The 53,930-nt window shown below is 61.5% G+C and carries 64 protein-coding genes and 1 tRNA gene (2 of these 65 cut by a window edge); 28 read left to right on the top strand and 37 right to left on the bottom strand.

What is annotated here, in order from left to right; all coding sequences use genetic code 11:
* On the top strand, positions 1-1,872 hold the 3' portion of the coding sequence (locus tag V5N12_RS12635; protein WP_332899523.1) for a DUF2309 domain-containing protein. The gene continues 540 nt to the left of window position 1, outside the view; only the last 1,872 of its 2,412 coding nucleotides appear in the window; its start codon lies off the left edge, out of view; the stop codon is at positions 1,870-1,872.
* Here the strand turns inward: V5N12_RS12635 and V5N12_RS12640 are convergent.
* Complete coding sequence (locus V5N12_RS12640) at positions 1,835-3,061, bottom strand: ABC transporter substrate-binding protein (RefSeq protein WP_332899524.1); 1,227 nt, start codon at positions 3,059-3,061, stop codon at positions 1,835-1,837. The two genes, V5N12_RS12635 and V5N12_RS12640, sit on opposite strands and share 38 nt — an antisense overlap.
* Before the next feature lie 66 nt (positions 3,062-3,127).
* On the opposite strand from V5N12_RS12640, the gene V5N12_RS12645 reads away from it, so the two are divergent.
* The 3 genes from V5N12_RS12645 (at position 3,128) to hisD (ending at position 5,454) form a co-directional block, all read left to right on the top strand.
* The gene (locus tag V5N12_RS12645) at positions 3,128-3,412 is read left to right on the top strand and encodes a hypothetical protein (protein WP_332899525.1); all 285 of its coding nucleotides are present in this window, start codon (positions 3,128-3,130) and stop codon (positions 3,410-3,412) included.
* Between the two features lie 83 nt (positions 3,413-3,495).
* Positions 3,496-4,143 carry an ArsR/SmtB family transcription factor gene (locus V5N12_RS12650; RefSeq protein WP_332899526.1) on the top strand — a complete coding sequence of 216 codons (648 nt, stop codon included), beginning with the start codon at positions 3,496-3,498 and terminating at the stop codon, positions 4,141-4,143.
* Positions 4,144-4,182: 39 nt separating this feature from the next.
* A complete protein-coding gene (hisD, locus tag V5N12_RS12655; protein ID WP_332899527.1) occupies positions 4,183-5,454 on the top strand; it encodes a histidinol dehydrogenase in 1,272 nt (423 codons plus the stop codon).
* Here hisD and V5N12_RS12660 read toward each other — a convergent pair.
* Positions 5,445-6,020, bottom strand: a complete 576-nt coding sequence (locus tag V5N12_RS12660) for a hypothetical protein (RefSeq protein ID WP_332899528.1) — start codon at positions 6,018-6,020, stop codon at positions 5,445-5,447. The two genes, hisD and V5N12_RS12660, sit on opposite strands and share 10 nt — an antisense overlap.
* 102 nt (positions 6,021-6,122) lie before the next feature.
* On the opposite strand from V5N12_RS12660, the gene V5N12_RS12665 reads away from it, so the two are divergent.
* A complete protein-coding gene (locus V5N12_RS12665; RefSeq protein ID WP_332899529.1) occupies positions 6,123-6,587 on the top strand; it encodes an SRPBCC family protein in 465 nt (154 codons plus the stop codon).
* Between the two features lie 42 nt (positions 6,588-6,629).
* Positions 6,630-6,995, top strand: coding sequence for a HesB/IscA family protein (locus tag V5N12_RS12670; protein ID WP_332899530.1), 366 nt, complete (start codon positions 6,630-6,632; stop codon positions 6,993-6,995).
* Here the strand turns inward: V5N12_RS12670 and V5N12_RS12675 are convergent, their stop codons facing one another.
* The 6 genes from V5N12_RS12675 to V5N12_RS12700 all read right to left on the bottom strand — a co-directional run bounded on the left by V5N12_RS12675 (position 6,996) and on the right by V5N12_RS12700 (position 11,031).
* Entirely contained in the window at positions 6,996-7,196 is a 201-nt protein-coding gene (locus tag V5N12_RS12675) for a dodecin (RefSeq protein ID WP_332899531.1), read from the bottom strand.
* A gap of 52 nt (positions 7,197-7,248) precedes the next feature.
* The gene (locus V5N12_RS12680) at positions 7,249-8,010 is read right to left on the bottom strand and encodes a glycosyltransferase family 2 protein (protein WP_332899532.1); all 762 of its coding nucleotides are present in this window, start codon (positions 8,008-8,010) and stop codon (positions 7,249-7,251) included.
* Between the two features lie 176 nt (positions 8,011-8,186).
* A complete protein-coding gene (locus tag V5N12_RS12685) occupies positions 8,187-8,852 on the bottom strand; it encodes a hypothetical protein (protein WP_332899533.1) in 666 nt (221 codons plus the stop codon).
* Positions 8,852-9,457, bottom strand: a complete 606-nt coding sequence (locus V5N12_RS12690) for a hypothetical protein (RefSeq protein WP_332899534.1) — start codon at positions 9,455-9,457, stop codon at positions 8,852-8,854. Before V5N12_RS12690 ends, V5N12_RS12685 begins: the two co-directional genes overlap by 1 nt.
* Before the next feature lie 38 nt (positions 9,458-9,495).
* Positions 9,496-10,440 (bottom strand): metal-dependent hydrolase, encoded by a 945-nt coding sequence (locus V5N12_RS12695; RefSeq protein WP_332899535.1) that lies wholly within the window; start codon positions 10,438-10,440, stop codon positions 9,496-9,498.
* 42 nt (positions 10,441-10,482) lie between these two features.
* Positions 10,483-11,031, bottom strand: coding sequence for a mechanosensitive ion channel domain-containing protein (locus V5N12_RS12700; protein ID WP_442904944.1), 549 nt, complete (start codon positions 11,029-11,031; stop codon positions 10,483-10,485).
* A gap of 90 nt (positions 11,032-11,121) precedes the next feature.
* Between V5N12_RS12700 and V5N12_RS12705 the strand changes: the two genes are divergently transcribed.
* The gene (locus V5N12_RS12705; RefSeq protein ID WP_332899536.1) at positions 11,122-12,300 is read left to right on the top strand and encodes a pyridoxal-phosphate-dependent aminotransferase family protein; all 1,179 of its coding nucleotides are present in this window, start codon (positions 11,122-11,124) and stop codon (positions 12,298-12,300) included.
* Here the strand turns inward: V5N12_RS12705 and V5N12_RS12710 are convergent.
* Both V5N12_RS12710 and V5N12_RS12715 read right to left on the bottom strand, forming a co-directional pair.
* Complete coding sequence (locus V5N12_RS12710) at positions 12,297-12,614, bottom strand: DUF7116 family protein (protein WP_332899537.1); 318 nt, start codon at positions 12,612-12,614, stop codon at positions 12,297-12,299. The genes V5N12_RS12705 and V5N12_RS12710 overlap by 4 nt on opposite strands.
* 76 nt (positions 12,615-12,690) lie before the next feature.
* A complete protein-coding gene (locus V5N12_RS12715) occupies positions 12,691-12,930 on the bottom strand; it encodes a DUF5816 domain-containing protein (RefSeq protein ID WP_332899538.1) in 240 nt (79 codons plus the stop codon).
* 80 nt (positions 12,931-13,010) lie between these two features.
* Here V5N12_RS12715 and V5N12_RS12720 point away from each other — a divergent pair, with 80 nt between their 5' ends.
* Together V5N12_RS12720 and V5N12_RS12725 are read left to right on the top strand one after the other, a co-directional pair.
* Positions 13,011-14,369 carry a bifunctional metallophosphatase/5'-nucleotidase gene (locus V5N12_RS12720; protein WP_332899539.1) on the top strand — a complete coding sequence of 453 codons (1,359 nt, stop codon included), beginning with the start codon at positions 13,011-13,013 and terminating at the stop codon, positions 14,367-14,369.
* A gap of 38 nt (positions 14,370-14,407) precedes the next feature.
* The gene (locus V5N12_RS12725) at positions 14,408-14,812 is read left to right on the top strand and encodes a universal stress protein (RefSeq protein ID WP_332899540.1); all 405 of its coding nucleotides are present in this window, start codon (positions 14,408-14,410) and stop codon (positions 14,810-14,812) included.
* On the opposite strand, the gene V5N12_RS12730 is transcribed toward V5N12_RS12725, so the two are convergent.
* On the bottom strand, positions 14,802-15,755 hold the full coding sequence (locus tag V5N12_RS12730) for a mechanosensitive ion channel family protein (protein WP_332899541.1): 954 nt from the start codon (positions 15,753-15,755) through the stop codon (positions 14,802-14,804). The two genes, V5N12_RS12725 and V5N12_RS12730, sit on opposite strands and share 11 nt — an antisense overlap.
* 83 nt (positions 15,756-15,838) lie before the next feature.
* Between V5N12_RS12730 and V5N12_RS12735 the strand changes: the two genes are divergently transcribed.
* Positions 15,839-16,588: a proteasome assembly chaperone family protein gene (locus V5N12_RS12735; RefSeq protein WP_332899542.1), complete on the top strand. Its 750-nt coding sequence runs from the start codon at positions 15,839-15,841 to the stop codon at positions 16,586-16,588.
* A 1-nt stretch (position 16,589) separates the two neighbouring features.
* Here V5N12_RS12735 and V5N12_RS12740 read toward each other — a convergent pair whose 3' ends face one another.
* Positions 16,590-17,072, bottom strand: coding sequence for a hypothetical protein (locus V5N12_RS12740; RefSeq protein WP_332899543.1), 483 nt, complete (start codon positions 17,070-17,072; stop codon positions 16,590-16,592).
* A 139-nt stretch (positions 17,073-17,211) separates the two neighbouring features.
* Between V5N12_RS12740 and V5N12_RS12745 the strand changes: the two genes are divergently transcribed.
* Positions 17,212-17,838 (top strand): HAD family hydrolase, encoded by a 627-nt coding sequence (locus V5N12_RS12745; RefSeq protein ID WP_332900105.1) that lies wholly within the window; start codon positions 17,212-17,214, stop codon positions 17,836-17,838.
* Here V5N12_RS12745 and V5N12_RS12750 read toward each other — a convergent pair.
* From V5N12_RS12750 to V5N12_RS12765, 4 genes are read right to left on the bottom strand one after another with little or no spacing between them, the layout of a single operon-like run.
* On the bottom strand, positions 17,835-18,686 hold the full coding sequence (locus V5N12_RS12750; protein WP_332899544.1) for a translation initiation factor eIF-2B: 852 nt from the start codon (positions 18,684-18,686) through the stop codon (positions 17,835-17,837). The two genes, V5N12_RS12745 and V5N12_RS12750, sit on opposite strands and share 4 nt — an antisense overlap.
* 49 nt (positions 18,687-18,735) lie before the next feature.
* Positions 18,736-20,196, bottom strand: a complete 1,461-nt coding sequence (locus V5N12_RS12755; RefSeq protein WP_332899545.1) for an RtcB family protein — start codon at positions 20,194-20,196, stop codon at positions 18,736-18,738.
* Between the two features lie 57 nt (positions 20,197-20,253).
* Complete coding sequence (locus tag V5N12_RS12760; RefSeq protein ID WP_332899546.1) at positions 20,254-20,664, bottom strand: archease; 411 nt, start codon at positions 20,662-20,664, stop codon at positions 20,254-20,256.
* Positions 20,665-20,696: 32 nt separating this feature from the next.
* Positions 20,697-21,515: a DUF502 domain-containing protein gene (locus V5N12_RS12765; protein WP_332899547.1), complete on the bottom strand. Its 819-nt coding sequence runs from the start codon at positions 21,513-21,515 to the stop codon at positions 20,697-20,699.
* Positions 21,516-21,599: 84 nt separating this feature from the next.
* On the opposite strand from V5N12_RS12765, the gene V5N12_RS12770 reads away from it, so the two are divergent.
* Genes V5N12_RS12770 through V5N12_RS12780 form a run of 3 tightly spaced genes read left to right on the top strand, consistent with a single transcriptional unit; the run spans position 21,600 to position 24,139 of the window.
* Positions 21,600-22,082 (top strand): GNAT family N-acetyltransferase, encoded by a 483-nt coding sequence (locus V5N12_RS12770; protein WP_332899548.1) that lies wholly within the window; start codon positions 21,600-21,602, stop codon positions 22,080-22,082.
* Between the two features lie 39 nt (positions 22,083-22,121).
* A complete protein-coding gene (gene priS / locus V5N12_RS12775; protein ID WP_332899549.1) occupies positions 22,122-23,297 on the top strand; it encodes a DNA primase small subunit PriS in 1,176 nt (391 codons plus the stop codon).
* On the top strand, positions 23,294-24,139 hold the full coding sequence (locus V5N12_RS12780) for a hypothetical protein (RefSeq protein WP_332899550.1): 846 nt from the start codon (positions 23,294-23,296) through the stop codon (positions 24,137-24,139). The genes priS and V5N12_RS12780 overlap by 4 nt, the downstream gene beginning before the upstream one ends.
* On the opposite strand, the gene V5N12_RS12785 is transcribed toward V5N12_RS12780, so the two are convergent.
* A complete protein-coding gene (locus tag V5N12_RS12785; protein WP_332899551.1) occupies positions 24,136-25,296 on the bottom strand; it encodes an MBL fold metallo-hydrolase in 1,161 nt (386 codons plus the stop codon). The genes V5N12_RS12780 and V5N12_RS12785 overlap by 4 nt on opposite strands.
* 189 nt (positions 25,297-25,485) lie before the next feature.
* Between V5N12_RS12785 and V5N12_RS12790 the strand changes: the two genes are divergently transcribed.
* Positions 25,486-25,881, top strand: a complete 396-nt coding sequence (locus V5N12_RS12790; protein WP_332899552.1) for a helix-turn-helix domain-containing protein — start codon at positions 25,486-25,488, stop codon at positions 25,879-25,881.
* A gap of 99 nt (positions 25,882-25,980) precedes the next feature.
* Positions 25,981-26,178, top strand: a complete 198-nt coding sequence (locus tag V5N12_RS12795; RefSeq protein ID WP_332899553.1) for a hypothetical protein — start codon at positions 25,981-25,983, stop codon at positions 26,176-26,178.
* Positions 26,179-26,331: 153 nt separating this feature from the next.
* Here V5N12_RS12795 and V5N12_RS12800 read toward each other — a convergent pair whose 3' ends face one another.
* Entirely contained in the window at positions 26,332-28,599 is a 2,268-nt protein-coding gene (locus V5N12_RS12800; protein WP_332899554.1) for a CDC48 family AAA ATPase, read from the bottom strand.
* Positions 28,596-28,841 (bottom strand): DUF7127 family protein, encoded by a 246-nt coding sequence (locus tag V5N12_RS12805; protein ID WP_332899555.1) that lies wholly within the window; start codon positions 28,839-28,841, stop codon positions 28,596-28,598. The genes V5N12_RS12800 and V5N12_RS12805 overlap by 4 nt, the downstream gene beginning before the upstream one ends.
* Positions 28,842-28,975: 134 nt before the next feature.
* On the opposite strand from V5N12_RS12805, the gene V5N12_RS12810 reads away from it, so the two are divergent.
* Positions 28,976-29,746 carry an alpha/beta fold hydrolase gene (locus V5N12_RS12810; RefSeq protein ID WP_332899556.1) on the top strand — a complete coding sequence of 257 codons (771 nt, stop codon included), beginning with the start codon at positions 28,976-28,978 and terminating at the stop codon, positions 29,744-29,746.
* On the opposite strand, the gene panB is transcribed toward V5N12_RS12810, so the two are convergent.
* The gene (gene panB / locus V5N12_RS12815) at positions 29,740-30,555 is read right to left on the bottom strand and encodes a 3-methyl-2-oxobutanoate hydroxymethyltransferase (protein WP_332899557.1); all 816 of its coding nucleotides are present in this window, start codon (positions 30,553-30,555) and stop codon (positions 29,740-29,742) included. The two genes, V5N12_RS12810 and panB, sit on opposite strands and share 7 nt — an antisense overlap.
* Positions 30,556-30,655: 100 nt before the next feature.
* Between panB and V5N12_RS12820 the strand changes: the two genes are divergently transcribed.
* Positions 30,656-30,892 (top strand): DUF5822 domain-containing protein, encoded by a 237-nt coding sequence (locus tag V5N12_RS12820; protein WP_332899558.1) that lies wholly within the window; start codon positions 30,656-30,658, stop codon positions 30,890-30,892.
* On the opposite strand, the gene V5N12_RS12825 is transcribed toward V5N12_RS12820, so the two are convergent.
* The 4 genes from V5N12_RS12825 to V5N12_RS12840 all read right to left on the bottom strand — a co-directional run bounded on the left by V5N12_RS12825 (position 30,865) and on the right by V5N12_RS12840 (position 33,611).
* Entirely contained in the window at positions 30,865-31,413 is a 549-nt protein-coding gene (locus tag V5N12_RS12825) for an HAD family hydrolase (protein WP_332899559.1), read from the bottom strand. The two genes, V5N12_RS12820 and V5N12_RS12825, sit on opposite strands and share 28 nt — an antisense overlap.
* 37 nt (positions 31,414-31,450) lie before the next feature.
* Entirely contained in the window at positions 31,451-31,861 is a 411-nt protein-coding gene (locus tag V5N12_RS12830; protein WP_332899560.1) for a hypothetical protein, read from the bottom strand.
* A 71-nt stretch (positions 31,862-31,932) separates the two neighbouring features.
* A complete protein-coding gene (locus V5N12_RS12835) occupies positions 31,933-33,060 on the bottom strand; it encodes an acyl-CoA dehydrogenase family protein (protein WP_332899561.1) in 1,128 nt (375 codons plus the stop codon).
* Between the two features lie 41 nt (positions 33,061-33,101).
* Entirely contained in the window at positions 33,102-33,611 is a 510-nt protein-coding gene (locus V5N12_RS12840; protein ID WP_332899562.1) for a transcriptional regulator, read from the bottom strand.
* A 112-nt stretch (positions 33,612-33,723) separates the two neighbouring features.
* On the opposite strand from V5N12_RS12840, the gene V5N12_RS12845 reads away from it, so the two are divergent.
* The 3 genes from V5N12_RS12845 (at position 33,724) to V5N12_RS12855 (ending at position 36,895) form a co-directional block, all read left to right on the top strand.
* Positions 33,724-34,791: a DUF7350 domain-containing protein gene (locus V5N12_RS12845; RefSeq protein WP_332899563.1), complete on the top strand. Its 1,068-nt coding sequence runs from the start codon at positions 33,724-33,726 to the stop codon at positions 34,789-34,791.
* A gap of 36 nt (positions 34,792-34,827) precedes the next feature.
* Entirely contained in the window at positions 34,828-35,775 is a 948-nt protein-coding gene (locus V5N12_RS12850; protein ID WP_332899564.1) for a DUF7282 domain-containing protein, read from the top strand.
* 67 nt (positions 35,776-35,842) lie between these two features.
* Entirely contained in the window at positions 35,843-36,895 is a 1,053-nt protein-coding gene (locus V5N12_RS12855; RefSeq protein ID WP_332899565.1) for a twin-arginine translocation signal domain-containing protein, read from the top strand.
* Here the strand turns inward: V5N12_RS12855 and V5N12_RS12860 are convergent.
* Positions 36,880-38,124, bottom strand: coding sequence for an FG-GAP-like repeat-containing protein (locus V5N12_RS12860; protein ID WP_332899566.1), 1,245 nt, complete (start codon positions 38,122-38,124; stop codon positions 36,880-36,882). The genes V5N12_RS12855 and V5N12_RS12860 overlap by 16 nt on opposite strands.
* A 172-nt stretch (positions 38,125-38,296) precedes the next feature.
* On the opposite strand from V5N12_RS12860, the gene V5N12_RS12865 reads away from it, so the two are divergent.
* Positions 38,297-38,381, top strand: a tRNA-Leu gene (locus tag V5N12_RS12865).
* A 385-nt stretch (positions 38,382-38,766) separates the two neighbouring features.
* Here V5N12_RS12865 and V5N12_RS12870 read toward each other — a convergent pair.
* A complete protein-coding gene (locus V5N12_RS12870) occupies positions 38,767-39,519 on the bottom strand; it encodes a ribonuclease H-like domain-containing protein (protein WP_332899567.1) in 753 nt (250 codons plus the stop codon).
* 46 nt (positions 39,520-39,565) lie between these two features.
* Positions 39,566-40,693, bottom strand: a complete 1,128-nt coding sequence (locus tag V5N12_RS12875) for a hypothetical protein (RefSeq protein ID WP_332899568.1) — start codon at positions 40,691-40,693, stop codon at positions 39,566-39,568.
* 108 nt (positions 40,694-40,801) lie between these two features.
* Between V5N12_RS12875 and V5N12_RS12880 the strand changes: the two genes are divergently transcribed.
* Positions 40,802-41,362 (top strand): DUF420 domain-containing protein, encoded by a 561-nt coding sequence (locus V5N12_RS12880; protein ID WP_332899569.1) that lies wholly within the window; start codon positions 40,802-40,804, stop codon positions 41,360-41,362.
* A 3-nt stretch (positions 41,363-41,365) separates the two neighbouring features.
* Here V5N12_RS12880 and purF read toward each other — a convergent pair whose 3' ends face one another.
* The 4 genes from purF to V5N12_RS12900 all read right to left on the bottom strand — a co-directional run bounded on the left by purF (position 41,366) and on the right by V5N12_RS12900 (position 44,504).
* Entirely contained in the window at positions 41,366-42,820 is a 1,455-nt protein-coding gene (gene purF, locus V5N12_RS12885) for an amidophosphoribosyltransferase (protein WP_442904945.1), read from the bottom strand.
* 223 nt (positions 42,821-43,043) lie between these two features.
* The gene (locus V5N12_RS12890; protein ID WP_332899570.1) at positions 43,044-43,217 is read right to left on the bottom strand and encodes a 50S ribosomal protein L37e; all 174 of its coding nucleotides are present in this window, start codon (positions 43,215-43,217) and stop codon (positions 43,044-43,046) included.
* Entirely contained in the window at positions 43,214-43,399 is a 186-nt protein-coding gene (locus tag V5N12_RS12895; RefSeq protein ID WP_276246897.1) for an LSM domain-containing protein, read from the bottom strand. Before V5N12_RS12895 ends, V5N12_RS12890 begins: the two co-directional genes overlap by 4 nt.
* A 46-nt stretch (positions 43,400-43,445) precedes the next feature.
* Entirely contained in the window at positions 43,446-44,504 is a 1,059-nt protein-coding gene (locus V5N12_RS12900) for a M20/M25/M40 family metallo-hydrolase (protein ID WP_332899571.1), read from the bottom strand.
* Positions 44,505-44,586: 82 nt separating this feature from the next.
* Between V5N12_RS12900 and V5N12_RS12905 the strand changes: the two genes are divergently transcribed.
* The 3 genes from V5N12_RS12905 to V5N12_RS12915 all read left to right on the top strand — a co-directional run bounded on the left by V5N12_RS12905 (position 44,587) and on the right by V5N12_RS12915 (position 46,455).
* The gene (locus tag V5N12_RS12905) at positions 44,587-44,940 is read left to right on the top strand and encodes a hypothetical protein (RefSeq protein ID WP_332899572.1); all 354 of its coding nucleotides are present in this window, start codon (positions 44,587-44,589) and stop codon (positions 44,938-44,940) included.
* A gap of 37 nt (positions 44,941-44,977) precedes the next feature.
* Positions 44,978-45,940 (top strand): zinc-dependent metalloprotease, encoded by a 963-nt coding sequence (locus tag V5N12_RS12910; protein ID WP_332899573.1) that lies wholly within the window; start codon positions 44,978-44,980, stop codon positions 45,938-45,940.
* A 68-nt stretch (positions 45,941-46,008) separates the two neighbouring features.
* Entirely contained in the window at positions 46,009-46,455 is a 447-nt protein-coding gene (locus V5N12_RS12915; RefSeq protein ID WP_332899574.1) for a hypothetical protein, read from the top strand.
* A 12-nt stretch (positions 46,456-46,467) separates the two neighbouring features.
* Here the strand turns inward: V5N12_RS12915 and V5N12_RS12920 are convergent, their stop codons facing one another.
* The 4 genes from V5N12_RS12920 to V5N12_RS12935 all read right to left on the bottom strand — a co-directional run bounded on the left by V5N12_RS12920 (position 46,468) and on the right by V5N12_RS12935 (position 48,937).
* Complete coding sequence (locus V5N12_RS12920) at positions 46,468-46,848, bottom strand: Zn-ribbon domain-containing OB-fold protein (RefSeq protein WP_332899575.1); 381 nt, start codon at positions 46,846-46,848, stop codon at positions 46,468-46,470.
* Positions 46,845-48,011: a thiolase domain-containing protein gene (locus V5N12_RS12925; protein WP_332899576.1), complete on the bottom strand. Its 1,167-nt coding sequence runs from the start codon at positions 48,009-48,011 to the stop codon at positions 46,845-46,847. The genes V5N12_RS12920 and V5N12_RS12925 overlap by 4 nt, the downstream gene beginning before the upstream one ends.
* Positions 48,012-48,076: 65 nt before the next feature.
* Positions 48,077-48,307 (bottom strand): hypothetical protein, encoded by a 231-nt coding sequence (locus V5N12_RS12930; protein ID WP_332899577.1) that lies wholly within the window; start codon positions 48,305-48,307, stop codon positions 48,077-48,079.
* Positions 48,308-48,388: 81 nt separating this feature from the next.
* Entirely contained in the window at positions 48,389-48,937 is a 549-nt protein-coding gene (locus V5N12_RS12935) for a hypothetical protein (RefSeq protein WP_332899578.1), read from the bottom strand.
* 102 nt (positions 48,938-49,039) lie between these two features.
* Between V5N12_RS12935 and V5N12_RS12940 the strand changes: the two genes are divergently transcribed.
* Both V5N12_RS12940 and V5N12_RS12945 read left to right on the top strand, forming a co-directional pair.
* Entirely contained in the window at positions 49,040-51,706 is a 2,667-nt protein-coding gene (locus tag V5N12_RS12940) for an AAA domain-containing protein (protein ID WP_332899579.1), read from the top strand.
* Positions 51,707-51,747: 41 nt separating this feature from the next.
* Positions 51,748-52,509 (top strand): MBL fold metallo-hydrolase, encoded by a 762-nt coding sequence (locus V5N12_RS12945; protein ID WP_332899580.1) that lies wholly within the window; start codon positions 51,748-51,750, stop codon positions 52,507-52,509.
* A gap of 1 nt (position 52,510) precedes the next feature.
* Here V5N12_RS12945 and V5N12_RS12950 read toward each other — a convergent pair whose 3' ends face one another.
* Together V5N12_RS12950 and V5N12_RS12955 are read right to left on the bottom strand one after the other, a co-directional pair.
* On the bottom strand, positions 52,511-53,578 hold the full coding sequence (locus tag V5N12_RS12950; RefSeq protein WP_332899581.1) for an mRNA surveillance protein pelota: 1,068 nt from the start codon (positions 53,576-53,578) through the stop codon (positions 52,511-52,513).
* Positions 53,579-53,621: 43 nt separating this feature from the next.
* Positions 53,622-53,930: the 3' portion of a DUF4013 domain-containing protein gene (locus V5N12_RS12955; protein ID WP_332899582.1), read on the bottom strand. The gene runs 378 nt beyond the window's last position; 309 of the gene's 687 nt are visible here — the last part of the coding sequence; the start codon falls outside the window, past its right edge; its stop codon occupies positions 53,622-53,624.

The raw sequence follows: 53,930 nt of genomic DNA on the forward strand, positions 1-53,930 counted from the left end.
TATCCAAAGAGCCAGTGGACTCCGATATTCGAAGAGCAGCTGGCTGCACTCCCCGGCTGGACCGGATTCATCAAGCGTCGCACCGAGGACCATGGTTCGTGGCAGTCGGCTCACCCGATAACACTGCTCGGATATCTCGGAATCCGCCTCGCACTGCTCGACGGGTTCGGTGCCGAGATTGCACCCTCGACCGGCCCCGACAGCACAGAGGCTAACGCAGCCGACAAAATCGCCGAAGCGTTCTTGAGTGCGTGGGAAGCGAGCTACCGGACCGAACTCGTCGAGAGCGTCGCTGCCGAGAGCCAATCGCTCGTCGACCGCGACGCGTCGGGCCGCCCGGACGCGCAACTGGTCTTCTGTATCGACACCCGTTCGGAGATCATCCGTCGTCACATCGAGGCCGTGGGCGACTACGAGACCCACGGCTACGCCGGGTTCTTCGGCATCCCGATGGAGTACCAAGGCTATGCGTCCGACGTGTCGGTCGCTTCCTGTCCGCCGATTCTCGAACCGAAACACCGCATCACCGAGGTTCCGACTGACGGAGACACACAGGAGGAACACGACCGCTGGGTGGGCATCCGCGAGGCGGCCGACGAGGTCGTCGAAACGGTGAAAGCAAACGCCGCCACGGCCTACGGCTACGTCGAAACCACAGGGAGTGGCTACGGTCTCGCACTCGCAGCACGGACGCTCGTCCCCGACCGCGTCCATGACCTGCTCGACGCCATCGCCGATACGGTACCGGACGAACACGAGTTCTGTGACCAGATTGTTCACCACCAGTACACGTACGCTGGCGACCTCCCAGTGGGACTCACCCAGGAGGAGAAAGTCGAGTACGCTGCGACCGCCTTCGAACTGATGGGGTGGGAGGAGTTCGGTCGACTCGTCGTGTTCACCGGTCATGCGAGCGAGACGGCGAACAACCCCTATGACGCGAGTTTGGACTGTGGTGCCTGTGCTGGCAACCCCGGGGGGCCGAGTGCCCGCGTCCTCGCGACGATTTGCAACGACGAGGCCGTACAGAACGACCTCCGCGAGCGCGGAATCGACGTGCCCGAGGATACCGTGTTCCTCGCCGGCCAGCACAACACCACGACCGACGAGATCGAACTGTACGACAGTCACGTGCCCGAGAGTCACGTCGAAGACCTTGAACTGTTGCGTGCCGACCTCGAAACTGCGCGGGCCAACGCGACTGCGGAGCGTGCCGCGGACATGGGCGCGAGCACGAGATCTGGCATTCGCGAGACGGAACGTCGCGCCGCAGACTGGGCCGAGACGCGTCCCGAGTGGGGACTGGCTGGAAACGCCGCGTTCGTCATCGGCCCGCGGGCACTCACCGAGAACCTCGACCTCGACGGGCGCTCGTTCCTCCACTCCTACGATTGGTCGACCGACTCCGACGGCGAGGCACTCGAAGCGATTATGACGGGACCGATGGTCGTCACGCAATGGATCAACGCCCAGTACTACTTCTCGACTGTCGACAACGCGGTGTACGGAAGCGGGTCGAAGGTCACCCAAAACCCAGTCGGTAACATCGGCGTCTACCAAGGCAACGGGGGCGATTTGATGACTGGCCTCCCATTCCAGTCACTGATGGCCGACGACGACGAGCCGTACCATCAGCCGCTCCGTCTCTCGACGGTTATCCACGCACCGGTCGAGCGCGTCACCGGCGTTCTGGCCAACCACGAGAAGCTGACCGAACTGCTGGACAACAATTGGCTGTCGCTGACGGTCGTTGACCCGACACAGAACCATCGCGCGTTCGACTACGAGCAGAACTTGGAGTGGCAGTCGACGTCCATAGAGCCAGCGGCACCTCCTACGACTCCGGACGCTCCCGCAGTTGCGGACGACTAACGTCACCCGCCACGATGTCCGCGACGCGCTGGCGGTCGAACAACTGCTCGTCTCCGTCTTCTTCGCCGAACACGTCCGGATAGAGTTGCTGTGCGCCGCGTTCGGTGAGAAACAGGTTGTGAATCGGGCCTTGGAACAGGTAGCCACCACGGTAGACCTGCTCGTTCTGGACGGCGGTCAGTTCGCGTGCCACCGAATGCTCTTGCATGAACGCGAGCACGGTGTCGCGGAACTCGGCCGCGCTCTGGCGCTCGTGGGCGCGCAGCATGATGACGTCGGGGTCGATTTCGAGCATCGTCTCGTAATCGATGCGGCCGCGGTCGGTGGTGCTGAGGCCCTGAATGCCCGTCCCCGCGAGCGCGTCGCTCACGCCGAGGTCGTGCCACTGTTTCTTGCTCGTTCCTTGGTCGTTCAGCCGGTACGGCGAGAACTCCTCGGGTTCGTTGCTGCCTTCGTACACCAACAACACGTTCGGCCGGTCGTCTGCGGGTGGCAGGTTGGTTTGGATGGTCGCGATGAACTCGTCGTGGAGCGCCTCGAACGCCGCGTAGCGTTCCTGTTCACCGAACAGGTGGGCGACCTTCTCGAAGGCTTCATACAGCGTGTAGTAGCGATAGTCGTGCCACTCGTCTTCGCGGCGGAAAATCAGATTCCCGAAGAAAGGGCCGACGTTTTCGGTGATTTCGGCAACGTCCGCCTCGCTCCAGTCGAACCAGTTTATCAGCATCTGTGGGTCCATGACGTGGACGTCGTTGTCGAGCTCGTAGAAGAGCTCCTTCGACATGCCCGCCTCCCCGAGGTCGTTTGTTTCGAGCAGGTCGCGATCGACGCTCACGCCGGGGAGTTCGTCGTACACCTGTGTGTAGTAGCGACCTGCCCCGCCGATGCCCGTCATGCCGTCGCCTTTCCCGAGGGCGACGCCCATGTCTGCGTAGCCGCCGTCGTAGGCAATCCATCTCTCCGGAATCGACTCAAGTGTGAGGTCGCCAACCGGCTCCATCGAGGCGGTGTACCTGCTCGATTCGGTTTCGGTGGGTTGCCCGGTCGTGGGCTGCTCGCCACTGGTCGACGTCGCTGCTGGCGAATCGCCCGCACAGCCTGCGAGGAGGCCAGCGCCAATGACTGCCCCTCCATAGGTCAAATAATCTCTTCGCGTCGGTGCGTCGTGTGTTTCCACAGTGTCCGTCATGATTTTTAGGCTCGCCTAAACCACAATAACTGTGCCGATTTTTAGGTGCGCCTAAAATTTGCTGGAATGAAGCGGGTGCTCGTTCACTCAGAGCGAAACGTTATCCTCGTTCGCCCGTCTTCTCACACCCAGTCGATGAACCAACAGCGATTTGTCAAGCTCGCGGCGCTCGCCTTCGGGCTGATTCTGGTAAGCTTCGTCATTCTCGGCTTCTCGCGGCTCGTGTTGCCGTTCGAAACGGCGCGCATGCTCGCCGCGCCAACGACGTTCGCGGCCTTCCTGTTGGTTGTGTACCTTCTCGTCCGCGGCGTCCTCTCGGCGCTCGGCGTCGCCAAAATCCGCGAGGAGTGAAGCCTCAAATCGTGGTTGGAACACTCAAACACCCATTTGAGCTATGCGAAGGGCCTTTTGGTGGGGTGGCGTAGAGTGGGGTAATGGCCCGCTTGCTCCCACTGCGGGCGGACCCGGAAATCGCTCCGGGTGACCCGCGATTGGTGGACGTAGACAGCGAGGCGGCAGATGAGGTGTTCGAGGCGCTTTCTTCGCGCACCGCACGCCGCATTCTCGCCGTCCTCTACGACGACGCCCGCACGCCCACGGAAATCCGTGAGGAAGTGGGCACGTCGCTCCAGAACGTCCACTACCACCTCGACAAACTCCAGAACGCCGGCCTCATCACGCCCGCGGGAACCGGCTACTCGGAGAAGGGAAAGGAAATGACCGTCTTCGCGCCCACCAACGAGTCGGTCGTGCTGTTCGCAGGCGACGAACGCCAGCAATCACTGCTCCGGGGGGTACTCACCCGATTAGTGGGGGCTATCGTGTTGCTCGCCGGGGCGACGCTCGGCTTGCAGTACGCCCTCGCAAACTGGTTCGTCCAACAGAGTGGTGCAGAGACCGCGGGTGCAGACGCCGCCGCAGACGGCGCGATGGCGGCAGAAGAAGCCGCGCGAACCACTGCAACCGCCGCCGCGTCCGCCGCCGGGAACGCCCCGTTCTTAGACCCCGCGCTCGCCTTCTTCCTCGGCGGGTCGTTCATCATCTTGCTCGCCATCTCGTGGTGGGCCTACCAGCAAGCCTGAGTGGAAACCGTTTTTCCCGTCTCGCCCGAAGCCTCGGGCATGGAACCTACACCCGTCGCCGATCTCGGTCCGGACGCGCGTCGCGCCCTGTTCGCGCGCGATGCGGGCATCGACGAGATTCGAAGCGACGTTGCAGACATCGTCTCCCGCGTCCGCGACGAAGGCGACGTTGCCCTGCGCCAATTCTCGAAGGAGTTCGACGGCGTAGACGTTGGCAACCTCGACATCACCGACCAAGCAGAGCGCGCCGCTGACGCCATTGACGACGACATCCGTGACGCCATCGAGACGGCCGCAGCAAACATCCGCGCGTTCCACGAGCGCCAATTGCCCGAAGACTGGCGAGTGAGCGACGACGGGCGCGAACTCGGCCGGCTCTTTCGCCCACTCGAACGCGTTGGCGTGTACGTCCCCGGGGGTGCGGCCGCCTACCCGTCGAGCGCGCTGATGGGCGTCATCCCCGCGCGAGTCGCGGGCGTAGACCAAGTCGCCGTCGCCACGCCACCCGCGAAAAAAGTGAATCCAGTGACGCTCGCTGCCATCCACATCGCCGGGGCGGATGCGGTGTATCAAGTCGGCGGCGCACAGGCCATTTCGGCGTTCGCCTACGGCACGGAAACCCTTCCCCGCGTGGAGAAAATCGCCGGGCCGGGCAACAAGTGGGTCACGGCGGCGAAAGCCGAGGTGCGCGGCGACGTGGAAATCGATATGCTCGCCGGACCGAGTGAGCTGCTCGTCGTCGCGGACGAGACGGCGAATCCGCGATTCGTCGCCGCGGACATGCTCGCCCAAGCAGAACACGACCCGAACGCCGCGGTCGTGACGGTAACCGACAGCGAGGAATTCGCCGCCGACGTAGCAAAAGAACTCGAAAGGCAAGCGAGCGAGCGCGAACGCGAGGACATCATCCACGAAGCCCTCGAAAACGACGCGAGTGGCCTCTTCGTCGCCCGCTCGATGTCCGAGGCCATTCTGTTCGCAGAGGAGTATGCCGCAGAGCACCTCTCGATTCAGGCCGACGACGACGAATCCATTCTCGACCGCATCGCAAGCGCCGGAAGCGTCTTCCTCGGGCCGTACACGCCCGTGGCGGCGGGCGACTATGCCTCCGGGACGAACCACATCCTCCCGACGAACGGGCAGGCGAAGGTCACCGGTGGCCTCTCGGTGGACACGTTCATGCGTTCGACGACAGTCCAACGTCTCAGCTCTGACGCGCTCGCAGACCTTTCTGAGACGATTACGACGCTCGCGGAAGCAGAGGGTCTCGAGGCCCACGCAGAGAGCGTCCGGACGCGGCTTCAGGACTGATTCGGGTCACGGGGGAGTTCGATATCGAGGACACCCTCACCGGTGGAGGTTTTGAGTAACCGATTTTCATGGGAGAGCGAGAACGCCGTCCGAATGCGGACGGGGAGCGTTTCTGGCATTCTATCCACCTGCAATCTGAGTTCGAGGCCGAGTGAGCCACGGCCAACAGGCCCAACCTCGGGCACGTCGATGATGGTGCGTTCTGGCTGTGCACCGCGTCCAAACGTCATTTCGGGCCACGGACTCGCCTCGGGGCGGTCGAGCGACACGACGACGCGTGGGCCATTGGGAGTGGAGGGAGCTAAAATCTCGTAGCGGAAGGAATCGAGGTGTGTCCCCTCGCGGTGCCAGATGTTGAGCCACAGCCCAAATCGGCCGTTTTCGGGATCGAAATAGCGTTCGGTCGCGGAAACGGTCGCGGTGCGCTCACCGTTGGCGAAAAAGTTGAGCGCGGCTTCCTCGTCGTCCGGCAGTCGCTTCCGGTCGAGGTCATTCTGTCCGAGACACCCGGTCAGCGGGAGGGTACTCGCCCCGGCAACGGAAGCGAGAAAGTGGCGGCGGCTCATGATAAATAACTAACTATATTGAATAAAAATTTTCCGCTCACTTTCGCCCCGTACACAATCGAGATAGCCTGAGGGAGCGTCTGTAATTGCGGAGAAACACCAATGCAAGCAACTGCATCTATCGACATCGACCGGCCAGTTCAGGATGTGTACGCCTACGTCTCGTCCGTGGAGAACATGGCGAACTGGGTGGACGGGGTGAGCAACGTCCAGCACGTCTCCGGGGAACCAGACGAGGTGGGCGCGACGTACACGAGCGACTACACCTACAGTGGCAGAACCACGGAGATGACCTACGAAATCACCGCCGCGGAGTCGCCAAACCGCTTTGCGGTGGTGGGGCGAGGCCCGTTCCCGTTCGAAGGCGAACTCCTGCTCACTGCAACCCCCTCGGGAACGCGCGTGACCAACAGCATCGACGCGGGTGCTGATGGCCGGTTCACGAAGGCGATGTTCACGGTGTTTCGCCCGGTGATGCGCCGGATGATGGCCCGCCAACTCGGCAAGGAACTCACAATTCTAAAGCGTAGCATCGAACCTGCCCCGCCGAGCGAAGTGGCGGCCTAATCTGGCGTCAGCGTTAACACCCTGGGACAAGAATATACATTCATGAGCACAGGTACAGCCGAACACGGCGCTGACACCTTCATTGAGGTGACCGAGCCGGCGGCAGAAAAGGCGCTGGCACTCATCGAGGGCGAAGGGCTCGAAACCGACGAGGCAGGACTGCGCCTGTACGTCCAACAAGGTGGCTGTGCTGGCCTCTCTTATGGGATGCGGTTTGACAACGAAGCGGAAGAAGATGACCGCGTGTTCACCCACCACGGGCTTCGAATTTTCGTTGACCCTGCGAGTATGAACTACATTCAAGGAAGCGTCCTCGACTTCGAGGACGGCCTGCAGGGTGCGGGCTTCCACGTCGAAAACCCGAACGTCGTGAGTGAGTGTGGCTGTGGCGAAAGCTTCCGCACCTGATTAGTTTTCGAGACGGAACGCCACTTCGACCGTCGCTTGATACTGTCGCCCCTCAACTGACGCGATCTCGACGCCGAGTTCTTCGACTTCTATCCACTGAACGTTGTTGAGCGTCGACTCCGCGCGGTCTACGGCGTCGTCGACTGCTTTATCGAAACTCTCTGTGCTGCTCCCGATGAGGGTAATTTTCTTGAAAACCATCCCACCGCGTACAAAGCCACGCAAGCGGGTTAAGCGTATGGGCAGTGGTAGCTTAGCTCTCGCGCGACTGCCGTGGCCGAACGCCGCGCGATCGGACGCGAGCGGCGAGATGCTGGCTCAGGCGTCGAATCCGCCCGGCTTTCACCACCAGCATGGCGACCGTCTCGACCCAGCTCAGGCGAAGCACATCGAACGGGAGACAGCCTCTGAGCCGGGTCGAGAGTGGGACAGAATCGAGTTCCCACCAGTCGGCATCGGCCTTTCCATGCCGATATGATTTCTCCCAATACTGGCGCACGGAGGTGGCAAAGTAGTGTTCGACCACCATGCCGGGGACGTAGTAGATTTGGAACTGCTCGCTGATTCGCCGTCCAAGTTCGGTCTCCTCGTGGCCGTGATGGAAGATTTCGTTGAAGCCGCCCACGGCGTCGATGACCTCGCGACGCATGGCCATGTTACAGCCCACGATGAGATCGGTTGGTTTCTCCTCATCGCCTTGGTCGTACCACGGCAGGCGTTTGTGGGTGATGGGGGCGTCCGCTGGCTGGAACACCCGACCGGCGACGACGGCGTGGCGGTCGAGGGCGGCGCTCACTGCATCTAAGTAACCCGGTCGCGGAATCGAGTCGTCGTCGAGGAACACGAGTTTGTCCGCCTTCGCTCGCGTGATAGCCTCGTTTCGCGCTCGTGATGCGCCCTTGTCTCCCCGGACGACGACCTCGTAGTCAGTGAAGTCCTGTTTTTCGAGGACCTGTACACAGGGGATATCCTCGGGTGCGAGGAGCGTGGGAATGATGATACTGAGTTCAACCATGCGCGAGATACTGTCCGTACGAGAAAGACGACGTTCGCGTATTTAGTCCTATGTGGAAATTGATATAATCGCATCCGACACCGCCACGATTCCGCGAAGAGTCGGGATAAACAACAGTAAACAGGATATTCTCAGAAACTAGCATATTGATGGTATTTCGACAGGTCTGGGAACACTCACTCGGATGTCCGCGAGTCGAGTCGAAGTCGGACGGCGTCGACGACGCCCGTAAGGTGGGCGGTGCCCCAGATGGCGACGACGACCGCGCCGATGGTGTCAAAGATGAGGTCTAACATCGTATCCTCTAAGCCGTACTGGGTCAGGACGCCACGGACGCCGAGCAGGCGTGCCGTCTGGTCTAACGCGAATTCGACGACCTCCCAGAAGACGCCAAAAGCGAGCACGAACAGCAGGATGTAGACGAACATGAACTTCGGCGGGAGCGTGATGCTATCTGAGTGTTCGTCTATCGCCCGTGCAGTGGCGTAGCCAACGGCCGCGACGATAGACGACGAAAGCGCGTGGGTGAGGTGGTCCCACCACCAGACATTCCGGTAGAAGCTCCCGATTTCGCTGCCGGGAATCCCCACGGTCCCGAGGGCGTGGAGGAACACGGCCGCCGTAATCCAGAGGGTGAGGCCAGCGTCCATCGGGATGTTGTAGTCGCGTTTGAGCAGCGGTGGCAACTGGACGACGAGCAGCGCAACCGCGGTGTTCACCATGATGCCGCCGCTCCGGCGTTCGACGCCGATGAAGAACATGCCGACGAGCAGCACTTCCATGACGTGGGTGAGCTGGCGCTGGCGGTGTGCTGAGATACCGAGGCGTTTTCGCAGGTTCATCAGCGCACCCCACCCGAGTCGTCTGGTTTGTGCACCTCAATGGGCGCACGACGACGGAAGTAGAGATCGAACACGACACCCGCGAGGACGCCCGCGGCCGTAGACCAGACGAACTCCCACATGAGGGCCTCTTCGCTCACGAGAAAGCCCGTGTTGAGATAGAGGTCTGCCACCCAGCGCGTGACCGCCCACACGCCCGCGGTGGCCATGGTTGCGATGATGACGAACAAGACTGCGAAGCCGTGGGTCATCTCGACGGGCGTGAAGACGTGGAGTTCGACGGCGACGATGAGCGCGAGGGCGGCCACCGAGAGGTACGTGGCGAGTTCACCCGTCACCGGCAGCGTTGCAAACGCGCGACCAACCATCGGTAAGACGGCGAGCAACAGGACTTCCCACGGCAACATCGCCCGCGGGTTACGATAGGAAATCGCTGGAACGAGCGCGAGCGCCGCCACACCTGTCGCAAACAGTGCCCAGAGGAGGTCGCCACCGAGGAGGCTTTCACCGACGACCACGAGCACAAATCCGACCAAAAACCACGAGAGCAGGGCGTTGAGACTCGCATCCTCAACGATACTCCCGAGTTTACCCGTCCGAGCCATGAGAATCTGTAGACAGCGCAGGCGTTAGTAACCTTCCCTTAAATTGCCAGATAGACGACGCCGTAGCCGATGACGGCGAGAGTAATCGCCGCAAGGCCCGTCACCACTGCGTCGAGGACGCGCGCTTCGGTGAGCGCCCAGTTCGTCGGCCGTCGTGGCCGCACGCCCACCGCGCCGAGGGCGAGGACGCTGAACACGAAGTGATACGACGTATCGAGCGTCGGGGCAGGTAACAACACCGCCGCCGCCGCATACCCGCCGCCGAGGGTCGCCCGCCGGTTCAGGTACGAATCGAGCGACCGGCCGTCGAGCGAGAGGTAGACGACCAGCGCGAGCCAGATGGTGGCGAGTTCGATGAGAAAGGCCCCAATGAGGTGCATCGTTGGGTCGGGATACAGGGTGATGCGCCCGGCCAACACCGTCACGTCGAGTGGGTAGAGCAGGCGCGGCGCGCTCCCGGTAAACAGGTCCCCAAATGGATGGCTCAGAAAGCCAACGAGCGCCGTTGCAAAGAGGGCACGCGACGAGAGCGCTTTCCAGCGTCGCATGACGATGGTGACGGCGAGCGCGGCGACGACGAACGCGAGCATCACGGCCGTCCCGAGCAGCCCCGTCTCAGCGAACGCGGCGGCGATGAGGCCAGCGAACACGACGCCCGCAACGGGGTAGGCCCACCACTCGCCCGCGTCAGCCCGGCTCCAGAACGCAACGCCGACGGCGGCGAGTGCGCCGACGAGCAGTGAGTGAGTGACCACGCGGTGGACGAGCGTGCTGGTCGCCCAGAACGCCTCGGTAGCGTCGAACACGCCGGTCACACTCGTTTTGAGCAGGCCGAACACGGCGTAGCTCATATCCACGTCGGGGACGGTGGCGAACGCCCCGGCCGCGATACCGAGCGCCAGCGCCCGCTCTCGGGAGTACCCATATCGCGCGGCGACGGCGGCCGCGATGGCGAACGCGACCATCGCGTGACCGATAAACATTGTAACAAACTGCGACGAGCGGAGATATAAGCTTCTCGGGGGTTACGTCTCGTCGTCGAGTTTCGTCCACTTCTGTTCGATGTCGCCGTTCGCGCGAACGACGGTGTTGCCATCGACTGCGAGGCGCGTCTTGCGGAGTTCGATAGATTTGACGACACCTTCTACGTCACCGGCTTTCACCGTGTCACCGGGCATGAAATCCGGGTCACGGAGCAGATAGACGCCCGCGACGGCGTCTTTTATCATCCCCGAGAGGGCATACGAGACGCCGAGGGCGAGAAAGCCCGTGGCGGTGCCGAGGGAGGCTGCAATGACCGTGAGCCCCACGATAGAGAGAAACGAGAGGGCGACGCCAAACCACAAGAACACGGCGATGACGGTGGCGATGAACTGGCGGTAGACCGGCGACTCACCGACGATGGTGCGTTTCAAGATGGCTTTCACTACCCACATGAGCAGTTGGACGAACACCCCCGCGATGACGAGAAACACGAGGCCGCTGATGAGGTCTGGAAGCGCGGTCGTCACGTTCGAAACGAACTGGTCGAGGGCGGTTTGTACCAGCGACAGCCCCAATTGCAGGAGAAGCATACACCGACATCACGGCCACCCGGCCAATAACTTCCGGGGGCCGCTGCCGTCTTGGACATGCTTTTTTGCGTGCCCTGTGAACGCACGGCTATGAACCGACCCGACGTCACCGAACTCGTGCCACCTGACCGAACGCTCATGGGCCCCGGCCCGAGCGACGTCCACCCCCGCGTCCTGAAGGCGATGAGCACGCCGCTCGTAGGCCACTTAGACCCTTACTTCATCGAAATCATGGACGAGGTACAGGACTTGCTTCGCTACACCTTCCGCACCGACAACCAGTGGACGATTCCCGTGAGCGGAACCGGCTCTGCGGCGATGGAAGCCGCTATCGGCAACGTCACCGAACCCGGCGACACCGTCCTCGTCCCGACCAACGGCTACTTCGGCGGGCGGATGGCTTCGATGGTGCGCCGTGCCGGTGGCTCCGTCGTGGAAGTCGATGCGCCGTGGGGCGAACCGCTCGACCCCGCAGCCGTCGAAGCCGCCTTCGCAGAACACCAGCCAGACGTGTTCGGCTTCGTCCACGCAGAAACGAGCACGGGCGTCCTCCAACCCGAGGTTCCACAGCTCACCGACATCGCCCACAGCCACGACGCGCTCGTCATCGCAGACACCGTCACGAGCCTCGGTGGCGTCGAACTGCGCGTCGATGAATGGGACGTGGACGTGGCCTACTCAGGGCCACAGAAGTGTCTCTCCTGTCCACCCGGCGCGAGTCCACTCACGCTCAATGACCGGGCGATGGACAAGGTGCTCTCCCGCGAGGAGGACGCCCGGTCGTGGTACCTCGACCTCTCGCTCCTGCAGGGCTACTGGGGCGACGACCGCGCGTATCACCACACCGCACCCATCACGAACGTCTACGGCCTGCGCGAGGCGCTGCGGCTCGTCGCAGAGGAAGGCATCGAGAACCGGTGGGCGCGCCACCGGCGCGTCGCTGGCGGGCTAAAAACGGGTCTCCAATCGATGGGGCTCGAAATGAACGCCTCCGACGACTACTGGCTCCCGAGCCTGAACGCGGTGCGCGTCCCCGGCGGCGTCGACGCAGGCGACGTTATCTCGCAGTTGCTCGCAGAATACGACATCGAGATTGCGGGCGGCCTTGGCGACCTCGCGGGCGAAATCTTCCGCATCGGCTGTATGGGTCACTCGGCTCGACCGAAAAACGTGATTGCGCTCCTCGGGGCGCTTGGCAGCGTCCTCGAGGATGCAGACGCAGATGTTGATGTCCCTGCCGGACTCGCCGCCGCAAACTCGGCGCTTTAGGCGACCGGTGCGGGTCCAACGACGGGGTGAATAACCTCGTAGTCGTCGTCGGCCACGCTGATAATCGCCCAGTCATAGTCCGGTTTTTCCGTAAGGAGTTTGTGACGAAGCGACGACGCTGTCCGTTCCCACGTCACGAAACAACGCAATGTTCCAGACGTTGGAAGCGCACCATCGCCGTCGGTGGCCGTGACGTTTACCGTCCGCCACTTGCGCTCTGCTGTGAACTCGGTACCTGACCCGGACACGGTGTATCCGAGGCTGGTGAAAATCGACCTCGCCTCCTCGACTGGTGGCATGTTAACAGGCCCCATTCGTCAGAGAGTACCACTGCGTCCCTCTTAACTGTTCGGCCCGTCGTGAAAACCGCAAGAAGGAGACGCCGTGTGCTTATTCGTGGGCCGCGTCCCACTCGTCGGCTTTGTGGATGTTACCGCAGTCGTTGCATTTGATGCGGCCCATCGAGTCCATGGCCGTGTTGAGAGAGTTGCAGTGAGAGCAGTAAAATCCCCAGCGGTCGTCGCCGTCGTCGGTCTCGTAGACGACGAGGAACGGTCCTTTCGACCCGCGCTCTGCTTCTGCCTCGGTCACGTAGAGCGTCTCGCCGCTGTCGGTCGCTATCGCATCCATGTATGGTAGTTTCGCTCGCCGCAGATAAAGAACTACCCAATCTCGAAGTCGTTATCACAGCCCGCCTGTATGCACCGTCAATGACGGTGCGCCTCCTCCACTACTCCGACATCGAGAACATCTACGACGACCCAGCGCGCGCAGGACGACTCGCCGGACTCATAGACGCCCAGAGAGACGAGGAGACGCTCGTGCTCGGAACTGGCGACAACACCGCTCCGGGAGTGCTCTCACTCGTCACGGAAGGCAGACAGGCACTCTCCCTGTTTCGCGCCATCGAACCGGACGCAGAGACCTTTGGCAACCACGACTTCGACTACGGCCCCGAAGCCACTCTCGACGTGGTTCGCGCCTCGCCCCAGACGTGGGTGAACGCGAATACGTGGGACGGGGACGACCTGTTCGGGAAAGACGACGGCGTCGTCCCACACACGGTTGTAACCGTTGGCGACACGCACGTTGGCCTGTTCGGCGTGACAGACCCCGCGACGCCGTCGCTCACGCCGCGGGCGGCCGCACTCACCTTTACAGACCCCATCGAAGCCGCGAAAGAGGCCGTGGCCGCGCTCACCGAAGCAGGCGTAGACCACATCGTCGCGCTCTCGCACCTCGGCGGCCGCGACGAGGAACTCGCCGTCTCCGTGGACGTAGACGTGATTCTCGGCGGCCACATCCACACCGAACGCATAGAACGCATCGACGGCACGCTGCTCACACGCCCCGGCGTCAACGGCGAGGTGCTGCTTGAGGTCGAACTCGACGAGAAAACCGTGACCCGCCACGAGGTCGCAGACGGCCCCAGAGACAACGCGGTGACCGACTCACTGCGCAGCCAGTTGGCCGACGCGGGTGTTCACGAGGTCGTTGGCCACGTCACAGAACCGCTCGAACGCACAGAGCGAACCGCCTTCCGCGGCGAGAGCCGCGTTGGGAACTTCGTCGCAGACGCCTACCGCTGGGCGGGTGGGGCGGACGTTGGCCTCCAGAACTCCGGCGGGATTCGCTCCGGCCCGGCACTTTCGGGCGACGTGACCGTCCGCGACCTCATCAGCCTCGTCCCCTTTGATGAAGCCGTCGCGGTCATCGAACTCACGGGCGAGGAGTTAGAAGCCGTCTTCGAGCAGGCGAACGGCGGCAACGTGGACTTTGGCGAACCCCACTGGTGGCACGGCCACGTGAGCGGCGCACGCCTCGTCTACGACCACGCGGCGGGCGAATTGGCGTCCGCAACCGTCGATGGCGAACCGATAGACTCTGAAGCTACCTACACCCTCGCAACGACCGAGTACCTGCTCCACGCCTCCCACGAGTTCCCGGTGCTGTCTGCTGAATTGCAGGTCGACCGCCTCGACACCCAGTACGAGGTGCTCGCAGAGTACGCCCGCACAGAAGGCCTCGCGCCAACGGTCGAAGGAAGAATCAGCAGAACTGGCGTATAAGCAAAAGGTTGAGGCCCCTTGCACGTGTTTTCTCGGTAATGACGCTCGTCATCGTCCCTGTCCGATATCCGCTGACTGAGCACTCACACGCCACCGTCGAGAAGGCCATTCAGGTGGCAGACGAGCTTGATGCGGAGCTTACCGTGCTTCATGTCAATCTCTATCAGGCGAGTCGTCGCGTCTCGCGGGCGGACTTGAAAGCCACCGTCGAACGCGAGTTCGGCCGCCTTCCGCGCGCCCGCTACGTCACCCGCGACGGCTTCCTCGTCGAAGAGACCATCCTCGATGAGGTGGCCGCAGAGGGTGCGGACGTGGTCGTCATCGGCCGCAAGCAGATGAGCCGCTGGCGGCGCATGGTTCGGACGCTCATCGATGACCCGGACATCGAACGCTATCTGAACGAAAAGTTAGACTGCAAAGTGATTACCGCGTCTACTGCTTGAACCGGTCTTGCATCGAGACGCTGAGGTCGCCGCTCGTCTCGTCGAACACCATGTGTGAGTGCGGATACGGAATTTTCACGTCGGCCTCTTCGAGACGTGCCCAGACGTTCTCCTGTACCTTCGAGCGCGCGGTGAGCAGTTTGTACGGCTGTTTGACCCAGTAGCGAAGCCGCAGGTTGATGCCGTGGTCTGCGAAGGTATCGATGTAACACGTTGGCTTTGCCGGATAGCGCGCACTGCCGATGCGGATGTCGGGGCCGCCTTCGATGACCTCCTCGACTTCTGCGGCCGCCTGTTCCATGATGTTTCGTGCCTGTTTGAGGTCGCCTTCGTAGGTGACGGTCATGTCGAGGGCGAGCCGTGTGCGTTCGTCTTCTGCGGAGTAGTTAACCACGTCACGGTCGCGGATCTTCCCATTCGGGATGACGAGGAAGGTGTTGTCGAGCGTGAACACTTTCGTGTACCGCAGTGTGATGTCTTCGACGAAGCCCGTCTGCCCGCTATCGACGATTTCTATCATGTCCCCAATCTCGTAGGCTTGGTCCGTCAGGACGAACAGCCCGTTTACGATACTCCCGATGATTGGCGCGAGGATGAAACCAACCGCGGCTGAGAACACCGTCACCGAGAGAGTGAGGTCTGAGATATGCAGGCCAAGGATGTAGATGGCGAGCAGCCCAGCAGCCACCATGATGGCCGTCTGCACCGACCGAAGGATGGTTCGGGTGATGCTCGGGCGACGGAACCGGCGGGCGACCCGACGGCTGAGCAGTTGCATCAGCGTCCGTGAAAGCAGGTAGGCGACGGTGACGACGAACAGTGCGGCGACGACTCTGAGAATGATCTCTGGGATGAATTTGGTGACCTCATCTACAACCGACGTTACCCACGGCGGTGTGGCCGTCTCGTTTGCTTGGAGGAGAACCCATCCCAGTCTCGTCATGTTCATTCCGATACTGGCAGGCGAAAAAAGGGTTGCGCACGACGTGCGGTAACGCCTAAGCGACCGGCGCGTGAGTGTTCACTATGGACTACCGCATGCCACCTGCCATAGAGCGCATGTTCAACGTCACCCAAGACGAACAGCCAGCATCGACCCTCATCGCGGGCTTTTCACAGCCCGGGCTCGCAGGGCTGACGGCCGTTGACTATCTCGTAGAGCACTTAGACCTACACCAGACGGGCTACATCACGACCGACCAACTCCCGTCGATTACCCCGTTCAACGAGGGCAGACCGCGCCACCACACCCGGCTGTTTTCGCGCGACGACCTCGACGTGACCTTCCTCGTTGGCGAGCTGTTCGTCCCCGTCTGGGCGGCAGACTCGTTTGCGCAGTCGGTGCTCCACTGGGCAGACAAGAACACGGTGAGCGAAATCGCTCTGCTCTCCGGCGTTCCAGTTCCTCACGGCCCGGACGACCACCGCACCTTCTACATCGCCACCGACGACTACCGAGCGCGCCGCCTCAAAAACGAGACCGTCCCCCCGATGGCAAACGGCTATCTCGACGGCGTAAACGGGAGCATCATCGAACGCGGGATGGATTCGTCGCTCGCGGCGTGTGTGTTCACCACCCCCGTCCACGGGCAAGCGCCCGATGTGGAAGCCGCGCTTCGCCTCTTGGACACCGTGAGTCAGGTGTACGACCTCACCGTCGATACCGAACCGCTCGAAGCGTTCGCAAAAGCCGTCCAGCAACACTACGCAGACCTCGCAAATCGCTTAGAACAGGTCGAACAACAGTCCAAACCGGAAGACCGGATGTACATGTAGCTTAGAAGAAAATCGGATACCAGAGGTTGGTCGCAAGCCCCATCCAGAGGCCGTAAACGAGGCCGAACAGGATGTGGACGAAAAAATAGCGAAGCGCCTGCGATTCCGTGAGTTCGATGTGAAGCAGGCCAACCCCCACCGCGAGTACGGAGATGCCGTAAAACAGCAAGCCAAAGACGAGGCCCGTAAGCATCGCTTCGGGGAAGGTGTTGTAGTAGGCCGTATTGTGGAAGCGAACGACGTTCCAGAGCACCCACGGAAAGCCAGCCGCGAGCGTGGTGCCAAGCAGAAACAAGAGGATGATTGGCCCGACGTACGGCGACCCGAACAGCTCGCGGCCGCCGGTGAGCCGATTCCAGATCTCTGCAGTTGGAAACGGCAACTCACTGCGATAGTTTAAAAAAGAAACCGTCATGACGAGTGTTGCGGCGAACCCGCCTGCCACGGCGACCAGCGTGATTGGCTGTGGCGAAAACATCGGCATTCTAGACAGTCAGTGGGAGCGCGCATAGTAAGCAACTGCCTTCGCTGTGGTAAGCGGTTCGTAACCTCCACTATTCCGCCCGCCCAGTAGCTATTTCCGCCTGAGTCGTGAGGGGTGACCTGTGCACCCATTTCGTGCTGTGTTGTTCGATATGGACGGCGTAATCGTCGACTCGCAAGCGTACTGGTCAGGATACGAACACGACCGCATCTTCCCGAAAGCGGTCTCCGGTGACATCGAACCGGAAGACATCACGGGAATGAACGTCGAGGACCTGTACGACCACTTAGACGAGCACTACGAGACGAAGCTGTCGAAAGAAGCGTTCCTCGACTGCTACGACGAGACGGCGACACAGGTCTACCGCGAAGACGCCGCGCTCATGGACGGGTTTCACGACCTCGTCGCCACGCTCCGCGAGCGTGGCCACAGCGTGGCGCTCGTCTCCTCCTCACAGCGCAACTGGATTCAAATGGTACTCGACGAGTTCGAGTTAGCAGACAGCTTTGACCGCGTCGTGAGCGCCCAGGACATCGACGCGGCGAGTAAGCCCGCCCCCGACATCTTCCTCCACGCAGCAGAACTGCTCGATGTGCCGCCAGAAGATTGCGTCGTGGTCGAAGATTCGACCCACGGCGTGGACGCCGCCGTGACCGCGGGGATGTACTGTATTGGCTATCAAAACGAAGGCAGCGGCCAAGACCTCACAAAAGCCGACGAGGTTGTCACGTCGCCCGCCGACCTCAGGCGGGCGTTGCTCGATTAGAACTGTTGGGTGCCGTGGTCGGTGATGACCGACTCGATGAGCCGGATTGGCGTCGCGTCGTAGGCTGGATTTTCGAGTTTGAACCCCTCTGCGGGTTCGAGCATGACCTCGCTGCCGGAGCGAATCTCGTTTTCGAACACGAAGCCGTCTTCGATGATTTTCGCCCGCGACCCGACGACGATGACGGGCACGTCAACTTGCGCCGCGGTTGCGGAGATGGGGAACGTGCCGACGCGGTTGTAAAAGAGGTCGCCAACGATGCAGTCCATCCCGAAGAACACGGCGTCACACTCGGGAAGGAAGTGGCCCGCTGCGCTGTCGACCATCAGATGCGTCTCGACGCGGTCGATGCCAGACAGAACGCGCGCCGTCTTGCGACCGAGGTAGCGCGGTCTGGCTTCAGTGACGTAGACGGTGAGGTGATTGCCGTCTTTGGCCGCCTGCTCTACGGCTTCGAGGACGGTCGAGGAGTAGTCGTGGGTGAGAATCGTCATTCCGTCTTCGAGGGAGTCCGCGGCGTTGGCTGCGGCGCGGTCTTTTGCCTTCTCGACCTGGCCCACGACCTCGTCGATGGCTGCGACGGTCAGCTTTTTCGCCTCATCGACCGATTCGGGCTCGGCCTCGGTCACGAGCTCGACGATTTGGCGTTGGGTATTGAAAAGCGACGCGTGAGAGGGGTTTGCCCGGCGCAGTGCGCTACTGTTTCGCTCTAAGTCGCGGATGTACTCCTCTACGGTCACGAACTCTCGCTCTGTGAGGTCAGCGAGGGCTTCTGCGGCCTTCACGGCGACTACCGAGGAGCTGTGTGTCTGCATATCGAGAATCTCCTCGACCGTCTCGTCTATCATACCTCTCGCTTCTCGTTGGGGGCAAAAGAACTTCTGGGTCGTGCGTCTCTCAGCCTTTGATGTTACAGACCGGCAGTGCCCGCGCGACCTTATCGCCGATGCCAAGCGCGTCAGAGACGCGGATGACCTCGTCTATGTCCTTGTAGACGCCGGGTGCTTCCTCCGCAACGGTCGCCCCAGACTGGGCTTTGACGTAGATGTGCTGGTGTTCGCGCAGTTCTTCTCTGACCGTCTCGCCCCAGAACTCCTGTTTTGCCTGCGTGCGGCTCATGACCCGGCCCGCGCCGTGGGCGGTCGAACCGAACGTCAAATCGAGTGAGTTCTCGCCACCGCGCAGGATGTAGCTGTGGGTGCCCATCGACCCTGGAATGATGATGGGCTGGCCTACGTCGCGGTAGGCCGGGGGGAGTTCGGGTCGGCCCGCGGGAAACGCGCGCGTCGCGCCTTTTCGGTGGACGAACAGTTCACGCTGTTCGCCGTCAACCTCGTGGAACTCCTTTTTCGCGATGTTGTGGGCCACGTCGTAGAGCAGTTTCATCTCCATCTCTTCCCACGGCCGGTCGAACACGTCTGCGAACACTTCGCGGGTCCGGTGCATGATGAGCTGGCGGTTCACCCACGCGAAGTTGATGGCCGCACACATCGCGCCGTAGTAATCCTCTGCGAGTTGACTGCCCGCGGGCGCGGCGGCGAGTTCGCGGTCTGGAAGCGCTGCGAGCAGGCCGCTGTGTTGTTTCTCGATTTTTCGCAAGTAGTCCGTACACACTTGGTGGCCAAGGCCTCGGGAACCGCAGTGGATGAGCACCACAATCTGGTCTTCAGAGAGGCCAAAGGCATCACCCACATCCTCGCGGAACACGTCGGTCACGCGCTGGACTTCGAGGAAGTGGTTACCAGAACCGAGCGAGCCAAGCTGGTTTCGCCCGCGATTTTTGGCCTTCTCAGACACCTTGTCGGGGCGGGCGTCGGGACGGAAGCCCTCGTCCTCGCAGTGGGCGAGGTCGGCTTCGGTGGCGTAGCCTTGGTCGAGCGCCCATCGCATGCCCTTGTCGAGCACTTCGTTGACCGTGGCGATGTCGTCTTGGACGACCCCGCCGCCGCCGAGACCGGAGGGGATGGCGTCGAACAGTGCTTCGACGAGTTCCTCCTCGTGGCCTTTGAGGTCATCGTAGGTGAGGTTCGTCGTCATCATCCGGACGCCGCAGTTGATGTCGTAGCCGACCGCGCCGGGCGAGATACAGCCGTCTTGGGTGTCGATACCGGCGACGCCGCCGACGGGGAAGCCGTAGCCCTGATGGCCGTCCGGCATGCAAATGGCGTGGTTCTGGATACCCGGCAGATGGGTGGCGTTTTTGAGTTGGGTGAGCGTCAGGTCGTCGCTGATCTGGTCCAGCAGCGTCTCGCTTGCGAGCACACGGGCGGGGACGCGCATGTCACCGTCTTTGGGAATCTCCCAGACGAACTCGCGGAGCTTGTGAAGCGTGATGTCACCAGCTTCGTAGGTGGTCATAGCAGAAGGTACGGCCGCCGCGCGGAATAGGTTTTCACCTCAGGATTCACCCGCGTGTCAGGCGTCGAAGACGACGTAGCCTTCCCAGCCCGTTGGCGTCTCCTCAATGCGCATTTCAGAGTAGGTCACGGCCTTGATGTCTCGGGCGACCACGTCTGCGAGCGGCACGCCCCGGGCGCTCGCTTCGACCACCCACTCGCCGGCTTCCTCGCGGACTGTCGTCTCGTTCTCGACGGGGAGCACGAGGCGCACGTCGCGTTCGTAGATGAGGTCATCGAGGTAGTCAAAGAGCGCGGCTTCGCAGCTCTCTGCGCGGACGGTAAAGGAAAATCGCTCGCCGGTGGCCGGAAACTCGTCGCACATACAGGCGGTGAGGCCGTCACCGAAGGCGGCAAACAGTTCGCCAAGTGTTTCGCCGGTCGCGGCGACACCCACGTCTGCGGTGTGCTCTTTTAGCTCGAAACTCACGACGAAGCCTCCGCGATGTTCATATAAGTCACTTAGACCGCATCGTCTTTTTCCTCGCGGTTTCCGGGTGCGGCGTCTGGCTCTTCAACAGCGGAATCGACGTCGTCCGGCTGTACCTTCTCCTGTTGGTTGATGCCGGTGAGTCGCGTCAACTGCTCAGACGAGAGGGCGGTTCCCTCGCCATTCGATTCCCCGACGGCAACCCCGCTGGTCACGATGGCGCGGACGCCCTCTTCGACGGTCATGTCCACATCGTGGACCTTCTCTACGGGGAGGTGGACGAGAAAGCCGCCCATCACCGGGTTCGGCGCGAGCGGGAGAAACAGCGTCTGCATGTCGTCGTGGCCCGCCGCCACCTCGATCTCTTCGGGCGTATCGGCGGTGAGAAACCCTATCGTGTACGCGCCTTCGTGGGGGAATTCGACGATTTTGACCTCCTGAAAGCTCTGTGTGTCGCTTTCGATGAGCACGTCGCTCATGCGGCGAAAGCTGTGATAGACCCCACCCACGCCCGGGATTGCCTCGATGAGCGTGTGAAACCGGTCTGCCATGTGCTCGCCGCTCGTCCCCTCGGAGACGATGCCGACGACGAAGATGATGACGACGGTGGCGACAATGGCGGTGGCCTGCACCAGAAAACCCGGCATGTTGATGGTCCAGAAGTAGTTTGCAACCCGAACGAACGGAGCCAACAAATCAGAGACGAATCGTACGATAAATCCGAGGACGATGAACGTGATAATGAGCGGAATCGTAAGCGCTGCGCCGCTGAGGAAGATTTTCCGAAGTCGTAGTTTGAAACTTTCCGCGTGTTCTCGTGGTAAGCCCCCCTCACCGTCACCCGAATCCATTACCGACTCGTATCCCCCCACTGCTGAAAGTGTTGTGGCAGGGGCGGTGGTATTATATCGGCTCCGTCGCTATAATCCGTGATAGTGAGCGTCAACATCGAACTCCGCGTCGCCGGGCCTGGCAATGACGCTTTTGCGAAGGAGGCCTGGGAGCTAAAAGAGCACATCCGAAAACACGAGGGGTTCCTCCGCCAGCGGCGTGGCTTTTTCATGGACGCCTACCGACGGTCTACGGCGTATCTGCTCGTCGAAGACGGCCCCGTAGAGAAACTCGTCGCCTTCTGTTCGGTTCGCCGTGACGGCTACATCCTGTTTCTCGCCGTTGACCCTGACTACCGCGGCGAGGGCTTTGCAGAACGACTCGTCAAGGCCATCGCAGAAGAGTACGGCTCCGTTAGCTGTCACGCGCGAACGACGAACGAACGGGCACTCGGCTTTTACGAACACATTGGCTTCAAAATCGTCCGCGAAGTCACGAACTACTACGAAGACGGCGGTGCGGCCTACTATCTGCGGCTTGGCAACAGTTCGATTACGAGCAAGTTCTCCGAGTTCATGCGCCGCTGAAGGGCAAGTCCTTTCTAACCGTACGACGAATCCCGGTCGATGGAAGAGCGCACGCGTGCGTATCTCCGTGGCCGCTTTCGAGACTACTACAGACGCCACGAGATAACGCCACCACCGAACGCCCACGAGCGAGAGTGGGGCTTCATCCCGTGGACCGACACGCCGGGCACGACGATGGTTCGCCACCGGTCGCTGCTCGACTTGGGCGACCTCGGTGAGTTTCTCAGACACAAGCGCCCACGCCACGTCTACTTCTCCGCCGGGCAGTACGCAGACCCGAGTGCGAACTCGATGACGAAAAAGCGCTGGCAAGGCTCAGACCTCGTCTTCGACTTGGACGCAGACCACCTTCCCTCGGTGACCCTCGGCGAGGACTCCTACGCCGAGATGCTCGAAAAGTGTAAGACCGCACTCATGCGCTTGCTCTCGTTTCTCGACGAGGATTTCGGCTTTCGCGACACGCAAGTCGTTTTCTCGGGCGGCCGGGGTTACCACGTCCACGTCAGAGACGCCGCGGTCAACGAATTAGAGCGCGAAGCGCGCCGCGAAATCGTCGATTACGTCCGCGGTATCGGCCTCGACTTCGACGAACTCATCGCCACGGAGTCCGTCCAAGGGCTGGGCAGAAAAACGCCCGCCGACAAGCGCACCCTCCGCATTCGCGGCGGCTGGGGAAAACGCGCCCACCGCCACCTCATGGGCTACGTCGATGACGTACTCGACCAAGACGAGGAGGCGGCCTTAGAACGCCTCCAGTCGAAAGACGGCGTCGGCGAGGGGCGGGCGAAAGCCGCGCTCACCGCCATGCAGTCGAATCGTGACGCAATCGCGGCTGGAAACATCGACGTTCACCCCGCGTTCTACAAAATTGCGCGCGACGTGATGCGCGAGGTCGTAGACCTCGACAACGCGCCGATTGACGAACCCGTGACCACCGACACGAACCGCCTCATTCGCCTGCCGGGAAGCCTCCACGGCGGGAGTGGCTTACAGGTGCTCCGCCTCGAACGTGACGAACTCGCCGAATTCGACCCACTCAAAGCGGCTGTGCCCGATACGTTCGTCGGCCACGACATCACGGTGGAAGTCAAGAACGGCGGAACGGTCGAACTCGGTGGCGATAGTTTTACACTGTCTGAAGGAGATGTTACAGTTCCAGAGTATCTGGGCATCTTCCTGATGGCCAGAGGACGCGCAGAGAAGGGCAAAGAATGAATCTAGACGACCTCCAATCTGTCCGAAGCAAAGAGCGCCAAAAGGACAGCCTGCAGCATCTTCGATCGACCTTTTATGCCGACGCTGCGGAGTTCATTCAGTCGTTGCGTGACGAGCGCGAAGCGGCCGCCGCGCGCGCAGACGACCCCTTCGACGCACCCGAGGTTCGGCGGCTTTCTGATGACATCAAAACCGCAGAGAGCACCGTCGAAGCCGTCTACGAGCGCCGCATCGGGAAACTCGTCAAGCTGGCGAGCCTCGACGCCGCGGGCATGCCCGTAGACGACGACGGCCTCACCGCAGAGGAGGAGGGCGTTTACGAAACGCTCGTGACGGCAATCGAAGAGAATCGCGCACACGTCCTGTCGGTGCTTTCGGGCGAAGGCGTTCCGACCAGCACCGACGAGGAGACAGAGGCTGCAGAGCCAGCGCCGGAGTCAACCGAATCGACCACCTCCGGCGTCAGCGCCGCAGACATGATGGGAAGCGCGGGCGCAACCGAGCCAGCAGACGAATCGCGCCCGGTTCCCCCAGAGCCGACTACGGACGAGCACGCGCCCGAGGCCCCACCGGACGAACCCGAGTATCCAGACGCAGACCCACAGCCCGGCGCAGACAGCCCAGAGCCAACGGCTGATGCCAAGCCAGAAGCTGCTGACGAAGCTGAAAAGGCAGAAGAGGCGGACGACGAGCGCACGACCGTCCGCATCACGAAAGACGTTGGCGAGATTTTTGGTATCGACCAGCGCACCTACGTCCTCTCTGCAGAAGACGTGGTGACGCTCCCTTCGGCCAACGCGAAGCCACTCGTTGACCAAGACGCCGCAGAACCGCTCAACTAACTCACTTGTTCTGCCGCACAGTTGTTCGGCCCGAGTTCCAACTCCGTCGCTTCTTGGTCGTCGGTGAGGTCACGGACGCCGGTGTTAATGGCGATGACCGTCTCGTAGTTCAGCGGTTTTTCGGGGAGCGTAGCGGTGATTCGCTCGACGAACTCAGCTTCGGGGAGCGCGAGCAATGAGAGGGTGGTACGGAGGGTGTGTATGTCCGTGAAGATGGGTTCACCTGGAGTCGCGCTCGGTGATGACCCGTCTGCTTCGAGTGGGAAGTGACCGGGGAGGACGAGTACGTCGTCGGGTTCTGCGAGGAGCGTGCCGTGAAGCGACTGGTACAGGAGTCGCGCACCGTCTGCGGCGTCTGCGTCGCCAAACTGGAGTTCGGTGCGGCCAACGGAGTTTGTGAACACCGTATCGCCCGAACACACCGCCACGTCGTCTACGAGGTAGTTCACCATCTCAGAGGTGTGTCCGGGGACGGCGACGGCCTTTATCGGCACGTCGCCAACCGTAACCACCTCGTTTCGCCCGAGGGCGTCATAGTCGTAGGTCACGCCGCGGTCGGTGGCGCGTTCGCCGAGGTGGTAGGTCGCGCCCACGGCGTCTGCGAGTGCGCGACCGCCGCTTAGGTGGTCTGCGTGGACGTGCGTGTCAAACACGTCGGTTATCTCGACGCCGTGGCGCTCTGCGAGCGAGATGAACTCCGCGGTGTGGCGGGTCGCGTCCACGACCGCCGCCGTCCCCGTGTGTCGGGCGATAATGAGATAGGAGAGACAGCCCTTCGCCCGGCGCTGGACCTGAATGACGGTCACCTTGGCAGAATCGGTCGGAATGGTGACGGTGTCGTACACCGCGCTCCACGCCTTCATGCCGCCTTCGACGAGCGACACGTCCTCGTAGCCGAGGTCTGTGAGCGCGTCTGCGAAGTGGTCAGAAGAGATGCCCTTCGCGCAGATGGTGATGATGTGGTCGTCGGTGGTCACGCCGAGCCGGTCATAGAGTTCGTCTTTCGTCACGGTGTCGCCGGGCTTGTACGGGAAGTTGAGCGCGCCTTCTATGTGCCACGCCTCGAAGTTATCCGGCAGCCGAGTGTCGATGAGGGCGAACGAGCTTTCGTCGTCGATGAGCCGACGGAGGTCGTCTGCCGTGATACGAGAGACCATACTACTCCAAACGTACAGGAAGTGGATTAACTATTGCCCGACCGGTTGTGCGACCAACGTACACAGTGAACGCGGTGAGATGGTATCGACAACACAGACGACCGAGCGACGAGAGCGGCGCGAGCCTGGTGGGAACCCCCCAACATACGAACCATTATTGCTGTCCGGGCGATTATGTAGAGGTAACCGATGGCCGACTCGATGGCAGAACTACTGCGAAAGGACATGGAGTGTGAGGGACTCCTCGAATGTTTCCACGGGCTCCGGGAACTCGACCGAGACTGCTTCAGCGTGCTCGCACAGTCCGAGGAGGCGTTGACGATAGACGAAATCGCGGACAAAGTCGGGCGAGAACGCTCTACTGCGTACCGCGCCGTCCAGCGCCTCCTACAAGCGGGCTTCATCCAGAAAGAACAGGTGAACTACGAACAAGGCGGCTACCACCACGTCTACACCACCGCAGCTGCAGACGAGGTCGCAGACGAACTCCAGCGCCTCCTCAACGACTGGTATGCGAAAATGGGCACGCTCATCCAAGAGTTCCGGACGAAGTACGACCACGAGCCGCTCGAAGTGAGCGAATAGTAGCGGTTTTTTCGAGTGATAGTGGTGTCGTGAGCCGCGGGTGCAGCCGAAGAAATATGATGGCCAAACGTTTACCTGACTCCTACTGCTGGCTTGGATATGGATATCGCGCTCGCACTACGGCTTGACGTACTCATCGTTCTCGTGTCGCTTCTGATTGGTGGCGTCGTTACCACTGCATTTTTCGTTGGAGCAGGATTCTATGCCCTGTTGTACACAGCCGTGGTTGGTGGGCTCATTGCATTGATCGCACTCGGTGTCGCACGTGGTGGCTATGGTGGACTTGAGACACTGTGAGGCAGGTCGTGACTGGACGATGGGATTGCTGATTTCGTTCCCCCTCGAAATAACCGAATACGCTGGATTCACCACCGCCTCAACGAACTATCCGCAACTGAGGGGTTAAACAGTGCCTCCAATTCGTCTTTCGAATCAAAAAACGGTGCGAGACTACTGGAAGGTGCGACTGAACTCGCGTTCCTCGGTCTCGGGTTCGCGCTGTTGGAAGCGCTGTTCGATTTCGTCGTAGCGGCGCTTCGTCTCGTCGGTGACCGACGGCTGAACCTCCTTCATCGCCTTCTTGAAGTGTTCGGCCGTCACGCGCACGTTACCAACCCCGGTGGCGATGTCTTCGGGCGAGACGCTGCGGATGAACTCGCGGCTTGCGGCCATCGACGCCTCGCGCACGAGTGCTTCTAGGTCGGCACCAACGAAGCCCTCGGTGTCTTTGGCGAGTTTATCGAGGTTGACCTCTTCTGCGATTGGCTTGTCCTTCGTGTGGACTTCCAAGATGGCGCGGCGGGCCTCCTCGTCCGGGACGGGGACGTGGATGTGGCGGTCTAAGCGACCCGGGCGCAACAGCGCCGAGTCGATGAGGTCTGGCCGGTTGGTCGTCGCGATGACAACTACGTCTTCGAGTTCTTCTAACCCGTCGAGTTCGGTCAGAAGTTGGGAGACCATGCGTTCAGAGACGCCGGAGTCACCCATGCGCTGGCCGCGTTCGGAGGCAATAGAGTCGATTTCGTCGAAGAACACCACCGTTGGGGCGTTCTCGCGGGCTTTGGCGAACACTTCGCGGACACCCTTCTCTGACTCACCGACGAACTTGTTGAGCAGCTCGGGGCCTTTGATGGAGATGAAGTTCGACTCGGCCTCGTTTGCGACGGCCTTTGCGAGCAGGGTCTTCCCCGTGCCGGGTGGCCCGTAGAGCAGGACTCCCTTTGCCGCTTCCATGCCCATCGTCTCGAACACCTCGGGGAATTCGAGCGGCCACTGGATGGTCTCACGGAGGCGCTCTTTGGTGTCTTCTAAGCCACCGACGTTCTCCCACGACACGTCTGGCGCTTCGACGAACACCTCGCGGAGCGCAGAGGGCGAGATGCCCTTTAGCGCCTCTTTGAAGTCGGTTTCCGTGACCTGAATCGATTCGAGGACGTCCGCGTCAATTTCGTCGGCTTCGAGGTCGAGCTCGGGCCGGATACGCCGGAGTGCGTTCATCGCCGCCTCGCGGGCGAGCGATTCTAAATCCGCCCCGACGAAGCCGTGGGTGTTCGCCGCGTACATGTCGAGGTCGATGTTTTCGGTGAGCGGCATCCCACGAGTGTGGACCTGGAGAATCTCCTTGCGACCTTGCTTGTCCGGGACGCCGATTTCGATTTCACGGTCGAACCGGCCACCGCGGCGCAGTGCGGGGTCGATAGCGTTGATACGGTTGGTTGCGCCAATAACCGTCACCTGTCCGCGCTCGTTGAGGCCGTCCATAAGCGAGAGGAGTTGGGCGACGACGCGGCGTTCGACGTCACCGGAGGTCTCCCCGCGCTTTGGCGCGATGGAGTCGAGTTCGTCGATGAAGACGATGGCCGGAGCACCCTCTTCTGCGCGCTCGAACACCTCACGGAGTTGCTCTTCTGACTCCCCGTAGTACTTCGACATGATTTCGGGGCCGGAGATGGTCTCGAAGGTGGCGTCGATTTCGTTTGCGACGGCCTTCGCGATGAGCGTTTTCCCCGTGCCCGGTGGGCCGTGGAGGAGGACGCCCTTTGGCGGTTCGATGCCGAGTTGCTGGAACAGCTCGGGGTGGCGCATCGGCAACTCAATCATCTCGCGAACCTGCTCTAACTCCCTGTCGAGGCCGCCGATATCCTCGTAGGTGATAGAGGGACCACCGAGCGGGCTGGTTCGCTCTGCACCGCGAATCTGCTCTGCTGGCTTCTCGCTAATCTCGATTTCCGTCGAGTCGGTGACGACGACGGTTCCAGACGGCGTGACGCCCGCGATGCGGAGCGGAATCTTCTGATTCGACATGCTCGTCATCGGGCCAAAGCCGAGCGAGAACGGCACTGTCTGGCCTTTGGTGATGGCCTGTCCGGCGAGTTTATCGCGGATGTACGGGCCGATGTTCCCGCGGATGCGGAGGTTCTGTGGCAGAGCCACCGTCACCTTCTTTGCGGGTTTCACGTCGGCTTTCTCGACGGTGACGCGGTCGTCGATGCCCACGTCCGCTTCCTGGCGGAGTCGGCCGTCGATGCGAATGATGCTTCGCCCTTCGTCCTCGGGGTAGCCGGGCCAGACGCGGGCGACAGCGCGCCCACTGTCTTTCCCTTCGATGACGATGTAATCGCCGTTTTCGAGTCCGAGTTCGGCCATTGCTGCGCGGTCTACGGCGGCCAGGCCGCGACCGGCGTCTTTCTGTTTTAGGGGTTTGACGGTGAGCTTCATCGGTCTACCTCGATAGTAAGGATGCCATTTTTGATAAACGCTCTTGCCCTATCCTCCGTGGGTATCTCGATTTCGAGTTGTTCGTCGTCGTCCCAGACGACGATTGCGGTGTGGTCGATGACATCGACCGAGGCACCACCACGCATGCCGAGGTCGGCCGCGAACACGGTCGTATCGGCGTAGTCGTAGCGGGTAAACTGCCCCTCATCGCCGCCCGGACTGTCTTGTAGCGTGATTTTCATACTAACCTATAGTTAGTCATCTCGGTATTTAAGTGTTTCGCTGAGAATCGTGGTACGGCGCAGGGAATCGATTATTTGGTGGTATTGCGGTTCAGTGTTCTAAACTTATCCGTCGGGCCTGTGTCGTCTCACGTATGGACACGGTATCTCACCACGGACGGGAGACGGCGTATCGACGCACCGACTTTGGCGACGACGGGCCGCCGGTCTGCTACATTCACGGCAGTGGCGGCAGCCACCGCGTCTGGACGGGCATCTACAGGCGGCGCTCGAACACCCACCCCGCGGTTGCCCTCGACCTGAGCGGCCACGGCGAATCGGACGATTTCGACGCCGAACCCGGCTTTGCAACGCTCTCTGCCTACGCGGACGACGTCCTCGCCGTCGTCGAAGAGACCGGCGCATCCGTCCTCGTCGGCAACTCACTCGGCGGCGCAATCGTCATCCACCTACTCGTCAAACGCGGGTTCGAACCAGAAGCCGTCGTCCTCGCGGGCACGGGCGCGAAACTCGCCGTGCTCGACGACCTCCTCACCCTCTTCGAAACGGACTTCGAGCGCGCCGTCTCGTTCCTCCACGGCGAGGACATGCTGTTTCACGACACGACAGCGAGCGTCACCGACCACTCGAAAGCCACGATGAACGCGGTGGGCCAAGCCGTCACGACGAGGGATTTTCGCACCTGCCACACGTTCGATGAACGAGACGCGCTTGGAGATATCGAAACCCGTACCCTCGCACTCGTTGGCGAGTACGACCGACTCACACCAGTTGCGTATCACGAGTATCTGGTCGAGAACATGCAGAATGCGACGCTCGTCAGGATAGAAAACGCCGCCCACCTCGCGATGATAGAACAGCCAGAAGCGTTTGCCACCGCAATCGAGCGGTTCCTTGCTCAATAGAGATTGTCTAAGTCTTTCTCGACGTGGCTATGTTCGGGGCCGGGGAAGCTTCCCTCGCGCACCTCGTCTGCGTATGCAGAGATTGCCTTCTCCATCTCCGCGCGCACGTTGCCGAACTGTTTTGCGAACGGTGGTTGCCAGTCGCTCATGCCCACGATATCGTCCACGACGAGCACCTGTCCGTCCGTGTCCGGGCCAGCGCCGATTCCGATGGTCGGAATCTCTAACGCCTCGGTCACCTGCGCGGCGAGGTTCGCGGGGATGTGTTCGAGCACGAGCGAGAACGCACCCGCGGCTTCGTGTTGTTTGGCGAGGTCGAGTATTGCTGCGGCAGAGTCCCGCGTCGTTCCTTGACGGGTGTAGCCGCCGAGCTGGTTCACCTGCTGGGGGGTCAATCCGAGGTGTGCCATGACCGGAATCCCGAGTTGCGTGAGTTTGCGCGTCAGTTCGACGGTGTGTGACCCACTCTCGATTTTGACGGCTTTCGCGCCGGCTTCTTTGAGCATCCGCCCGGCGTTTTTGATGCTCTCTGCGTCGTCTACGCCAAAGCTGAGAAACGGCATGTCCGCGACAACGAGGGCGTTTTCGGTCGCCCGAGCGACGGCGGCCGTGTGGCGCACCGTATCGTCAACCGTCACGGGGAGCGTCGAGTCGTAGCCGAGCGAGGTGTTCCCGAGGCTGTCACCGACGAGAAGAATATCGAGGCCCTGTGCATCGGCAATCGCGGCGGTCGGCGCATCGTACGCCGTCATCATCGCGATGCGCGTCTCGCCCGCCATGTTGCGGATGTCCTTGACTGTCGTGGGCATATGACAGAGGTGGTCGGGATGGGATTAAACGTATTCGGTCGCCCGCACGCGATAGCGACAAACGGCAACCATTAACCACCCCCCACCGCTACGAGAACCTGTGCCAGCACGCGTCGAGACGACCGAAGTCGAGGGAATTGACTACACGTGGGTGATGCAGGTCACCTTCGTCCTCACCATCGCCATCGGCGCGCCCGTCGTCACACTGCTCTCGATTCCCTACACCCTCCCAACGTGGGGGGCGCGTGCCTCGTTCGCGATTCGTGTCGGGGCGATCATCTGGCTGCTGACGGCGCTTTCGGTCTACACCTACGCGCGCCGGAGCGCTTCGACATAGACGAACTTCGTCCCCGCCCGTGTCGCGGTTTCTGCGTCGCTTTTCGAGTCGCCGATGAACACCGTCTCAGCCGGGTCTGCGCCGAGTTCGTCGATGACCGAAAGCAGGGGTTCTGGGTGTGGCTTTTGTTCGGGAAGCGAGTCGCGTCCGACCATCGCAGAAACGCGCTCAGAGAGGCCGTGGGTTTCAAGGGCGATATGCACCGCAGAAGCGCAGTTGAGCGAGCACACACCCACTGGGATGCTCGTCGGAATTGCGTCTGCTAAAAATAGTCGCGTCGAATTGTGTGCGCCGGTTCGCTCGTGGTCTGCAATAATCGACTCGACGAGCGCGCCGTTGTCCGTTTCTTTGCCAAGCGAGAGGAGTCCCCAGAGGTCTTCGCCGTCCGTTTCGACACCCCGACTTTGGAGGGCTGCGGTCACGTTCTCACGAACCGCGTTCCAATCGACATCGAGCCGGACGAGCGTGCCGTCTAAGTCATAAACAATCGCGGTTGCCGACGCGAGCGTGGAGGGGGCCATAGAGAGTGTCTGTCTGCTGAATAAAAATCGCTTCTGGCTACTGGTTTTCGACAGCTTCCTCGACACGGTTGACGACCTCAGTCGCCACACTGCCCGGATTCAGCCCAATGAACAACCCGTCGTCACCGGAGAGCACGCGAATCGCAATCATGTTCCCCATGTAGGTGACGAAGGCTCGAACACCGTCCGGGTCGACGAACAGGTCTTTGAACAGCTCCCGTTCGGTGAAATCTAAGTGAACGTACGAATGGATGGTGTCGAAATGAGCCTCCATCTGGTCGCGGTCGCGATAGAGTGCATCGACGGTCTCTGAGACGTACAGAATGTTGAACGCTTCTGTGTTGTACTCGACACCGATGAGTACCTCCGCATCGGGAACCGAAGCCGCCGCTTCGAGTGCGGCCTCGGCGTCGAAATCAACGACGGCAGTTGTGCCCGTGAAGTTCATTCAAAGCCCTTCACAGCTATCCGATAAAAGGGTACTGTCAATGCACGCAGTCAGGAAATGGTATCGCTTCGCTACCCGAGTAAGTTGCGGGCGATGACCATCTTCTGAATCTCGGAGGTGCCTTCGTAGATGGTCGTAATCTTCGCATCGCGGTACATCCGTTCGACGGGGAAGTCCGTGGTGTAGCCGTAGCCGCCGTGAATCTGGACGGCTTGATTCGCCACCTGGACGGCGTTTTCGCTGGCGAAGTATTTCGCCATGCTCGCGGCCATCTGAACGTCCTCACCGGCGTCGTCGCGGCGGGCGGCGTCGCGGGCGAGCAGCCGGGCGGCCTGTACTTTGGTCTGCATGTCAGCGAGTTTGTGCTGGATGGTCTGAATCTCGGCGATTGGGTTGCCGAACTGCTCGCGCTCTTGGGCGTAGGCAAGGGCTTCGTCAAGCGCCGATTGGCCGACGCCAACCGCCTGTGAGGCGATGGCGATGCGCCCGCCGTTCAAAATAGAGAACGCCGCAGAGAGCCCTTTCCCGACCTCGGTCAGCCGATTTTCCGCGGGGATGTGCACGTCGTCGAAGATGAGTCCCGTCGTGTCGCTTGCTCTGAGGCCCAACTTGTCTTCCTTTTTGCCGACTTCGACCCCCGGCGTGTCCTTCGGGACGAGGAACTGGGTGACCGTCCGCGGGTCGGTGCGGTCGGTTTTGGCGAACACGACGGCCACGTCAGAGCGCTGGCCGTTCGTAATCCACTGTTTTTTCCCGTTGAGCACGTACTCGTCACCGACGCGCTTTGCTTCGGTTTCCATCTGCGCGGGATTCGAGCCGGCGCTCGGCTCAGAGAGACAGAACGCGCCAATCGACTCGCCGCTTGCGAGGCGTGGCAGCCACGTTTCGCGGTGGGTGTCGGTGCCGAACTCGTTGATACAGGCGTTTACGAGGTACTGAACCGACATCGCCGTCGCCGCCGCGAGCATGCCGTAGGCGACCTCCTCGTTTACGATGCTGTAGGTCATCCGGTCGCCGCCAAAGCCGCCGTACTCCTCGGGGATGTTGAGGCCGAGTAAATCGAGGTCAGCGAGGCCCTGCCAAACCTCCTCTGGGAACACCTGCTCTCGGTCTGCTTGCTCGGCCGTCGGACGAATCTCGTTTACAGAAAAGTCGCGGACAGCCTCCTTTATGGCCTGTTGTTCAGGCGTGAGTTCCATACCCACAATCTAGAGGCAGGGTCGAAAAACTTGCCCCTTTTTCACTCGGCGAGGGTGAGGTCGAAGCGTTCTTCTAAGGCTTCGATGACCGAGCCACCGACGCCCGCACTCGTCGCCCGGCCCTGCTCAACGGCAAGAAGGTCGTCTTCGGCGAGGTCTAAGTCGTCAGCGAGGTCTTCGACCGTCAGCCCGGCGTCTTGGCGCGCTTCGGTGACGAGGTCTGCGTAGCCTTTCACGAGGTACGGAAGCGGGTCGTCGTCGTAGTGCGTGCCCTCTTTCTCCCAGCGGGTGGGGTCGCCTTTGCGGGCGTCTGCCATCCGCGCGACGTTTCTCGCCGCCCGCTTTTTGCGGCTCTCGCGTCGTTCTTCCGGTTCGTTCATCCGCTCTTTGCGTTCGCGTTTCGAATCGCCGTGGGGCGCACAGTCACGGCAGACGAGCAACTCGGCCCCGGCTATCGATTCCGTCCGGAGGTCGCCGGTGGTTTTGCCACAGAGCTCACACGAGTCGCCACCGCCGCCGCCGAGGCTGCCGCCGGTCGAGTACTTGGCCATGGTCGATTTTAGGGGAATTGACCGTTTAAAACGTGCGCTTCCCTCAGTTTTCCGCGAAGCGTTCGATAACCCAACCAGAACGCCTATACAGAGCGGTGACACGTACAGTTCCATGCGCCGCCGCCAGTTCCTCCACCTCGGCGTCGCTTCCACCCTCGGCCTCGCAGGCTGCCTGAATCAGGGGACGGAAGGCGACGCCACCACGACCTCATCGCAAGCGACGACCACGACGCCAGCTAGCGACGGCCGCCGTGGCGTCTACATCCAGTCGTTCGTCGAGGGGATGTACATGGCCGGGATGGCCGACGCCGGCCCGTATAAAGTCGGGTTGATGTACACCGTCCCCCACGAGTTCTGGAACGTGAATGGAACCAGCCTCCAGAAAACTGCAATCGACGAAGCTGATTCGGTACACGTGATGGCGACCGTCTGGGACCCAGAAACCGGTATCGTCCTCCCTGAATCTAGCCTCTCGGTCGAACTCGCTGGCAGAGAAGAGGTCATCTACCCGATGCTCTCCCAGCGCATGGGCTTTCACTACGGCGACAACATGCCGCTCGGAGAAGACGGTTCGTACACCGCGACCGTCTCGGTTGGCGGCCTGAACATCGAGCGAACCGGTGCGTTCGCAGAGAAGTTTGCAGATCCCGCCTCGGTGGACATCGACTTTGAGTTCACGAAAGACACCCGCGAGCAGATTTCCATCACCGAAATCGAGGAGGCGGGCAACCCCGGTTCAGTCAAGCCAATGGAGATGATGCTGCCCCTCGGCTTCGCGCCCGAACGCGATGCCCTCCCCGGTACCGTCCTCGGTGACGGAAACAGCGGAAATGCGGTGTTCGTTGCGACGCTCCTCGCTGGCGACGAAGTTCCCGCTGGCATCGACGCCGAGAATTACCTCGCCGTCTCTGCGCGGACGCCGTACAACCGCTTTGTCCTCCCGGCGATGGCGCTCGGTGGAACACTTTCACGCGATGGTGAAGAGATTTATAGCGGAACCTTCGAGCGAACGCTCGACCCCGACCTCAACTACCACTACGGCGCGGGCGTGTCGGGTGTCGAATCCGGCGATACGCTCACGCTCACCGTCGAAACGCCGCCACAAGTCGCCCGCCACGAGGGCTACGAAACCGCCTTCCTCGACACGGAACCGTTCGAGATAGCGCTGTCCGGGCAGTGAGGCTTTAGTGTCGGCGGGTGAACGGAGCGATAATCGATGATGCGCACGAGTCGAGCGGTCGTTGCCCTGACCGTATTACTCGCCCTGCTCGTGGGTGCGACGACGGCGAGCGCCCACGGAAACCACCTGAGCGCAGACAGCCAAGTGTCCGGCGACGGCTCGGTCATGGTCGAACGCCTGTTCGTCGACCAAGACGCCTACCTCGTGTTGCACGCAGACGACGGCGGCAATCCGGGCGAGGTCATCGGCCACAAAGCTGTCTCTCGCGGGTTTCACGCGCCCATCTCCGTGAACATGAGCGACGGATTCTGGCAATCGATGGACGGCAACGAAACCGTGTGGGCGGTGCTCCACGAGGACAACGGCGACGGCGAGTTCGACCCAGAGAGCGACGCTGAACTCCAGGCCTTCGGCGGGGCCGCAGCCACGCCACTCACGGTGCGAAAAGCCACTGGCTCCGTCTCCGTCGCCGCCGCCGGATTCAGTGTGAAAGAGACGCAAGAAAACGAAGTGACCATCCCGCAGGTCACGGCCGGCCAATCGAGCTTCCTCGTCCTCAAGACCAACACGAACGGGTCGCCCGGTGACATCGTTGGTCACGCCACTCTCACGCCGGGAACCCAAACCGACGTTCACGTCGCCATCAATGAAACCTACTTCGACGCCCAGCAAGCCCAGTTCCTCCTCTGGGCAACGGTGTACGAGGACAACGGTGACGGCGAGTTTGACCCCGCGACCGACACCCTCGTCACGGCCGGTGACGCCCCGGTCGCGTCGCTGTTTACCGTCGCAAAACCGCTCGGAGACAACTCGGGCGGCGTGGGCGTGAACACGCCAACTGAGACGGCCACCGAGACCACGGCGGCCTCCCAGCCATCGGAGACGACCACGACGACCGACACCAGCGGCTCTGGCTTTGGTGTACTGGCGGTGCTCGTCGCGCTCGCTGCGTTCGTCTGTGTCCAACTGGGCCGCCAAGTATGACACCGCGTCGCAATTTCGAGGACTGAACCAGAAACGTCTTTCTTACGCCCCTTATATACTCACAGCAATGAATCGGCGCACGTTTTTACGGGCCAGTGCCCTCACCGGCGCAGCCTCACTCGCTGGCTGTACCGGGCTGTTCGAGAGTCAATCGGTTCGTGAGCCGCCGCTCGCAGACTTCCGGCCGAACGCCGTCTATCTCCCGACCCACGCAGAGGGGATGGAAATGGCGGGGATGGGAACGGCCGGTGACTACCAGTTCGGCCTCATGTACAGCTACCCCCACCGATTCTGGAACATGAACGAACGTGCGACCCAAAAGACGAGCATCACCGCAGAGGACACCGTCCACCTGATGGCGACCGTCTGGGACCCGGACACCGGCGTCGTCCTCCCCGAAACCGGCCTTTCCGTGGAACTGGATGGTGAAGAGGAGGTTATCTATCCGATGCTCTCCCAGCAGATGGGCTTTCACTACGGCGACAACATGGGTCTCTCCGGCGATGGCACCTACACCGCGACCGTCTCGGTTGGCGGGCTGAACATCGAGCGAACCGGCGCGTTCGCAGAGAAGTTTGCAGACCCCGCCTCGGCGGACATCGAGTTCGAGTTTAGCCAGTCGAAACTCGAAGCCATTCCGTACCGCCTGCTCGAAGACGAGGCCGGGAACAGAGGCGCACTCGAACCCATGCAGATGGAGATGCTGCCAACCGCCACCGCCCCCGCAAAAGACGCCTTACCTGGTGAGTTCATCGGAGAAGCCACAAGCGGTGACGCCCGGTTCTACGCGACGCTCCTCTCCGGTGGCGACGTGCCAGCAGGCATCGACACTGAGAGCTATCTCGTACTCTCTGCACGAACGCCGTACAACCACATGGTGCTCCCGGCGATGGGACTCTCGGGGTCGCTCGCAAACAGTGGCGAGACAGTCACAGACCTCCAGTTCACCCGCACCCTAGACCCCGACCTGAACTACCACTACGGCACAGCAATCGACGCCGACGCGTCGTGGGACGAACTCGGCGTCACGGTGGACATCGTCCCACAGGTCGCGCGCCACGAGGGCTATGAGACGGCGTTCATCGACATGGAGCCGATGACGATTCAGCGTTCGTCGTAAGTGTAGGCGAACACGCGCCCGTCGCCGTACATCACGTAAATTTCTGCCGCGCCGTCACCGTCTGTGTCCGCGAGCGCCGGGTGGGTGAAAATCTGCACGTCGCGCTGGCTGGTTGCGAGCACGTCGCCCGTCTTCGGCTCAACGACCGAGACGATACCGTCGTTCGACACCGCGACGAGTTCGTCTGCGCCGTCGCCGTCTACGTCACCGAGTACTGGTGGCGGCATCATCTGCACCGACTCAGTGGTGAGCGTCGTCTTCCACTCGATGTCACCGGTGGCGGCGTCGATGCTCCGCAGCGTCCCGTCTTTGGCAGTCGCGTACACCTCGGCCTCGCCGTCGCCATCACCGTCGCCAAAGGCGTTCACGGCAGCAAAGCGACCGAAGTCGTGTTCCCACTCCACCGCGCCGTCTGCGCCATCGACCATGCCGACGGTGCCAGAAACCGTCGCCACGACGATTTCGTGTTGGGCATCGTCGTCTGCCTGTCCGGTGGTCATCCACGTGATGGAGCCATCGAACGGTTTGACCGTCCACTGTTCGGTGCCGTCTGCTTCGTAGAGGCGAATCTCGCCGCTCGACAGGCTGAGCGCGACTTCTGGCTGTCCGTCGCCGTCGAAGTCAGAGACGGCGGGCTGGCCCCACACGTACGTCGAGAGGTTGTCCGTCCAGAGGGCCGTCCCGTTCGGGCGAATCACGGCGACCGTCCCTTTGATGTCCACGACGACGATTTCAGCCGTTCCGTCACCGGTCACGTCCGCAACGACTGGCTGGGTGTAACCGTACGAACCGAGTTCGTAGCGCAGTTCCTCTTCGCCCGTCAGCGGGTCGAAGGCGATGACGGCCTGTTCGGTGGTCGCCGCGATGACCTCACGGATGCCGTCGCCGTCATAGTCTGCGAGCGCGGGGTCTGCCACCGAGTGAATCTCACAGCCGTCTTCAGGAATCTCGTGTGTCCAGCGCGTCTCGCCGGTGCTCCCGGAGAGGGCAAACAGCGCACAGCCCTCGGGGTCGGTGGGGCCACTCACCGGTGCGTACACCCACGGTTGGCCGTGGATTCGCCCCGCGGCTGGCGCGTGGTGGTTCGACTGAACCGAACGCCCGGTGTCAGAGACCCACTGCTCGGTGAGCGTGCCGCTCGGGTTCAACGCGTTCGTCGCGCCGAGGGCGGTGAGGCTCCCGAGCGTCACCACGAGCAGGGCAAGGGCGAGCGCCGTTCGGGGTCGCATACTGGAAGGTGGAGACTCAGAAGAGAAAAGCCCTTCTCGTTCGTGAGCGAACGAATTTTGAGCCGACAATCACACCGCCGTCTGCCATGTGAGCGCCTCCCGACCCCAACAGAAAATGAACACCCTTTTATTTACCCCCGAGAAAGCAAAGATTGCTTGCAAAGAACGGCATGCGTGGGTAGCCAAGCCAGGCCAACGGCGCAGCGTTGAGGGCGCTGTCCTGTAGAGGTCCGCCGGTTCAAATCCGGTCCCACGCACTGCTATGGCACGTTCATCCGTGCCTTCAGTGCGGGTGCTCGTCTCAGAGACAGCACCCACGCACAAACTTACTACGGAACCAATATCCAATAGCCGGTAGTCTCGACAGATCACATTCTGTAGAGGTCCGCCGGTGAGCAGTCGGCACGCCGACTGCGAACGTCGTGACGAGTGAGCAACGCGAACGAGTTACGGAAGTTCAAATCCGGTCCCACGCACTGCTACGGCACGTTCATCCGTGCCTTCAGTGCGGGTGCTCGTCTCAGAGACAGCACCCACGCACAAACTTACTGATGAACCCACTCCCAAAGAGTGGCAACTCGGTTTTTACAGAAAGCTACGAATCCAGAGCCACAGCAGTTTTTAAAACAGCTATAGAACCGCTCAGTTCCCGTTACAACCGGCTTCGAACACGTCTTTGTGCAGTTGGCTCGTCACCGTTTGCATCAGCGTTTCTAAGTTCACCGTGTCGGCGCGATTGTACTTGACGAGCGTGTCGAGCGAGCCGTCTTTCCCGCGTTCGTGTTCGCGCCAGAGACGGACGGCGTCTCGGCCCGTGATGTCGGGTTCGTCGCGGTCGATGCCGATGTCCTTCTCGATTTGTTTCAGGCCGCCCGAGAGGCCGAGCTTCTTGCAGGTGTACATCAGGTCGATGTGCGGGTGGTCGATGTCGATGTCGAACGAGCCTTCGAGGAAGGGGACGTCGAAGCGTTTGCCGTTGAACGAGGCAATTATTTTCGCCTCGGAGAAGATGTTGTCGAGCGCGTCGACGGTGAGGTTGTCGTCGCGGATGAGCGTCGTCGTCTCGCCGTCTTGGTGGAAGCTCACGGTCGTGACGACCGAGTTTTTGTGACTCAGGCCGGTCGTCTCGATGTCGAAAAAGCACACGTCAGAGGCGAAGTTTTCGTAGATGCGCCACTGTTCGCCGGAGGGGAAGATAGAATTGAAGTGGCGGGCGTCACCGGCTTCTAAGCGGTCGTAGCCTTCTTCGATGAACTGCTCGATGTTGTCTGCTTTTCGGTCTGAGACCGCCGCGCGGTCGAACTCGTCCCAGTGGGTGATACCCGACTGCCAGAGCTTGCGCTCGGTGCCAGCGCCAACCCCGGTGACGGGAATAAAACTGTTCTCGATACGCATGTCGAAAGAAGGGCTGGCCGGCGACGTAAAGCCGTTGTCTTCCCGGTCAGAACTCGCCGTCGAAGATGGTCTCCGTGATCGCCATCTCTGACACAACGTCGTCGGTGAGCAGGCGGTCTCTCGCGTCCGCGAGCGCCTCGTCACGGGTCTCCTCATCGCGTTCGTCGCCCGCGAGCGCGCTGTCTCGCAAATCAGCCGACACGTCGCTGAGGACGGCGGCCACGGTCGCGAGCTCATCGAGCAGCGAATCGAACGACCTCGGTCGGTCAAGTTGGGTGAGCTTCGTCGCCAACGTGTCGAGGTCGAGACCAACCGCATCGAAGTCCTCCTCTGCGTCGTCGTAGTTGTGCGCAAACAGCCGCGAGACGCCCTGGTCGTAGGCTTCGAGAATCGAATCGAACTCTCGGAGCAACCCCGCAAGTTCCTCGCTCACGAGCAGTTCTGCTTCGAACTGCGCGACTTTCCCCTCGTACTCGGCTCGCGAGAGCGTATCCGTCCCCGCTGTGCTCTGTGGGGTCGTCTCGTCGAGGAGGGTGTCGAGAAGCGTGGAGGCGGCGTTGCGTGCGTCGCGTTGCTGGTTGAGCCCCGCGGTGAACTCGAAGGAGTCGTCGGCGTAGAGGCCGCCGGTCGCCCGCACGGTTTGGTGGTATGCCGTGATAACGCGGTCTTGACACCGGGCGGCGTAGCGAACGAACTCGCCGACGTCACGAAGTTGGGCGCTTCGCTCCAGTTGGACGTCAGTCCCGAACTCGTCTGCGGTGTCGAGTCTGTCCCACGCCTCTCTCACCTTGTTTCCAATCGGCGTCCACTCGAAGTCGTCGGTCGCGGCGGTCACGCTCAGAATCGACGCACCGGTTCCGAAGTCACTGTAAAGGGTGACGGCCTCTGCCAGATTGAACTCGGCGCGGACAAGCGCCTCACGCGCTGTTTCGTTCTCCTGCGGTTCCGGTGTTTCCGTCTCGGTCTCCGTTTCTGTCTCGGTTTCAGTCGGCGTCTCCGTGGTTGGCTGCGCTGTCGTCGGCGTCGACGTCGTTTGGGTCGGTGTGGCTGTCGTGGTCGTAATATCGTCACCAGTCTGTGTGGTGGTCGAGGTTGGTTCCGGTTGGGTAGTTGAGCATCCGGCCGCGAGCAGAAGGCCGGACGTGACGAGGAAGTGACGGCGAGGAAGCGTCATCGCTAGTATAGGTGGTGCGACAGGAAGATGGTTATAACTGAGTTAATGGGGCGGATTCGCAGAAAGCATCGAGTAACGGCTATCCGTCCGCAGGGGCAAGACGGGCACATGGAAGTTCTCACCAGAGACCGCGTCCCGGCGCTTACGGGGCTGCTCACGGTCATTTCATTGGCGCTCGTCTTCGGTGCCGTGCTTGGAGCGATTCCCACGAGCATCCTTCCGCGTGCGCCCGACTGGGTGTACGAGTCAATCCCCCACCTCAACGCCGCCATCAGCTTCGTCGCCATCCTCACCATCATACAGGGCTGGCGCTGGATTCGACAGGGACAGGTGCTGAAACACCGCGCCGCCATGCTCACCGCCCTCGGACTGTTCGCCGTGTTCTTGAGTCTCTATCTCTACCGCATCTCGTTCGTGGGCACGACGAGTTTCATGGGGCCAGAGACGGTCAAGCTGTATCTCTACTACCCGTTTCTCGCCATCCATATGCTGTTCGCCATCGCCTGCATTCCGCTGCTCTACTACGTCGTGCTCACCGCGCTCACCCGCCCGATTCGAGAGATTCCGAAGTCGAGCCACAAGCGGATTGGCCGGATCGCGGCGGCGCTGTGGCTCGTCTCGTTCTCAATGGGCATTGGCGTCTACCTCCTGCTGTATATTATCTACTGAAAATCAGTCGTCTGCGAACACCGGCCGCGACACGTCTCTGTCCGTTTCCTCGCCGTTGATGTCGTAGGGGTACTCGCCCGTGACACAGCCGAGACAGAGGTCGAGGCGTTCTGTTTCTAACACGTCTGCAATCGCGTCGATGGAGAGATACGAGAGGCTGTCTGCGTTGATGACATCGCGGATATCTCCGACCGATTTATCAGACGCAATCAGCTCATCGCGGGTGGCCATGTTGATGCCCATGTAACACGGCGCGATGATGGCGGGTGCGCCGATGCGCATGTGGACTTCCTCCGCACCGGCGTCTTTGAGGAGTTGGACGAGCTGGTTCGACGTGGTTCCGCGAACAATCGAATCGTCGATGATAGTGACGGTTTTCCCCTCGATGGTGGACTTGATGGGATTCAGTTTGAGGCGCACCGCACGCTCGCGTTCGTCCTGTGTGGGCATGATGAACGTCCGCCCGACGTAGCGGTTTTTCATGAGGCCTTCTGCGAACTCGACGCCGTCGCCCGCGGCGTCCGCGTAGCCAGAGGCAAACGCACGCCCGGAGTCAGGAACGGGCATCACGACGTCCGTGTCGATACCGCTTTCCTCCCAGAGTTTGCGCCCGAGTTCGCGGCGTACTTCGTAGACGAGTTTGCCGTCGATAATCGAGTCCGGGCGGGCGAAGTAGACGTATTCGAAGAAACAGTGGGCCGTGTTGTCGTTCTCGACGAGTTGGTAGGAGTCGAAGTCAGAGCCGTCTTCTGCGAGGACGATGAGTTCGCCCGGTTTCACGTCGCGGACGAGTTCGCCGTCTAACGTGTCGATGGCTGCGCTCTCTGAGGCGAGGACGTAGCCATCGTCGAGTTTGCCGAGGACGAGCGGGCGGTTGCCCTGTGGGTCGCGGACGCCCATCACGGTGTCGTCGTGCATGATGGTGAGGGCGTACGAGCCGTGAATCCGGTTCATCGTCTTCTTGACGGCGCGCACGAGGTCGCCGTCTAAGAGGTTGCGCGCGAGGTCGTGGGCGATGACTTCCGTGTCGCCGTCTGAGGTGAAGGCGTGGCCGTGGGCTTCGAGTTCGGCGCGAATCTCGTCTGCGTTCACGAGGTTGCCGTTGTGTGCGAGGCCGAGCGAGCCACTTTTGAACGAAACGGAGAACGGTTGGGCACAACTCGAATCGACGCTTCCGGCCGTCGGATAGCGGACGTGGCCGATGCCGACCTGTCCGTGAAGGCTGTCTAAGTCATTGAGCGTGAACGCATCACCAACCAGCCCCATCTCGACGTGGCTGTACTGTTGGAAGCCGTCGTGGGTCACGATGCCCGCCGACTCCTGTCCGCGGTGCTGGAGGGCATATAGCGAGTAGTATAGCGGTCGCGCGGCGGGTCGGTCAGCCAGCGAGATGCCGACGACACCGCACTTTTCGGTCAAGCCGTATTGGAACTGTGGGGAATCCCGCCCATCTGCCATGGTCGTTGGTGTGGCGGCCAACCGTAAAAACCCCCGCCATTGTGTCGTAATCGCCTGAACTTCCCGCCCAAATATACACGTTCATGTATATGTTTGGGTGGAGAACCACCGCACCGTCGCTCAGCGTGTGATGAGAACACCACGCACGCGTGAGTAGACACTCGTGAGGTGGGGAGAGAGAAAATTTCACGCGACCGCAACCGCGGCCGCAGATTCATCGCGTCTATTCGCCGGCTTTCGACTGCCAGGCGTACTCACGGCGTTTGGCCGTTTTCCCGAAGCCACAGGACGCACAGACCTTCTTTCTGCTGTGATAGGACTTGTTCCCGCAGCGACGACACTTCACGTGCGTCGTCTTGTTCTTCTTACCCTGGCTTGGAGTACCTGCACCAGTCATGGAGTAATCGTGACGACGTTATCGCCGCGTATAATGGTTGTGTCTTCATCCGACTCAACCACGAGATTCATATGCTGGTCGTAGCCGGCGAGCTCGCCGGTGAACACCTCGCCATCTTTCAGGCGAACGGTGACTTCCTCCCCTAGCGACGCCTCGAGGACGTCGAGCGGTCGTCCACTCATACCCATACCGCCCTTCGTCGCGGTATTAAACGTACCGGCCTGTCCCTCAGAGCGACACCGAAAACTCACCGAAATCGGCGGCGTGGGCTGCAATCTCTCCCAGCAGGTCGGAAACGGCCACGAGGTCGTCGGTGTCGATGACCTCGACCGGCGTGTGCATGTACCGGTTTGGCAGCCCGATGTTGAGCGACGGAATGCCCCCACGCGTCGTGAAAAAGGCGTCTGCGTCGGTTCCGGTAAATGAGCCAGCAGCCTGTAACTGCACGTCGATGGAAGCAGCCGTCGCCGCCTGTCGAGCGAGCGAAACCACTCGTGGGTGGTTCGCAGACCCGCGGGCGATGACCGGTCCGTCCCCAAGCGAGATGTCCCCACCCTTGTTCGCGGGTGCGTCGGGGCTGTCGGTTGCGTGAGTCACGTCCACCGCGATGGCCACGTCCGGATTCAGGTCGTGGGCAATCATCTTCGCACCCTGAAGGCCAATCTCTTCCATCACCGTACTCACCGCGTAGACGGTAGCCTCTACCTCGGCTTCCGCTGCCTGCCGAAGGCCTTCTGCGGCGGCCCAGACGCCGATTCGGTTGTCCATCCCGCGGGCCGACAGTCGCGTTCCGTGGAGGTCGTTGACGGTGGAGGAAAACGTCACGGCATCCCCGATTTCGACGAGGTCCTCGGCGTCGGCTTTGTCGCTCGCGCCGATATCGACGTGCTGTTCTGTAATCTCGGAGATCTTGTCGTCGTCGCCGTCGCGCAGGTGAATCGCCGCCTGCCCCACGACACCTGAGATGGGGCCGTCTGCGGTGTGAATCGTGACGTGTTGCCCCCGAGAGACAGTCTTGTCCGCCCCGCCAATCTTATCGAGTCGGAGGAAGCCGTCGTCGTCGATGGTGCGGATGATGAAGCCAATCTCGTCTGCGTGGCCGGTGAACGCCAGTTCCGGGTCGCCGCCGTCGTAGACGGCGATTGCGTTGCCGTAGGCGTCGGTGTGAACGTCGTCTGCGAACTGAGAGACGTAGTCCACCCAGAGGCGCTGGACGGGGAGTTCGAAGCCAGACGGGCTCGGTGCTTCGAGGAGCGAATCGAGAAACGCTCGCTGGGACTCGTTCATGGCTAAATCTCGGTGTGAGAAACGTATCAATCCCCCGAACCAGGCCACAACCGATAAACAGTTGGTCAACCAATAGAACAGTATGGGAAACTTCACTCTCTTCGAGGTGCACCTGCACGGCGAGAACGGCGGCGGCTTCCAGTTTGGCCCGACGTTCTCGAAATCGAGCGACAAGGATGAATCTGCGGACACAGACGCATCGGAGAAGTCGCGTCGCTTTGGCCGGTTCCGCCGGTCGAAAAACGACGACGAAGACGCGACAGCCGAAACGGAAATCGACATCGAAGACGGCGACGAGGTGGACGAGGTCGGAGGGGAGAAAACCGCGAGTGGCAAAGGCGCGCTCATCGCAATTCTGTTCCTCGTCGGCGCAGTCATGCTCGTGAAGAAACTCCGCGGAGGCGGCGACGGCGAAGCCGAAGTCGACCTCGAGTAGGCACAACCCATTTTACCGGCGCTCTCTAAACAGAGTCGTGAACTTCTTTCGTAGCGTCAGAGCGGTCACCAGTGCGACCGGCGATGGCCCCATCGACTGGCAGGCCGTCGCGGAAGCCACGAAAGCCGCAACTGACCCCGGCGACCTGACGTTAGCCGACACAGAGCAAGCGGGCTACGCAGACGACGTCCGCGACGCCCGCAATCGGGTGCAAGAAGTGTCCGGCATCGACTTCGACGTGCCGCGCACCGTCGAGATTCAGCACCGCCACCACTGGGTGGACGCCAACATCACCACCTTCGAGCGCGTGATGGCTCCACTCGAAGACCAACAGCTCTCGATGATTCCCGGCGTCGCCCGCGTCGTCAACACCGGGACGATGGCCTTTGCCCTCTCCTTTCTCGCAAACAACGTCCTCGGGCAGTACGACCCACTCCTGCTCGCAGAGGAGTCGAAAGAGCAGATCGACCACGGTCTCTACTTCGTCCACCCGAACATCGTCCGCGTGGCCGACATGCTCGACGCGCCCTTCCCGCGCTTTCGGCGCTGGATTGCCTTCCACGAGGTGGCCCACGCCGCCGAGTTCGGGGCCGCGCCGTGGCTCTCTGACCACTTAGAAGCCCAGATGCGCGAAGGCATCGACGACCTCTCTGATGGAAACATCAATCGTGAGGCGTTTACCGAACTGAACACCGCGATGACCGCCGTCGAGGGCTACGCCGAACTCATCATGGACCACGCCTTCGACGATGAGTACGAAGACCTCCGGCGCAAACTCGACGAGCGCCGCAAAGGCGGCGGCCCAATCGCCCAACTCGTCCGCCGGATGCTCGGCATGGGCATGAAACGCCGCCAGTACGAACTCGGCAAGGAGTTCTTCGAGATGGTGGCCGCCGTCCGCGACATCGAAACCGCCGCCCTCGTCTGGGAACAGCCAGAAAACCTCCCGACGAAAGACGAGTTAGCGAATCCCGCACGCTGGATTGCGCGGGTCGCCTGAACCACGGTTCTCATTTTTGTAGTGGTTCCACAACTAGTGTTAAATAATCAACTTGTGAACAGCCGAATATGCCCACTGCCCTCCAGTCGCTCTTCCTCGGGACGAACAACATCGACCGCCTCTATGGACTGCTCATCGTCGCTGGGCTGTTCGCCGTCACACTCGCCTGCTACGCTGTCGGCGTGTTCTACGTCAGCGGTGGCCTCGTTTTTATCCCATTCTACGCTGCAATCGTCGGCATGGTTGGCGCGCTGTGGGTTGGCTACCGCCAGCACGGCTTGCTCTTCGCGTGGGCGGTGACGTACGCCGCACTCCTCGGCTATATGGCCTACTCGTCGTTCTTCGGTCTCTGGGGCCGACCGCTCGCATATCGAATCAGTTCTTTTCTCGCATCGGATGGGCTCGGGTTCTTCGGCGTCCAGGCACTCATCCTCGGAGCTATCGCCTTCAGTGCTGGACACGTCGCACAGGTTGGTCTCAAAGCCGTGAAACGACACGCAGCGACCACAAAATAGATTGCAGGTGGGTTACTCGGAGACCGACTCGAAGACGGGGGACGGCTGGCCTTCGTGTTCGAACACGTCAGAGAGCGTCACGGTGTCGCCGATCTCGACGCCATCGTTCACGCGGCCAACGGTTTTGGCCTCGCCGAGTTGGACGACGGCGAGTTTGAAGCCCGCGTCGAAACCGAGAGGCGAGACGGCGATGGTCGTCTCAGAGTAGACCTCGCCCGTGGTTTCGAGTTCGATGGTCGCAATGTCGCGGCTGCCACAACGCACGCACGCGGCTTTCGGTGCGGCGGTCTGGTGGCCGCAGTCGGCACACTCCTGGCCGAGCAGCGTGCCGTTTTTGAGCGATTCACTCCAGCTTTCGTAGGTCAGGGATTCCGGGAGTTCTATTTGACTCATGCGCGCACCTCCAAGACCGAGACGAGCGTGGTACCGGCGTCGCCACCGAGGTTGTGGGCGATGCCCGTTTCCACGTCCGCAATCTGTCGGTCGCCCGCGTCGCCGCGGAGCTGTTCGACGAGTTCGACGAGCTGTGCGGTGCCGGTCGCGCCAATCGGGTGGCCCTTCGCTTTGAGGCCACCGCTTGGGTTGATTGGCATGTCGCCGTCGATGTAGGTTCGGCCTTCGGCGGCGGCGGGGCCGCCCTCACCGTCTTCGAACAGGCCGAGTGCTTCCGAAGCCATCACTTCCGCGCCGGTAAAGCAGTCGTGAACTTCCGCGAAGTCCACGTCGGCTGCCGTGATGTCCGCCTGCTCGTACGCCTGTTCAGCAGCGCGACGGGCCGACATCGTCGATGGGAAGTCTGGTTTGTCAGAGAGCGGGATGATATCCGTGCCGTGGCCCACGCCAGTCACGTCCACGGGAGCGTCGAACTCGTCTGCGATGTCGTCGGAGACTACGATGACCGCGCTCGCGCCGTCCGAGAAGGGACAGCAGTCCATGAGGTGGAACGGGTCTGCGATAATAGGCGAGTCGAGCACGTCCGAAACGTCGATATCGCGGCCGAAGTGCGCCCGTGGGTTGTGCGCGCCGTGGGCGTGATTTTTCACCGCGACGGCGGCGAGTTGCTCCGGCGTCGTGCCGTACTCGAACATGTGTCGCTTCGTGAGCAGCGCGAACACGCCGGGGAAGGTGAGGCCCGTCGGCTGTTCGTACTGGCGGTGACTGGCGGAGGCGAAGATGCGCGTCATCTCGCCGGTTCCAAGCCCGGTTTCCGGCGTGCAGCGCTCGACCCCGCCGACGATGACCACGTCGTGGAGGCCCGACTCCACGTCTTGGACGGCGTGTTTGAACGCGTTCGAAGAGGTTGCACACGCGTCCTCGAAGCGCTGACACGGCACGCCCGCGATGCCGATGTGCGAGGCGAGTGTCGGCGCGAGGTGGGTGTCGTTTTCGGTCTGCCCACCCATCGCGTTGCCGAGATAGAAAGCGTCGATATCACCGGCTTCGACACCGGCATCATCCATTGCGGGGAGGGCTGCTTCAGCGAAAAGCTCTGGTAACGTTGCTTCGTGGACGCCGAACTTCGTCATGCCGGCTCCCACGATACTTGCTCGTGCCATCTGTTCTCATCGAACTTCTCATTTTCACGGTTATCAATCGTGTGATTCCGTCATGCCTGTCCGATTTATGGTCGCCGTCGGGCGTCACCCGCGATATCGCCCGTTCCCGGAAACACCAGCCAGACAAGCAACACGCCAAGCGCCGACCCGGCGAGGAACGCCACCCCAAATTCGAACAGAGACGGGGAGGACGGAAGCGTGATGAGCCCGGCAGAGGCACCGACGAGCACCACGAAGCCGATTTTCAGCCGTAGCGTCGCTGCGGTTCGTTCTTCACTCGATAAGGGGCCGACCATCACCGGCCACCCGTACACAGCATCATAGCCTGACTCATGAGTGCTCGAACCTTAATGTACGTGAAAACGCTAAGAAGGCGGTCACATGAACCCACGACCAACTTCATCATCCTCGATGAGGTCGTCGAGTTCGGCGTCGAGCAGTTTCTCCGCCTCCTCGAACGTTGACGAAAGCTCACTAAGCTTCGAAGACCGCTCAGTACTGTCGAATTCAAGCGGGCCGAACGCTGGGCTTTCGAGTGCGCCCATCACGTCTTCAAAGAGGGCATTCGGCGTTGTCGGGGCATCCGCATGCGCTTTCAGAATCTCGGTGAGTTCCTTGCCCGTGCGTTCTGCCTTCGATTTCTCGATTGGAGACTGGATGCCAAAACGTCCGCCCACCTTTTCGTTCGGGAAGAAGGGTTCGATATCGTCGTCAATCCGCCGGGCGACGCGCGTGCCGACGCCCTTCACCTCGAAAGGATTTTTCGCGTAGGTCTTGAGTTGGAAGACGCCTGCTTTCGGATGGCCGAGGTAGAGGTCTTCGCCGAGGCCACGGTTGCGTTTGCCCGCGACCGCTCGCCAGTCGCCTGCGTCCGCACCGCTTTCGACGACGTCTTCGAGGATGTCTTGCCAGTTCCGGACGCGCATATCGAGTCTTAGCGACGGGGTGAGAATGAATGTATCGCCCATCGGAACGGAGGGGGAGCCACGACGGGCAGGATTTTTCACCGCGCGTCACGGAGGACAGACGTGCATCTACGGGGTCCCGTCGTCTCAGTCGGCGAAAAACGGTCAGTCAACACGAAATACGGGGAGAGCGACCTCGCAGAGGTCACCCTCCGCCCCGAAAACGGGCAGGCAGACCCCGTGAAACTCACCCTCTGGGGGAAGTGGGCTGAAACGGCCGACTACCTCAGACCGGGGATGGAACTCGTCGTGAAGGACGCAGACGAACGCGAGTATCAGGGTGAAACCCAATTTTCGACCACCGGAGACACCATGGTCGTGGTCGAACCGTCTTTCCTCGTGAACGTGACCGACATCCGCTCGTGGGTGCAGTGCCCGCGGATGTACTACCTCAACAAAATCACGGGCATCCCGCTCAACTACCCCGTCATTAAAGGGACCATCGTCCACGAGGTGTTCGGCGACCTCCTGCGCGGAGGCGACTTAGAAGAAGCCGTCGCAGATCGCGTCGAAGAGGCGGGCTTAGACCTCGGCCTGCTCGAAAAAGACACGGAAGAAGTCCGCGAAGACGTGAAAGCAAACGCCCGTGCCATCGAGGGCTGGCTCGCCCAAGGCACCCTCGGCACCGAAGACGACTGGCGAAGCGAGCAGACGCTCATCAGCCAGACCTACGGCATCAAGGGCCGGGCCGACGCGCTGCGCCGCGGCATGCCAGTCGAACTGAAAACTGGCAAGAACACGAATCGCGAACCGCGCTTTCACGACAAGGTGCAGGTCGCGTGTTACTCACTCCTGCTCTCAGACCGCGGCGAGATGCCCGATACGGGAACCTTACTCTATACGAAAAACGCGGCACTCGACCGTGCCGAGGCAACAGGCGACCTCTCGCCCGCGAAAGAGTTCTCGATGGGCAAGGGCTTTCTCGCGTTCGTCCTCAGAAAACGCAACGAAATCGCCGCGATGGAGTTCGACATGTCCGTGCCGACGGGTGAGGAGGCGAACGCGAAATGCGAGTACTGCTTCGAGCGCGACAGCTGCATGGTCATCGCGGGCCGCCTCGGCCAGCACTCGAAAGCCGGAACGATTGGCGCACCCGTCCCCGACGAGGAACGCGCCTACTTCGAGCAGTTTTACCGACTCGTCGAACACGAACGCCGGGCCGTCCACACGGAGTACGCAAAACTCTGGGAACAGACCGCAGAAGAGCGCGCTGACGCAGACCTCGCGCTCATCGACTTAGAACCAACCGGCCAACAGCAACTCGAAGACGGTCGCTGGGAGAATTATGCGACCTGCGACGACCCCGTCTCGAAACTCAGAGAAGGAGACTTCGTCCTTGCAAGCGACGGCAATCCAGTGCAGGGCCACGCCGAACTCGGTCGCATCCAGAAACTCGGCACCGAGATTACCGTCGTCACCGACGAACCACTCGAACTCAGGAGACTCGACGTGTATCCCTCTGAACTCTCGGCAGACCGGATGCTCGTCGCGCTCCACGACGCCATCTTGACGGGCGAGGAACGGCGCAAGGATATTCTCTTTGGCCGCCGTGAACCCGCCTTCCACGACGAGCAGGTCACGTACATCGACAACAACGAGTCGCAGAATGCGGCGGTGAACCTCGCTGTAACCGCAGAGGACTGTGCGCTCGTCCACGGCCCGCCTGGCACTGGAAAGACGTACACCATCGCCCGCATCATCCGTGCCCTTGTGGAGCGTGGCGACCGCGTGCTGCTCTCCGCGTTCACGAATCGTGCGGTGGACAACGCACTCGAAGCCCTCCGCGACCAGGGCTTCGAGGATTTCGTCCGCGTTGGCTCAGAGAACGGCGTCCGCCACGACATGCAGGACAAACGCTTGGAGACGCGCGGTGAGCCAGCGGTGCAAGCCGCGAAAATCACCGACGCATCCGTCGTCGCGGCCACAACCGCGGCCTGTGGCTCCCGCGTCATGCGCGAACAAGCGTTCGACGTGGCGCTCGTAGACGAGGCCGCCCAGCTCACCGAACCGGGCACGCTCGCGGCCATCAACTTGGCAGAGAGATTCGTCCTCGTTGGCGACCACGAACAGTTGCCGCCGGTCGTCCAGTCAGAACCGGAAGAAGAGGACGGCGACCTTTCGCTGTCGCTGTTTGAGCGCCTCCACGACCAGTTCCCCGAGGCGTCGGTCATGCTTGACCGCCAATACCGCATGGCACAGAAGATTCAGGCGTTTTCCTCCCGGGAGTTCTACGACGGCAAACTCCGCCCGGCCACGCCCGCGGTGGCCGCCCAGCGCATCGACCAGTTGTCGGACGTGGATGCGAGCAAGCTGCCCGAGCACCTCACCGACACCGTCTCGTTCGTTGACCCGGACGGAACCGCGCGCGGGAACACGAACCCGGACGAAGCGCAAGCGGTCGCAGACGTGGTCGCGGCCTACGCGGACGCAGGCGTCCCTCACGAAGCCATCGGCGTCATCGCACCGTACCGGGCGCAGGTGGCAGAGATTTCGAGAACCGTCCCTGAAACCGTCGCCGTGGACACCGTAGACCGCTTTCAGGGGTCGAGCAAGGAGGTCATTATCGTCTCCTTCGTCACCACGGAAACGCTCGACAGTCCCATCTTTAAAGACCACCGCCGCGTGAACGTGGCGCTCACGCGGGCAAAGAAGGCGCTCGTACTCGTCGGGGATGCAGACGCCCTCTCGACGATGGACCTGTACGCGCGGATGGTCGAGTGGGCGCGGTAGCGAGGAAAACTCCTTTTCCGCAGGCGGGCGTTTGCTTCGGTATGCGACTCACGTTTCTCGGAACTGGAAGCGCGATGCCCACCGGCGAGCGCGGCCAGACCGGTATCCTGCTCGAATCGGACGGCGAGCGACTGCTCGTCGATTGTGGGAGCGGCGTCCTCCACGCACTTACGCGCACCGACGTGGGCTACGAAGGCGTGGATACCATCCTCCTGACCCACCACCATTTAGACCACGTCGCAGACCTTTTGCCGTTGCTCAAAGCCCGCTGGTTGGCCGGTGAAGAAACGCTCACGGTCGTCGGACCCCGCGGCACCGCAGACCTCGTTACCGACCTCCTCGACGTGCACGACTATCTCAAGGGCAGGGTTGACCTCGATTTGAAAGAGGTTGGCCCGAGCAAGTCGTTCACACTGAAAGGGTTCGACATCGCCGCGATGGAGACCATCCACTCGATGTACTGTCTCGCCTATCGGTTCACACCAGTCGGAACAGACGGCCCCGTGTTCACCTTCTCGGGCGATTCGGAGGCGTTCCGCGAGTTGGCCGAGTTCGCAGAAGGCTCGGCCGTCCTCGCTCACGACTGCTCGTTCCCCGACGAAATCGACGTGTCGAACCACCCGACACCGAGCCAACTGGGAGAGGCACTCTCCGGGCTCGACATTGGGCGCGTGTATCTGACGCATCTGTACCCGCACACGAACAACAAACACCGCGAGATGCTCGACTCGATTGGCAAGCACTACGAAGGCGACGTACGGTTCGCAGAAGACGGCCTCTCGCTCGGTATTGACGAAGAATGAATTACTGCAACCGATACCGGAGAATCGCCGCAATCCCCCCAAGGTTCGAGAGTTGTTCACCCGGTGGGAACGAACTCGAAAAGACGGTGACTTCGCCGCCTTTCTGTTCGACCGCCTGAATCAGGTCGTTCACGTCGAAATCCCACTCGCCCTGTCCGCCGCGCTCCATGCGGAGGCGTTCGTCGAGGATGAGTAAATTTTCGACTGCGCCGTAATCCGAGGCTTTCTGCACTTCTTCGACGCCGTAGGCAGCTTTCGCGTCCTGTGCGATGTTCTCCATCAACGTGTCGATGAGTGCTGCCTCTTCTGCGATGCGCGTCTCTGCTTGCACCTCGTCCACCGCGCCGCGTTTGAGCACTTCGTGGACGCCGCGGTCGCCGACGGAACTCGTATCGACCATCGTGATTTTCTCGGCGATGTCCTTCGCGTTCTCTTGGAGGAATTTGAGCGCGTCCTGTTTGGTGAATCCCGGCCCCGCGAGGATGATGGCGTCCACCTCTAAGTGCGAGAGGACGCTTGCGATTTCCTCGAACAGTTCGCTGCGGGCGCGAGCGAACTCGCCCTTTCCGGTCGGCCCGGAGATAGAGGCGTACTCTTCGGTGCCGTACTGGGCGACCGTGTGGACGTAGGCTTGGGCTTCTTCGACGGTGACGATGGCCACGTCGGGGTTTTCGGTGGCTTCGACGGCGTCTTCGAGGCGGTCGAGTTGGTCTGCTTTCCACACCTTCTCGACGGTGAGTTCCTCGCGCTCTTCGACGTTCAGCGTGTGATGGAAGCCGAGTTGGTCTTCTCTCGAACAGCCCACAATCGTCCCGCTCACCCGCAGGCGGTTTGCGAACTTGTGGAACTCCGTCTCGTCTACGTCGAGGGTGACGTTCATCGGTTCGCGCTCGCCGCCCGTGTCGCGCATCATGTCGTCGTCGCGCTGGATGCGGCGGGTCGTGTCCCCTGAAACGTGGTCTCCCGGCTCTAAAATATAGGTGAGATGCCAGAGGTCATCGAGGCTTTCCGGCACGAGCACGATGCGCTCGCGGCCGCCCTCTGTCCGTGTCCGACTGGCGATTCGCATTGTCTGTTGGTCGTTTCTCAGTCCCTAAGTGCCTGCTGATTGCTCAGGCCGTGTGTGCCGTCGTCTGTGGCTCCGTCCCCGCCTGTGCGTTCGCGTAGCCGCGTCCGTAGATGTAGTACACCACCATCTGGACGTAGAAGGCGACGAAGATGCCCACAAGGACGAACATGAGTGCGCCCGCGACTGCTCCGAGGACGATGGAGACGCCGACCGCCAACAACCACGCGACGAGGTAGTCGCCGGTAAGCGCGATGCTCAGAATGGTACCGAACTCGAACCCAGCACCGAGTGAGTCTTTCGCGGCGAAGTTCGCCATTGCGGCAGGAATGGTGTACGCCACGAGCAAGAATAG

This window comes from Haladaptatus sp. CMSO5 (genome assembly GCF_036689885.1).
GTDB lineage: Archaea > Halobacteriota > Halobacteria > Halobacteriales > Halococcaceae > QDMS2.

Bases quoted from the DNA above. Each gene is read 5' to 3' on its own strand.
- V5N12_RS12640 (WP_332899524.1), bottom strand. From the start codon at position 3,061: ATGACGGACACTGTGGAAACACACGACGCACCGACGCGAAGAGATTAT.
- V5N12_RS12645 (WP_332899525.1), top strand. From the start codon at position 3,128: ATGAAGCGGGTGCTCGTTCACTCAGAGCGAAACGTTATCCTCGTTCGC.
- V5N12_RS12650 (WP_332899526.1), top strand. From the start codon at position 3,496: ATGGCCCGCTTGCTCCCACTGCGGGCGGACCCGGAAATCGCTCCGGGT.
- hisD (WP_332899527.1), top strand. From the start codon at position 4,183: ATGGAACCTACACCCGTCGCCGATCTCGGTCCGGACGCGCGTCGCGCC.
- V5N12_RS12660 (WP_332899528.1), bottom strand. From the start codon at position 6,020: ATGAGCCGCCGCCACTTTCTCGCTTCCGTTGCCGGGGCGAGTACCCTC.
- V5N12_RS12665 (WP_332899529.1), top strand. From the start codon at position 6,123: ATGCAAGCAACTGCATCTATCGACATCGACCGGCCAGTTCAGGATGTG.
- V5N12_RS12670 (WP_332899530.1), top strand. From the start codon at position 6,630: ATGAGCACAGGTACAGCCGAACACGGCGCTGACACCTTCATTGAGGTG.
- V5N12_RS12675 (WP_332899531.1), bottom strand. From the start codon at position 7,196: ATGGTTTTCAAGAAAATTACCCTCATCGGGAGCAGCACAGAGAGTTTC.
- V5N12_RS12680 (WP_332899532.1), bottom strand. From the start codon at position 8,010: ATGGTTGAACTCAGTATCATCATTCCCACGCTCCTCGCACCCGAGGAT.
- V5N12_RS12685 (WP_332899533.1), bottom strand. From the start codon at position 8,852: ATGAACCTGCGAAAACGCCTCGGTATCTCAGCACACCGCCAGCGCCAG.
- V5N12_RS12690 (WP_332899534.1), bottom strand. From the start codon at position 9,457: ATGGCTCGGACGGGTAAACTCGGGAGTATCGTTGAGGATGCGAGTCTC.
- V5N12_RS12695 (WP_332899535.1), bottom strand. From the start codon at position 10,440: ATGTTTATCGGTCACGCGATGGTCGCGTTCGCCATCGCGGCCGCCGTC.
- V5N12_RS12700 (WP_442904944.1), bottom strand. From the start codon at position 11,031: ATGCTTCTCCTGCAATTGGGGCTGTCGCTGGTACAAACCGCCCTCGAC.
- V5N12_RS12705 (WP_332899536.1), top strand. From the start codon at position 11,122: ATGAACCGACCCGACGTCACCGAACTCGTGCCACCTGACCGAACGCTC.
- V5N12_RS12710 (WP_332899537.1), bottom strand. From the start codon at position 12,614: ATGGGGCCTGTTAACATGCCACCAGTCGAGGAGGCGAGGTCGATTTTC.
- V5N12_RS12715 (WP_332899538.1), bottom strand. From the start codon at position 12,930: ATGGATGCGATAGCGACCGACAGCGGCGAGACGCTCTACGTGACCGAG.
- V5N12_RS12720 (WP_332899539.1), top strand. From the start codon at position 13,011: ATGACGGTGCGCCTCCTCCACTACTCCGACATCGAGAACATCTACGAC.
- V5N12_RS12725 (WP_332899540.1), top strand. From the start codon at position 14,408: ATGACGCTCGTCATCGTCCCTGTCCGATATCCGCTGACTGAGCACTCA.
- V5N12_RS12730 (WP_332899541.1), bottom strand. From the start codon at position 15,755: ATGACGAGACTGGGATGGGTTCTCCTCCAAGCAAACGAGACGGCCACA.
- V5N12_RS12735 (WP_332899542.1), top strand. From the start codon at position 15,839: ATGGACTACCGCATGCCACCTGCCATAGAGCGCATGTTCAACGTCACC.
- V5N12_RS12740 (WP_332899543.1), bottom strand. From the start codon at position 17,072: ATGCCGATGTTTTCGCCACAGCCAATCACGCTGGTCGCCGTGGCAGGC.
- V5N12_RS12750 (WP_332899544.1), bottom strand. From the start codon at position 18,686: ATGATAGACGAGACGGTCGAGGAGATTCTCGATATGCAGACACACAGC.
- V5N12_RS12755 (WP_332899545.1), bottom strand. From the start codon at position 20,196: ATGACCACCTACGAAGCTGGTGACATCACGCTTCACAAGCTCCGCGAG.
- V5N12_RS12765 (WP_332899547.1), bottom strand. From the start codon at position 21,515: ATGGATTCGGGTGACGGTGAGGGGGGCTTACCACGAGAACACGCGGAA.
- priS (WP_332899549.1), top strand. From the start codon at position 22,122: ATGGAAGAGCGCACGCGTGCGTATCTCCGTGGCCGCTTTCGAGACTAC.
- V5N12_RS12780 (WP_332899550.1), top strand. From the start codon at position 23,294: ATGAATCTAGACGACCTCCAATCTGTCCGAAGCAAAGAGCGCCAAAAG.
- V5N12_RS12785 (WP_332899551.1), bottom strand. From the start codon at position 25,296: ATGGTCTCTCGTATCACGGCAGACGACCTCCGTCGGCTCATCGACGAC.
- V5N12_RS12790 (WP_332899552.1), top strand. From the start codon at position 25,486: ATGGCCGACTCGATGGCAGAACTACTGCGAAAGGACATGGAGTGTGAG.
- V5N12_RS12795 (WP_332899553.1), top strand. From the start codon at position 25,981: ATGGATATCGCGCTCGCACTACGGCTTGACGTACTCATCGTTCTCGTG.
- V5N12_RS12800 (WP_332899554.1), bottom strand. From the start codon at position 28,599: ATGAAGCTCACCGTCAAACCCCTAAAACAGAAAGACGCCGGTCGCGGC.
- V5N12_RS12805 (WP_332899555.1), bottom strand. From the start codon at position 28,841: ATGAAAATCACGCTACAAGACAGTCCGGGCGGCGATGAGGGGCAGTTT.
- V5N12_RS12810 (WP_332899556.1), top strand. From the start codon at position 28,976: ATGGACACGGTATCTCACCACGGACGGGAGACGGCGTATCGACGCACC.
- panB (WP_332899557.1), bottom strand. From the start codon at position 30,555: ATGCCCACGACAGTCAAGGACATCCGCAACATGGCGGGCGAGACGCGC.
- V5N12_RS12825 (WP_332899559.1), bottom strand. From the start codon at position 31,413: ATGGCCCCCTCCACGCTCGCGTCGGCAACCGCGATTGTTTATGACTTA.
- V5N12_RS12830 (WP_332899560.1), bottom strand. From the start codon at position 31,861: ATGAACTTCACGGGCACAACTGCCGTCGTTGATTTCGACGCCGAGGCC.
- V5N12_RS12835 (WP_332899561.1), bottom strand. From the start codon at position 33,060: ATGGAACTCACGCCTGAACAACAGGCCATAAAGGAGGCTGTCCGCGAC.
- V5N12_RS12840 (WP_332899562.1), bottom strand. From the start codon at position 33,611: ATGGCCAAGTACTCGACCGGCGGCAGCCTCGGCGGCGGCGGTGGCGAC.
- V5N12_RS12845 (WP_332899563.1), top strand. From the start codon at position 33,724: ATGCGCCGCCGCCAGTTCCTCCACCTCGGCGTCGCTTCCACCCTCGGC.
- V5N12_RS12850 (WP_332899564.1), top strand. From the start codon at position 34,828: ATGATGCGCACGAGTCGAGCGGTCGTTGCCCTGACCGTATTACTCGCC.
- V5N12_RS12855 (WP_332899565.1), top strand. From the start codon at position 35,843: ATGAATCGGCGCACGTTTTTACGGGCCAGTGCCCTCACCGGCGCAGCC.
- V5N12_RS12860 (WP_332899566.1), bottom strand. From the start codon at position 38,124: ATGCGACCCCGAACGGCGCTCGCCCTTGCCCTGCTCGTGGTGACGCTC.
- V5N12_RS12870 (WP_332899567.1), bottom strand. From the start codon at position 39,519: ATGCGTATCGAGAACAGTTTTATTCCCGTCACCGGGGTTGGCGCTGGC.
- V5N12_RS12875 (WP_332899568.1), bottom strand. From the start codon at position 40,693: ATGACGCTTCCTCGCCGTCACTTCCTCGTCACGTCCGGCCTTCTGCTC.
- V5N12_RS12880 (WP_332899569.1), top strand. From the start codon at position 40,802: ATGGAAGTTCTCACCAGAGACCGCGTCCCGGCGCTTACGGGGCTGCTC.
- purF (WP_442904945.1), bottom strand. From the start codon at position 42,820: ATGGCAGATGGGCGGGATTCCCCACAGTTCCAATACGGCTTGACCGAA.
- V5N12_RS12890 (WP_332899570.1), bottom strand. From the start codon at position 43,217: ATGACTGGTGCAGGTACTCCAAGCCAGGGTAAGAAGAACAAGACGACG.
- V5N12_RS12895 (WP_276246897.1), bottom strand. From the start codon at position 43,399: ATGAGTGGACGACCGCTCGACGTCCTCGAGGCGTCGCTAGGGGAGGAA.
- V5N12_RS12900 (WP_332899571.1), bottom strand. From the start codon at position 44,504: ATGAACGAGTCCCAGCGAGCGTTTCTCGATTCGCTCCTCGAAGCACCG.
- V5N12_RS12905 (WP_332899572.1), top strand. From the start codon at position 44,587: ATGGGAAACTTCACTCTCTTCGAGGTGCACCTGCACGGCGAGAACGGC.
- V5N12_RS12915 (WP_332899574.1), top strand. From the start codon at position 46,009: ATGCCCACTGCCCTCCAGTCGCTCTTCCTCGGGACGAACAACATCGAC.
- V5N12_RS12920 (WP_332899575.1), bottom strand. From the start codon at position 46,848: ATGAGTCAAATAGAACTCCCGGAATCCCTGACCTACGAAAGCTGGAGT.
- V5N12_RS12925 (WP_332899576.1), bottom strand. From the start codon at position 48,011: ATGGCACGAGCAAGTATCGTGGGAGCCGGCATGACGAAGTTCGGCGTC.
- V5N12_RS12930 (WP_332899577.1), bottom strand. From the start codon at position 48,307: ATGGTCGGCCCCTTATCGAGTGAAGAACGAACCGCAGCGACGCTACGG.
- V5N12_RS12935 (WP_332899578.1), bottom strand. From the start codon at position 48,937: ATGCGCGTCCGGAACTGGCAAGACATCCTCGAAGACGTCGTCGAAAGC.
- V5N12_RS12945 (WP_332899580.1), top strand. From the start codon at position 51,748: ATGCGACTCACGTTTCTCGGAACTGGAAGCGCGATGCCCACCGGCGAG.
- V5N12_RS12950 (WP_332899581.1), bottom strand. From the start codon at position 53,578: ATGCGAATCGCCAGTCGGACACGGACAGAGGGCGGCCGCGAGCGCATC.